At 73.1% G+C, this 57220-nt stretch carries 48 protein-coding genes and 1 pseudogene (1 of these 49 running past the window's edge); 26 read left to right on the forward strand and 23 right to left on the reverse strand.

Annotated elements, in window-relative coordinates; translation table 11 throughout:
* The coding region (locus tag ACFV4P_RS18165; protein ID WP_380472214.1) for a hypothetical protein at positions 1 to 1158 on the forward strand (1158 nt) is incomplete at its 5' end.
* Between the two features lie 15 nt (positions 1159 to 1173).
* Here ACFV4P_RS18165 and ACFV4P_RS18170 read toward each other — a convergent pair.
* From ACFV4P_RS18170 to ACFV4P_RS18180, 3 genes are all read right to left on the reverse strand, one after another.
* Positions 1174 to 1788: a TetR/AcrR family transcriptional regulator gene (locus ACFV4P_RS18170; RefSeq protein WP_380472216.1), complete on the reverse strand. Its 615-nt coding sequence runs from the start codon at positions 1786 to 1788 to the stop codon at positions 1174 to 1176.
* 70 nt (positions 1789 to 1858) lie between these two features.
* Positions 1859 to 2068: a hypothetical protein gene (locus ACFV4P_RS18175; protein ID WP_380472218.1), complete on the reverse strand. Its 210-nt coding sequence runs from the start codon at positions 2066 to 2068 to the stop codon at positions 1859 to 1861.
* 68 nt (positions 2069 to 2136) lie between these two features.
* Complete coding sequence (locus tag ACFV4P_RS18180) at positions 2137 to 3042, reverse strand: spherulation-specific family 4 protein (protein WP_380472220.1); 906 nt, start codon at positions 3040 to 3042, stop codon at positions 2137 to 2139.
* 243 nt (positions 3043 to 3285) lie between these two features.
* On the opposite strand from ACFV4P_RS18180, the gene ACFV4P_RS18185 reads away from it, so the two are divergent.
* Positions 3286 to 6495 carry an SdrD B-like domain-containing protein gene (locus ACFV4P_RS18185; protein ID WP_380472222.1) on the forward strand — a complete coding sequence of 1070 codons (3210 nt, stop codon included), beginning with the start codon at positions 3286 to 3288 and terminating at the stop codon, positions 6493 to 6495.
* A gap of 77 nt (positions 6496 to 6572) precedes the next feature.
* Here the strand turns inward: ACFV4P_RS18185 and ACFV4P_RS18190 are convergent, their stop codons facing one another.
* The 3 genes from ACFV4P_RS18190 to ACFV4P_RS18200 are packed head-to-tail and all read right to left on the reverse strand — an operon-like array spanning position 6573 to position 10108.
* Entirely contained in the window at positions 6573 to 7616 is a 1044-nt protein-coding gene (locus ACFV4P_RS18190; RefSeq protein ID WP_073813483.1) for an agmatine/peptidylarginine deiminase, read from the reverse strand.
* 31 nt (positions 7617 to 7647) lie between these two features.
* The gene (locus ACFV4P_RS18195; RefSeq protein ID WP_380472224.1) at positions 7648 to 9369 is read right to left on the reverse strand and encodes an urease subunit alpha; all 1722 of its coding nucleotides are present in this window, start codon (positions 9367 to 9369) and stop codon (positions 7648 to 7650) included.
* A 28-nt stretch (positions 9370 to 9397) separates the two neighbouring features.
* A complete protein-coding gene (locus ACFV4P_RS18200; RefSeq protein WP_380472226.1) occupies positions 9398 to 10108 on the reverse strand; it encodes an urease subunit gamma in 711 nt (236 codons plus the stop codon).
* A gap of 282 nt (positions 10109 to 10390) precedes the next feature.
* Here ACFV4P_RS18200 and ACFV4P_RS18205 point away from each other — a divergent pair, with 282 nt between their 5' ends.
* From ACFV4P_RS18205 to ACFV4P_RS18215, 3 genes are all read left to right on the forward strand, one after another.
* Positions 10391 to 10921 (forward strand): RICIN domain-containing protein, encoded by a 531-nt coding sequence (locus ACFV4P_RS18205; protein ID WP_380472228.1) that lies wholly within the window; start codon positions 10391 to 10393, stop codon positions 10919 to 10921.
* A 421-nt stretch (positions 10922 to 11342) separates the two neighbouring features.
* On the forward strand, positions 11343 to 11744 hold the full coding sequence (locus ACFV4P_RS18210) for an ATP-binding protein (RefSeq protein ID WP_241844488.1): 402 nt from the start codon (positions 11343 to 11345) through the stop codon (positions 11742 to 11744).
* Between the two features lie 249 nt (positions 11745 to 11993).
* Positions 11994 to 14186 carry a SpoIIE family protein phosphatase gene (locus ACFV4P_RS18215; protein WP_380472230.1) on the forward strand — a complete coding sequence of 731 codons (2193 nt, stop codon included), beginning with the start codon at positions 11994 to 11996 and terminating at the stop codon, positions 14184 to 14186.
* 33 nt (positions 14187 to 14219) lie between these two features.
* Here the strand turns inward: ACFV4P_RS18215 and ACFV4P_RS18220 are convergent, their stop codons facing one another.
* From ACFV4P_RS18220 to ACFV4P_RS18240, 5 genes are all read right to left on the reverse strand, one after another.
* A complete protein-coding gene (locus tag ACFV4P_RS18220; protein ID WP_380472232.1) occupies positions 14220 to 15230 on the reverse strand; it encodes a DUF2637 domain-containing protein in 1011 nt (336 codons plus the stop codon).
* A gap of 135 nt (positions 15231 to 15365) precedes the next feature.
* Positions 15366 to 16172: an iron-sulfur protein gene (locus tag ACFV4P_RS18225; protein ID WP_380472234.1), complete on the reverse strand. Its 807-nt coding sequence runs from the start codon at positions 16170 to 16172 to the stop codon at positions 15366 to 15368.
* Positions 16173 to 16267: 95 nt separating this feature from the next.
* The gene (locus ACFV4P_RS18230; protein ID WP_380472236.1) at positions 16268 to 17047 is read right to left on the reverse strand and encodes a hypothetical protein; all 780 of its coding nucleotides are present in this window, start codon (positions 17045 to 17047) and stop codon (positions 16268 to 16270) included.
* Positions 17048 to 17242: 195 nt separating this feature from the next.
* On the reverse strand, positions 17243 to 18070 hold the full coding sequence (locus ACFV4P_RS18235; protein WP_073813467.1) for a hypothetical protein: 828 nt from the start codon (positions 18068 to 18070) through the stop codon (positions 17243 to 17245).
* A gap of 138 nt (positions 18071 to 18208) precedes the next feature.
* Positions 18209 to 18799 (reverse strand): NTP transferase domain-containing protein, encoded by a 591-nt coding sequence (locus ACFV4P_RS18240; RefSeq protein ID WP_380472238.1) that lies wholly within the window; start codon positions 18797 to 18799, stop codon positions 18209 to 18211.
* Between the two features lie 164 nt (positions 18800 to 18963).
* On the opposite strand from ACFV4P_RS18240, the gene ACFV4P_RS18245 reads away from it, so the two are divergent.
* Positions 18964 to 19728: an HNH endonuclease family protein gene (locus ACFV4P_RS18245; RefSeq protein WP_380472240.1), complete on the forward strand. Its 765-nt coding sequence runs from the start codon at positions 18964 to 18966 to the stop codon at positions 19726 to 19728.
* Between the two features lie 97 nt (positions 19729 to 19825).
* Here ACFV4P_RS18245 and ACFV4P_RS18250 read toward each other — a convergent pair whose 3' ends face one another.
* Both ACFV4P_RS18250 and ACFV4P_RS18255 read right to left on the reverse strand, forming a co-directional pair.
* Positions 19826 to 22225, reverse strand: coding sequence for an ArnT family glycosyltransferase (locus ACFV4P_RS18250; RefSeq protein WP_380472242.1), 2400 nt, complete (start codon positions 22223 to 22225; stop codon positions 19826 to 19828).
* Between the two features lie 103 nt (positions 22226 to 22328).
* Positions 22329 to 23462, reverse strand: coding sequence for an alpha/beta hydrolase (locus ACFV4P_RS18255; protein ID WP_380472244.1), 1134 nt, complete (start codon positions 23460 to 23462; stop codon positions 22329 to 22331).
* A gap of 130 nt (positions 23463 to 23592) precedes the next feature.
* Between ACFV4P_RS18255 and ACFV4P_RS18260 the strand changes: the two genes are divergently transcribed.
* Complete coding sequence (locus ACFV4P_RS18260; protein ID WP_380472246.1) at positions 23593 to 25443, forward strand: HEAT repeat domain-containing protein; 1851 nt, start codon at positions 23593 to 23595, stop codon at positions 25441 to 25443.
* Complete coding sequence (locus ACFV4P_RS18265) at positions 25440 to 27209, forward strand: hypothetical protein (protein WP_380472248.1); 1770 nt, start codon at positions 25440 to 25442, stop codon at positions 27207 to 27209. The genes ACFV4P_RS18260 and ACFV4P_RS18265 overlap by 4 nt, the downstream gene beginning before the upstream one ends.
* Before the next feature lie 79 nt (positions 27210 to 27288).
* On the opposite strand, the gene ACFV4P_RS18270 is transcribed toward ACFV4P_RS18265, so the two are convergent.
* Positions 27289 to 29595, reverse strand: coding sequence for a glycosyl hydrolase family 18 protein (locus ACFV4P_RS18270; RefSeq protein ID WP_380472250.1), 2307 nt, complete (start codon positions 29593 to 29595; stop codon positions 27289 to 27291).
* 312 nt (positions 29596 to 29907) lie between these two features.
* Here ACFV4P_RS18270 and ACFV4P_RS18275 point away from each other — a divergent pair, with 312 nt between their 5' ends.
* The 3 genes from ACFV4P_RS18275 (at position 29908) to ACFV4P_RS18285 (ending at position 35573) form a co-directional block, all read left to right on the forward strand.
* Complete coding sequence (locus ACFV4P_RS18275; protein WP_380472252.1) at positions 29908 to 30999, forward strand: HoxN/HupN/NixA family nickel/cobalt transporter; 1092 nt, start codon at positions 29908 to 29910, stop codon at positions 30997 to 30999.
* Positions 31000 to 31342: 343 nt separating this feature from the next.
* Positions 31343 to 33787 (forward strand): endonuclease/exonuclease/phosphatase family protein, encoded by a 2445-nt coding sequence (locus ACFV4P_RS18280; RefSeq protein WP_380472254.1) that lies wholly within the window; start codon positions 31343 to 31345, stop codon positions 33785 to 33787.
* Between the two features lie 127 nt (positions 33788 to 33914).
* A complete protein-coding gene (locus ACFV4P_RS18285) occupies positions 33915 to 35573 on the forward strand; it encodes an FAD-binding dehydrogenase (RefSeq protein ID WP_380472256.1) in 1659 nt (552 codons plus the stop codon).
* A gap of 39 nt (positions 35574 to 35612) precedes the next feature.
* On the opposite strand, the gene ACFV4P_RS18290 is transcribed toward ACFV4P_RS18285, so the two are convergent.
* Complete coding sequence (locus ACFV4P_RS18290; RefSeq protein WP_380472258.1) at positions 35613 to 36113, reverse strand: DinB family protein; 501 nt, start codon at positions 36111 to 36113, stop codon at positions 35613 to 35615.
* 54 nt (positions 36114 to 36167) lie between these two features.
* The gene (locus ACFV4P_RS18295) at positions 36168 to 36926 is read right to left on the reverse strand and encodes a hypothetical protein (protein ID WP_380472260.1); all 759 of its coding nucleotides are present in this window, start codon (positions 36924 to 36926) and stop codon (positions 36168 to 36170) included.
* Positions 36927 to 37111: 185 nt separating this feature from the next.
* Here ACFV4P_RS18295 and ACFV4P_RS18300 point away from each other — a divergent pair, with 185 nt between their 5' ends.
* The 4 genes from ACFV4P_RS18300 to ACFV4P_RS18315 all read left to right on the forward strand — a co-directional run bounded on the left by ACFV4P_RS18300 (position 37112) and on the right by ACFV4P_RS18315 (position 40367).
* Positions 37112 to 37402, forward strand: a complete 291-nt coding sequence (locus ACFV4P_RS18300; RefSeq protein ID WP_380472262.1) for a (2Fe-2S) ferredoxin domain-containing protein — start codon at positions 37112 to 37114, stop codon at positions 37400 to 37402.
* Positions 37399 to 38178 (forward strand): aminotransferase class IV, encoded by a 780-nt coding sequence (locus tag ACFV4P_RS18305; protein ID WP_380472264.1) that lies wholly within the window; start codon positions 37399 to 37401, stop codon positions 38176 to 38178. The genes ACFV4P_RS18300 and ACFV4P_RS18305 overlap by 4 nt, the downstream gene beginning before the upstream one ends.
* Positions 38179 to 38343: 165 nt before the next feature.
* Complete coding sequence (locus tag ACFV4P_RS18310; RefSeq protein ID WP_380472266.1) at positions 38344 to 39966, forward strand: purple acid phosphatase family protein; 1623 nt, start codon at positions 38344 to 38346, stop codon at positions 39964 to 39966.
* A 68-nt stretch (positions 39967 to 40034) separates the two neighbouring features.
* Positions 40035 to 40367 (forward strand): YnfA family protein, encoded by a 333-nt coding sequence (locus ACFV4P_RS18315; RefSeq protein WP_073813418.1) that lies wholly within the window; start codon positions 40035 to 40037, stop codon positions 40365 to 40367.
* A gap of 7 nt (positions 40368 to 40374) precedes the next feature.
* Here ACFV4P_RS18315 and ACFV4P_RS18320 read toward each other — a convergent pair whose 3' ends face one another.
* Together ACFV4P_RS18320 and ACFV4P_RS18325 are read right to left on the reverse strand one after the other, a co-directional pair.
* Entirely contained in the window at positions 40375 to 40848 is a 474-nt protein-coding gene (locus ACFV4P_RS18320) for a hypothetical protein (protein ID WP_380472268.1), read from the reverse strand.
* Between the two features lie 251 nt (positions 40849 to 41099).
* A complete protein-coding gene (locus ACFV4P_RS18325; protein ID WP_380472270.1) occupies positions 41100 to 43385 on the reverse strand; it encodes a hypothetical protein in 2286 nt (761 codons plus the stop codon).
* A gap of 437 nt (positions 43386 to 43822) precedes the next feature.
* Between ACFV4P_RS18325 and ACFV4P_RS18330 the strand changes: the two genes are divergently transcribed.
* Complete coding sequence (locus ACFV4P_RS18330) at positions 43823 to 44266, forward strand: chaplin (RefSeq protein WP_380472272.1); 444 nt, start codon at positions 43823 to 43825, stop codon at positions 44264 to 44266.
* Positions 44267 to 44437: 171 nt separating this feature from the next.
* Here ACFV4P_RS18330 and ACFV4P_RS18335 read toward each other — a convergent pair whose 3' ends face one another.
* Together ACFV4P_RS18335 and ACFV4P_RS18340 are read right to left on the reverse strand one after the other, a co-directional pair.
* Positions 44438 to 44791 (reverse strand): hypothetical protein, encoded by a 354-nt coding sequence (locus ACFV4P_RS18335; protein WP_380472274.1) that lies wholly within the window; start codon positions 44789 to 44791, stop codon positions 44438 to 44440.
* A 273-nt stretch (positions 44792 to 45064) separates the two neighbouring features.
* Positions 45065 to 46276, reverse strand: a complete 1212-nt coding sequence (locus ACFV4P_RS18340) for a pyridoxal phosphate-dependent aminotransferase (protein WP_380472276.1) — start codon at positions 46274 to 46276, stop codon at positions 45065 to 45067.
* Between the two features lie 99 nt (positions 46277 to 46375).
* Between ACFV4P_RS18340 and ACFV4P_RS18345 the strand changes: the two are divergent.
* The 9 genes and pseudogenes from ACFV4P_RS18345 to ACFV4P_RS18385 form a co-directional block, all read left to right on the forward strand.
* A pseudogene (locus tag ACFV4P_RS18345) lies at positions 46376 to 46735 on the forward strand (winged helix-turn-helix transcriptional regulator); the annotation flags it as partial.
* An 83-nt stretch (positions 46736 to 46818) separates the two neighbouring features.
* Complete coding sequence (locus ACFV4P_RS18350; RefSeq protein WP_380472278.1) at positions 46819 to 46998, forward strand: hypothetical protein; 180 nt, start codon at positions 46819 to 46821, stop codon at positions 46996 to 46998.
* Positions 46999 to 47035: 37 nt separating this feature from the next.
* Positions 47036 to 47506 carry a hypothetical protein gene (locus ACFV4P_RS18355; protein ID WP_380472279.1) on the forward strand — a complete coding sequence of 157 codons (471 nt, stop codon included), beginning with the start codon at positions 47036 to 47038 and terminating at the stop codon, positions 47504 to 47506.
* A 23-nt stretch (positions 47507 to 47529) separates the two neighbouring features.
* A complete protein-coding gene (locus tag ACFV4P_RS18360) occupies positions 47530 to 48042 on the forward strand; it encodes a hypothetical protein (protein ID WP_380472281.1) in 513 nt (170 codons plus the stop codon).
* A gap of 78 nt (positions 48043 to 48120) precedes the next feature.
* Positions 48121 to 48633 (forward strand): hypothetical protein, encoded by a 513-nt coding sequence (locus ACFV4P_RS18365; RefSeq protein ID WP_380472283.1) that lies wholly within the window; start codon positions 48121 to 48123, stop codon positions 48631 to 48633.
* Positions 48634 to 48752: 119 nt separating this feature from the next.
* The gene (locus ACFV4P_RS18370) at positions 48753 to 49811 is read left to right on the forward strand and encodes a Dyp-type peroxidase (protein WP_380472284.1); all 1059 of its coding nucleotides are present in this window, start codon (positions 48753 to 48755) and stop codon (positions 49809 to 49811) included.
* Complete coding sequence (locus ACFV4P_RS18375) at positions 49808 to 50608, forward strand: family 1 encapsulin nanocompartment shell protein (protein ID WP_073813391.1); 801 nt, start codon at positions 49808 to 49810, stop codon at positions 50606 to 50608. The genes ACFV4P_RS18370 and ACFV4P_RS18375 overlap by 4 nt, the downstream gene beginning before the upstream one ends.
* 152 nt (positions 50609 to 50760) lie before the next feature.
* The gene (locus ACFV4P_RS18380) at positions 50761 to 52005 is read left to right on the forward strand and encodes a cytochrome P450 (RefSeq protein WP_380472286.1); all 1245 of its coding nucleotides are present in this window, start codon (positions 50761 to 50763) and stop codon (positions 52003 to 52005) included.
* 55 nt (positions 52006 to 52060) lie between these two features.
* Positions 52061 to 52837, forward strand: coding sequence for an SGNH/GDSL hydrolase family protein (locus ACFV4P_RS18385; RefSeq protein ID WP_380472288.1), 777 nt, complete (start codon positions 52061 to 52063; stop codon positions 52835 to 52837).
* A gap of 4 nt (positions 52838 to 52841) precedes the next feature.
* On the opposite strand, the gene ACFV4P_RS18390 is transcribed toward ACFV4P_RS18385, so the two are convergent.
* A complete protein-coding gene (locus tag ACFV4P_RS18390; protein ID WP_073813389.1) occupies positions 52842 to 53225 on the reverse strand; it encodes a PPOX class F420-dependent oxidoreductase in 384 nt (127 codons plus the stop codon).
* A 35-nt stretch (positions 53226 to 53260) separates the two neighbouring features.
* Positions 53261 to 54634 carry a glycosyltransferase family 87 protein gene (locus ACFV4P_RS18395; protein WP_380472290.1) on the reverse strand — a complete coding sequence of 458 codons (1374 nt, stop codon included), beginning with the start codon at positions 54632 to 54634 and terminating at the stop codon, positions 53261 to 53263.
* A 172-nt stretch (positions 54635 to 54806) separates the two neighbouring features.
* On the opposite strand from ACFV4P_RS18395, the gene ACFV4P_RS18400 reads away from it, so the two are divergent.
* On the forward strand, positions 54807 to 57125 hold the full coding sequence (locus ACFV4P_RS18400; RefSeq protein WP_380472598.1) for a Tex family protein: 2319 nt from the start codon (positions 54807 to 54809) through the stop codon (positions 57123 to 57125).
* A 43-nt stretch (positions 57126 to 57168) separates the two neighbouring features.
* Here the strand turns inward: ACFV4P_RS18400 and ACFV4P_RS18405 are convergent, their stop codons facing one another.
* On the reverse strand, positions 57169 to 57220 hold the 3' portion of the coding sequence (locus ACFV4P_RS18405; RefSeq protein WP_073813387.1) for an NUDIX hydrolase. Its footprint extends 515 nt past the window's final position; only the last 52 of its 567 coding nucleotides appear in the window; its start codon lies off the right edge, out of view — the gene reads right to left on this strand; it ends in the stop codon at positions 57169 to 57171.

Consider the following 57220-nt stretch of genomic DNA (forward strand, 5'->3'; position numbering starts at 1 on the left):
GAGCCCGAACCTGAGCCCGAACCTGAGCCTGAGCCCGAGCCCGAACCTGAGCCCGAACCTGAGCCTGAGCCCGAGCCCGAACCTGAGCCCGAACCCGAGTCCGCGCAGCAGCCCGACGCCGCTCCCGCTCCCGAGCCGGCGGCAGAGACGTGGGAGCCGGAGCCCGTCGCGCCCGAGCCCGCCACCGCCGCCGAGCCCCGGGCCGCCGCCGCGCCCCCCTCGCAGCGCGGTGCGCCGTGGCGGGAGCCCGAGGTGCCGGCGGTGCCGCATGTCGGGGAGCGGCCGCCGACGTACGCCGCCGAGCCGACCGCGCTGCCGGTCACGGACCCGGCCGGGCTGGCCGCCGTGGTGCCGGACACGGCGATCGACGGCACCCAGTTCGCGGGGACGACGCTGCGGGCCGTGTCGATCCGCGGGGACTCCGCCCGCTACCGGGGCGAGCCGCGCCGCGACGCGCTGCTCACCGTCCGCTTCGGGGACGCCGAGGACGGGTTGGTGCTGACGGTGCTCGCGGGCCCGGCGCGTCAGGCCGACGCCGCGTGGGGTTCCGCGGCGGCGACGGACGCGGCCCGGCAGCTGGCCGCCGCGATCGGGCGCAGCCGCGCCGAACTCGCCGCCGACCTGCGGGCGGGGGCCCGCGACCGGCTGCGGTACGGCCTTCAGCGGATCGCCGTCCAGGCGGCGGCCCGGCTGCGCGGCGAGACCGCGGGCACGGAGGAGGAGATGCCGCCGCCGTCGGAGGACGCCGGGTCGCTGCACTGCCTGCTGATGTCGACGGACCCGGCGGCCACTCACCGGGCGGCGTTCGGCACCGGCCCGGGCGGCCTGTACCTGCTGCGCTCGGGCCACTGGATCGACGCGTACGCGGCCCGGCTGCTCCACCATCCGGACGGCCAGCCCCCGTTGCCCCCGGCGGCCCTCCCGGCACCGCGCCCGTTCCGGTTCCGCCTGGTCCCGGCCACCTCCGGCGACATCCTGCTGCTCTGCACCCCGGGCCTGGCCGCCCCGATCGCCGAGGAGCCGGCCGTCGCGCATTTCCTGTCCAGCCACTGGGCCCATCCGCACCCGCCGGGCACCGTCGACTTCCTCCGCCAGATCCAGGTCCGCGCCAAGGGCTACGCCGACGACCGCACCGCGGCGGCCGTCTGGACGGAGTAGCCGGCCGGTCCGCGCCTACGGCGCCGGCGGGACGCCGAACAGGGCGTGGGCGGCGGAGGCGGCCTGGGCGGTGGCGGCGGGCCGGGTGGTGGCCGGGAGTCCGATGGCGAGCGGGATCGCGAGGCCGTCGAGGAGCGCGCGCAGTTGGGCGGCGCGGGTGGCGGCGGGCGCGGTGGGGGCGAGCACGCCGGTGGTGACGCCCTCGGCGACGAGGGCGGTGAGGTCGTTCTGCCAGGGGGTCTCGATGTCGAGCTGGCCCTGGCGGAGGTCCGCGGTGCCGGGGGAGCGGCTCCAGACCTCGATCCACAGGATCCACCGGGGGTCGCCGGGGCCCTCGGGGAGGTAGAGGTCGATGTAGCGGGCGAGCCGTTCGAGGACCGGCAGGTCGTGGCGGGCGAGTTCGCGGGTGCGGCGTTCGCCGAGCTGGGCCTCGCTCCAGCGGAGGGTCTCCAGCAGGAGCTGGTCCTTGCTGCCGAAGTAGTAGAGCAGGTGGCCGGCGCTCATTCCGAGCTGCTGGCCGAGGCCGGCCATGGTGAGGCGGGCGAGGCCGTGTTCGGCGATGGCGGCGCGGGCGGCCGCGTACACCTCCTCCCGCGGGCGGGCCGGGCGGCGGGTGCGTGGCGGGGCCATCCGCTCTCCTCGTTGCTGGCTGTCCGGCGTCCAGTTTCCCGTACGGGGCGGGGCGGGGGTGCGGGCGGGGTCACCAGCCGCCGTGTTCGAGTCCTTCGGCGTGTTCCCGGCGGCCGTGGGCGAGGCCGGCCCGGTAGGCCTTGCGGAGGGCGGCGGCGGCCTGTTCGCGGTCGAGGCCGGGGGCGAGGCGCAGCAGCTCGTCGGTGAGCCGGTCGAGCGTGAGCGGCGGCGGGGACGGCGGCGGGGACGGCGGATTCGGCGGAGCCGGCGGAGGTGTCATGGCTCCATGACATCGCGTCGCGGTGGGGCCCGCCCCTTCGCAGGGGCGGGCCCGCAGGAGGGCCGGTGTCAGCCGAGGGTGGCGGCGTAGGAGGTCTGCGCGCTGAAGCCCCAGGCGGGAGTGGTGTCCCAGGGGTTGTCCTCGACGTCGTTGGTGGCGTACGCGTAGCCGGCGCCGCGGGTGAACGCGCTGCCGAGGGCGGTCTTCATGGCGGCCGCGTCGGGGGTGGCGTGGATCAGGTGCCAGTAGGAGGTGCCGTCGGGGTCGAAGCCCTCGCCGGGGTAGTAGCCGACGGTCAGGTTGAAGACGTTCCCGCCGAGATAGTGGTTGATGTAGTTGTCGTAGGTGCCTTCGAAGGTGACGAAGGTGTCGGCGGTGCGCTTGCCGGGCTCCAGGAAGCAGTCCTGGACGGCGGTGCCGGGGTTGTTCACCACGAGTTCCTGCGCGGCCGGGTCGATGGAGTGGACGATCGCCTGGACCTGCTGGCGCAGGTCGAGGTAGAAGTCGCGCTCGACGTTGTTGGCCCCGCAGTTGCGGCTGCTGGTGTCGAAGAAGATGCCGTCGACGTGCAGCTTGCCGTCCGGGGTGACCAGGTAGTTGCGGACGTCCTTGAGGATCTCGGCCTTGTCGCGGGTGGCCCACGCGGTGTGCACGTAGCCGATCACCTTGGTGTGCTCGCCGGTGGCGGTGGTGCGGGCGCGCAGCGCGTCGGCGCGGGCCTGCCAGGCGGGGCCGAACGGGGCGAGGCCGCTGTTCGGGTTGAGGATGACGATCGACGCCGCGGGCTGCGCGGCCTGGACGTCGAGCATCATCTGGTCGTCCGGGGCGACGTACGCCGGGACGCCGATCTCCAGGCCGCGGCTCTCGGCGGTGGTCGGGGTGGTGGTGGCGACGGCCTGCGGTGCGGCGGTGGCGCCGACGGCGAGCAGCGAGCCGAGGAGCAGGGCGGTGAGTCCGTTCGCGCGGATGCGCATGCGTGGTTCCCCCAATGCTGGGCGGGCGTCCCCCTGACGCCGCACGGGCATGCTAACCGCCGACGGGCGTCCGAAGGCCGAATATCGGAGATCGTCCGCAGGGGTGCACCGGCGACCGGACGAACGGTCGGTGACGGAGTGTCGGCCGAGCGGGCGGATCCGCTGCGCCGTTCGGGTGAAATAGTGTCATTTCGATTCGCGCCACCGCCGCTTGCCCCCATGCGGTCGGATGAACTGCTCGGCATGCGTACTCCCCTCCGTTCAGGACGGATCGCCTCCGTCCTGGCACTGCTGGCCGGCTCGTTGCTCGGCAGCGGCGCTCTCGCCCCACCGGCGCACGCCGCGATCTCGTTCACCAAGACCGTCGACAAGCCCACCGCAGCGCCGGGGGAGAACGTCACCTTCACCCTGCAGTTCACCTGCTCGGTCCAGGAGTGCGTCAACGGCAGGATCACCGACGCGCTGCCCCCGTCGCTGGAGTTCGTCGGCTGGTCGCCCGACCCCACCACGGTGGACGTGGCCAACTCGACGGTGCCCGCGCCCGGGACGACCGGCGGCGAGCTGGACATCCGGCTGCTCAACCTCAGCCCGGGCACCACGGCCGCCGTCACCGTCGTCGCGCGCTTCCCCAACTGGACGACGGCGGACGGCACTTCGGCGTCCAACACGGCGCAGCTGACGGTCGACGGGGAGGCCCCGCAGAGCGGCACCGCCGGGACCACCGCCCACGTCGAGCCGGTCTACCAGGTCACCAAGGGCGTGCAGACCTCCAGCGCGGACGGACGGACCGTCACCTACCAGTTCAGCGCCTGCTCGACGGCCGGCCCGAACGTCGACCTGGACGCCAGCCACCTGCTGGACACCCTGCCGCCCGGCGCGGTCGTCGACACCGCGCGCTCGCCCGGCTGGACCCAGGCGCCGCCCGGCCCGAACACCTGGCAGTACGACATCGGCGCCTTCCGGGCCACCAACGGCCAGGCCGGCTGCCGGATCCCGGGCGTGCTGGTGGTGAACTACCCGGACCCGACCTTCCCGTCCGGCACCACCTCCACCAACCACGTCGAACTGACGGGTGATCCGCTCGGCGCCGCGCCGGAGCAGAGCCTGTCCACGGCCGACGCCACCACCGGCGCCTTCCAGGAGCCCGCCACCGGCGTGCAGGTCACCGCGTCCAAGTCCTGGGGCGAGCACAGCGTCTCCGGCGACCTGAACAGCTTCAGCCTGTTCGCCACCAACTCCTCCGCGCCCGCCACCTCGCTCACCATGACCGACCCGGGCGCCGGCACCACCGACAGCCTCTACAACTGGCTGTTCCCGCAGACCGTCCAGCTCGACGCATGGAACCCGCCCGGCATCGAACTCACCTTCCAGTACCGGCTGAACGGCGACCCGACCTGGCTGACCTTCACCCCCGGCACCCCGTTCGACGGCTCCGGCAACCGCCGCATCACCCTCAAGGAGGGCGCCGGAGACCCGGCCAACGACGTGCTCGGCCTGCCCGCCGGGCGCTGGCTGGACGGACTGCGGCTGACCTGGAACGGCCCGCTGCCCACCGGCTGGTCCCCGGGCAGCGGCGTCCAGGTCGTCACCCAGGTCGTCACCCCCGGCCACGACGGCCGCCCCGCACCCGAGTTGCTCACCAACTGCGTCGACAACACCGCCACCGACGGCACCACCACCGCCGCGGCCACCGGCTGCGCCGAGTCCACCGTCTCCGCCGCCACCAACCTCGGCGCCGCCAAGACCACCGTCGCGGGCGCCGTCACCAACGCCGGCGGCCGCGCCACCTTCGAGGTGATCCCCTACAACCGCAGCGGACGCGCCCTGGACCGGCCGCTGGTGCTGTACGACGTGCTGCCCGCCGGCCTGGTCTACGTGGACGGCTCGCTGCGCACCAACTCCAGCTACCCGGACGCCAAGCTCCCCGAATCCGTGCAGGTCATGCCCGGTGCGGACGGCACCCAGATCATCAAGATGACCTGGCCGGCCGGCGCGCCCGACATGACGTACCTGAACGACCCGCTGGCCTACCGGGTGCAGTTCGACGTCCAGGTCGCCGACAGCGTCCGGGCCGGCACCCTCACCAACCAGGTGTTCGTCACCGCAGACCAGCCGACCGTGCCCGTCACCTGCTACTACAACGGCACCAGCCAGGGCGTCCCCGACGACCTCGACCTGAACGGCAACGGCGACCGCACCGAGACGATGTGCCACGCCACCTCGGACGTCGAGGTGCAGGTGCCGGCCGTGCTGCGCTCCTACAAGGAGGTGAAGGGCGACCTGGACGCCGGCTACGGGCCGATGGGCGCCGCGACCCCCGGCGGCGGGGCGTCCTACCGGATGACCGTCCGCAACGACTCGCCGGACCCGGTCACCGAGTTCCTCGCCTACGACAAGCTGCCGACCCCCGGCGACGGCTACGTGCTGACGCCCTCGGCGGCGCGCGGCAGCGCCTGGGCGCCGTCGCTGAGCAGCCCGATCACCAGCTCCGACCCGACCGTGACGGTCGAGTACACCACCGACAAGCACCCGTGCGTGCCCGCGGTGCTGCCGCCCGCCTCCGACCCCGGCTGCAACCCGAACGCGGTGTGGACGTCCGCCTTCCCCGGGCCGGGCGTCGCCACCTGGTTCCGCATCGAACGCCCCGGCACCCTCGCCCCCGACGAGTCCTTCACGCTGGAGTGGCCGATGGTGGTGCCGTTCGACGCGCCGGACTCGGCGTACGCCTGGAACTCCTTCGCCTACACCGCCACCGACGCGACCGGCCGGCAGCTGTTGCCCGCCGAACCCGCCAAGGTCGGCGTGGCCGTCGAGCGGACCGCCGCGTCCGACAACGCGCTCGGCGACTTCGTCTGGGACGACCTCAACCACGACGGCATCCAGCAGCCCGGCGAACCCGGCGTCCAGGGCGTGCACGTGGCCCTGCTGGACGGCGACGGCCGGCCCGTGCGCGACCTGAACGGCAACCCGGTCACCGCGATCACCGACGCGAACGGCCACTACCTGTTCGACCACCTGCCCGACGGCACCTACCAGGTCCGCTTCGACCTCACCACGATCCCCAAGGACGCCAAGGTCACCGTCCGGCACGCGGGCGCCGACCCGGCGCTCGACTCCGACGCCGACCCCGCCACCGGCCTCACCCAGACCGTCACCCTGACGGGCGGTCAGCGCGACCTCGACCTGGACATGGGCCTGATCCTCCCCACCACCAGCCCCTCCCCCTCCCCGTCCCCGTCGCCCTCGACCTCGGCCTCGCCGTCGGAGGGCCCGGAGCCCTCGGCGTCGCCGTCCGCCGGCGAGAGCGGCGAGGTGTCGGGCGAGGGCGGGCGCCTGCCGCACACCGGCACCGACCTGCCCGGCGTCCTGCTCGCCGCGATCGCCGGCACGCTCACCGTCGGCGGCACGGTCCTCTGCGCGGTGACGTACCGCCGCCCCCGGCGCCGCCACTGACCGACCACCGCTGAACGCCGAACGGCCGTGGGCCGGACCCTCCTCGGAGGATCCGGCCCACGGCCGTTGCGTGCGGGTCAGGCCTTCGGCTGCTGCTGGGTGATGCAGTGGATGCCGCCGCCGTTGGCGAAGATCTCGCGGGCGTCGACCAGTTCGACGGTGCGGCCCGGGTAGGCCTTCTCCAGGATGGCCTTGGCCTGCTGGTCGCGCGGGTCGTCGAAGGCGCACAGGACGACGGCGCCGTTGGCGACGTAGTGGTTGATGTAGGAGTAGTCGACGGGCTCGCCGTCCTCGTCGAACAGGACGGTGGGGGCCGGGAGTTCGATGACCTCCAGGGTGCGGCCGCGGGCGTCGGTGGCGGCGCGGAGGATGTCGGCGAGCTCCTGGCAGACCGCGTGGTCGGGGTGCGCCGGGTCGGGCTGGGAGTGGATGACGACGGTGCCGGGGCGGACGAAGGCGGCGACGATGTCGATGTGCCCGCGGGTGCCGAACTCGTCGTAGTCGCGGGTCAGTCCGCGCGGCAGCCAGATCGCCTTGGTGGTGCCGAGGTGCGCGTGCAGCTCGGCCTCGACCTGCTCGCGGGTCCAGTCGGCGTTGCGGCCCTCGCCGAGCTGCACGGTGTCGGTGACCAGGACGGTGCCCTCGCCGTCGACGTGGATGCCGCCGCCCTCGTTGATCAGGCGGGAGGCGAAGCGCCGCACGCCGGCCAGCTCGGTGACGTGCTCGGCGATGTGCCGGTCGTTGTCCCAGCGGGCCCAGGACTGGGCGCCCCAGCCGTTGAACACCCAGTCGGCGGCGGCCAGTTCGCCCTTGTCGTCGATCAGGAAGGACGGGCCGATGTCGCGCATCCAGGCGTCGTCCAGCGGCCGTTCGACGATCTCCACCTCGGGGGAGAGGTAGGGGCGGGCGGCGTCGGTCTCGCCGGTGTTGACCACCAGGGTGACCGGCTCGTGGCGGACGATCGTGTTGGCGACCTCGGCCCAGGCGCGGCGGGCCGCGTCCAGCTGCTCGGCGCCGTCGAAGGTCGGGTTGGCGGTCGGGAACGCCATCCAGGTGCGCTCGTGCGGGTGCCATTCGGCGGGCATCCGGAAGCCGAGCGAGGCGGGAGTGGGGGAGGTCATGGGCTGCAAGTCCTAAGCGGGTGAGGGGAGTTCACAGGAAGTACAGGCGGCTGAGGGAGACCGAGTCGGCAGGTGCGGAGCGCAGCGGCTCGCCGTCCAGCGAGACCAGGCCGGTCGCCGAGACGTCGACCTGGCCGATCCGGCCGTTGCGCAGCATCGAGCGCGGGCCGATGCCGCGGGTGCCGCGCACGCCCACGCGCCGCCTGCGGGTGGGTAGTTGGTCGCCCGCGACGTCCAAGTAGGAGCCGTCGGCGGCTGCTTGGGCGACGAACGCCACCGAGATGTCCGCGGCGGTCGCGCCGTGCGCGCCGAACTGCGGCCCCAGCACCAGGGGTTCGCACCGGTCGGTGGAGGCGTTCGGGTCGCCGACCACGCCGTACGCGGGGAAGCCGGCCTTCAGCACCAGCTGCGGCTTGGCGCCGAAGTGGTCGGGCCGCCAGAGCACGATGTCGGCCAGCTTGTCGACCTCGATCGAGCCGACCTCGTGCGAAAGCCCGTGCGCGATGGCCGGGTTGACGGTCAGCTTGGCGATGTAGCGGAGCACCCGCTCGTTGTCGTCGCCGCCCTCGGCGGTGCCGTACGAGCCGGTGCCGTCCAGCGGGCCGAGTTCGGCCTTCATCTTGCCGGCCATCGCGAAGGTGCGGCGCACGGTCTCGCCGGCCCGGCCCATGCCCTGGGCGTCGGAGGAGGTGATGCCGATGACCCCGAGGTCGTGCAGCACGTCCTCGGCGCCCATCGTGCCGGCCCGGATCCGGTCGCGGGCCATCGCCGCGTCGCCCGGCAGGTCGGGCTTGAGGTCGTGCGCGGAGACGATCATGTCGTAGTGCTCGCCCAGCGCGTCGCGGCCGAACGGCAGGGTCGGGTTGGTGGAGGAGCCGATCACGTTCGGCACGCCGGCCATCTTCAGCACGTTCGGCACGTGGCCGCCGCCGCAGCCCTCGATGTGGAAGGCGTGGATGGTGCGGCCCTCCAGCACCGCGAGGGTGTCCTCGACCGACAGGCACTCGTTCAACCCGTCGGTGTGCAGGGCGACCTGGACGTCGTACTCCTCGGCGACCCGCAGCGCGGTGTCCAGCGCCCGGGTGTGCGCGCCCATGTCCTCGTGCACCTTGAAGCCGGACGCGCCGCCCTCGGCCAGCGCCTCGATCAGCGGCGCCGGGTCGGAGGACGAACCGCGGCCCAGGAAGCCGATGTTGACCGGCCAGGCGTCGAAGGCGTTGAACGCGTGCCGCAGCGCCCACGGCGAGTTGACGCCGACGCCCCAGACCGGGCCGAACTCCTGCCCGATGATCGTCGTCACGCCGGAGGCGAGGGACGCCTCCATGATGCGCGGCGACAGCAGGTGGACGTGGGTGTCGATGGCGCCCGCGGTGGCGATCAGGCCCTCGCCGGAGACGATCGTGGTGCCGGTGCCGACCACCACCTCGACGCCGTCCAGGGTGTCCGGGTTGCCGGCCCGGCCGATCGCCGAAATACGGCCCGCCCGGATGCCGATCGAGGTCTTCCGGATGCCCTGCACCGCGTCGATCACCAGCACGTTGGAGATCACCACGTCGCAGGTGTCGCGGACCGCGGCCGGCTTCAGGTGCAGCCCGTCGCGGGCGGTCTTGCCGAACCCGGCGAGGAACTCGTCTCCCGGGGCCTGCGAGTCCGACTCGACCCGGACGATCAGCCCCGAGTCGCCGAGCCGGACCCGGTCGCCGGCCCGCGGGCCGTGCACCGAGATGTAGTCGTGCGGGGTGATGGAACTCATGCCTGGTCCTTCCTGGTGCGGGTGGCGGTCACTGCTCGGGCTGCGCGTCGTCGAACTCGGTCAGGTAGCCCGTGGCCCGGGCCTTCGCCAGCGCCGCGTCCTTCGCGCCCGGCGCGTCCAGCGGACCGTCCACCAGGCCGGCGAAACCGATCGCGACCCGCTGACCGCCGATCGGCACCAGGCCGACCTCGACGGTGGCGCCCGGGTCGAAGCGCACCGAGGAGCCGGCCGGCACCGCCAGGTGCATCCCGTACGCGGCCGAGCGGTCGAAGGCCAGGCGCGGGTTCGACTCGAAGAAGTGGAAGTGCGAGGTCACCGAGATCGGCACCGAGGCTGTGTTGTGCACCGGCAGCAGCAGCGCCTCCTCCACCGGGTCGTAGCCCGCGCCGGAGCCCGGCAGCGCCGCGCCCGGGGCGCCCTCGCCCAGCGAACCCGCGCCGCGGAACGGGTCGTTGACCACGGCGAGCCGCGTCCCGTCCTCGAACACCGCCTCCACCTGGACCACCGTCACCACGTCCGGCACGCCCGGCAGCACGTCGTCGGCGCTCAGCACGGTACGGCCGGCCTCGATCGCCTCGGCCAGTCGGCGGCCGTCGCGGGCCGCCTCGCAGACGGTGTCGGCGATCAGCGCCGTCGCCTCCGGCACGTTCAGTCGCACGCCGCGCGCCCGTCGGGCGCGGGCCAACTCGGCCGCGGTGAAGATCAGCAGCCGGTCCCGTTCGGTGGGAGTCAGTCGCACGGTGCCTCGCTCGTCGAGGGTGGACGGGGTGGTCGATGGAGAGTTTAGAACGACGTTCAAACACGTGGGCCCCATTGAACCCGCGGCTGCCCGACATGTCCAGCCTCCGACCCCGGGCCCGGGACGCCCCGCAGGCGCACGGGGGAGGCGTGCGGGAGCTGAGGGGATCGTGCGTGGAAATGGCATGCAAGGGGTGGATGTGGTGATCGGACCGTGCGAGGATCACGCCGGGGACGAGCTGACTCACCGTCAACGACCGCACGCACCCTCTGGGGGATCCACATGCGTCTTCGCACCGCCGCCCGCTCGCTGGCCGTCCTGGCCGGCGTCACCACTCTCGCGCTGGGCACCGTCGCCCCGGCCTCCGCGGCCCAGCCGACCAGCCTCGGCACCTACGTCCGGTTCATCAACAAGAACAGCGGCAAGTGCCTGGAGATCGCCGACTGGCGCAAGGACAACGGCGCGCCCGCCCGCCAGTGGGACTGCACCGGCGGCGCCAACCAGCTGTGGGAAGAGATCGGCGACGTCGGCGACCACGGCATCCGCTACTACCGCAACGTCAACAGCCAGCAGTGCCTGGAGATCGGCGGCCTCAACGCCTCCAACGGCGCCACCGCCAACCAGTGGCCCTGCAACTGGGGCGGCAACCAGATCTGGCTCGACCGCACCAACAAGCTCCAGGCCGACGCCGCGTACTGGCCGGCCGCGGTCGGCAAGTGCCTGGAGATCGCCGACTGGCGCACCGACAACGGCGCGCCCGCCCGGCTGTGGGACTGCACCAACGGCGCCAACCAGGGCTGGCAGATCGTCTGACACCGCGCAGCCGGGGCCGCGGCGAAAGCTTTCGCCGGGGCCCCGGTCGGGGCGGGCGCGCCCCGGCTCGTCCGTGTGCCCGCGCACGCCCTTGCGCACCGTTCACCACGGGCGTAGGGCCGGATCGCTGTTGCAAACGCCGCCGAGTGGGCATGAGGATGACCAGAAGTGGCCGCCGGACCGGTGGGGGACCGGAGCGGCCGTCCGGTGACGAGGGCGGGGGCTTACAAGGTTGATGGACGGTCAGGCAAGGTTCCCGCGGCAGCGCTCGGCCTCGCGCCGGGAGCAGCTCGACCAGCAGGGGACCGCACACATTCAGTCACAGGCGAAGCCGCAGGGCCCGGCACCCGCGCAGGCGCAGTCGAAGCCACCGGGGCCCGCGCAGCCACAGCCGCAGTCGCAGTCGCAAGGCGCGGCGCCGGTGCAGCAGCCCGAGTGCGCCCTGCACCGGCGGGTGCACGCCTCCCTGGAGGCCGCCGACCTGCCCGCCGTCGGAGCCGTCCGACGCCGGCTGCGGGCCGCGCTCGACCACTGGGGTGTGCCGGAACTCGCCGACACCGCCGAGCTGCTCACCTCCGAACTGGTCACCAACGCGCTCGTGCACACCGGCAAGGGCGCCGAGTTCGACGCCCAGCTCACCGCCGAACAGCGCCTGCGGGTCGAGGTCCACGACCGCACCAGCCGACTGCCCGGCCGCCGCCACCCCGACGAGGACGCCACCTCCGGGCGCGGACTGCTGCTGGTGGAGGCCCTCGCCGACGACTGGGGAGTGCAGCTGCGCGGCGACGGAAAAGTCACCTGGTTCGAGCTGTCCGCGCTCTGAGCCGACCGCCCCCACAACCGGGGGCGCGAATTCCGGACCGCCACCCGTCGGGGCCGTCCGGGTGAGGACTCGCGGCGGGATCGTGTGCGATCAGTACCGTCCGGGTCACCGCCATTGCCGCTTTGCCGAACATACGACAGGCTAGTGAGAATGTGTGCCAGTAGGCACGCACAACCATCGCGGTCCGGCCGGCCCAGCAGGGGACACGGGAATCCAGCGGCCGCCAGGCAAGGCACCGGCAGGAGAAGCATGGCCACCGAGCCCGAGGCGCCTGGGCCCGCCCGCCGCACCCCGCCCGCCCAGGCCACCCAGGCCACCCGGAACAGCACCCCCGCGAAGCCGCTGCGCACCGCAGCCGGCCGCGTCGTGCCGTCCACCGCCCGCGGTCTGCCCACCCGCACGGGGGATTCCACCCCCGAGTGGCTCGAACCGGCGATGGCCGCCAACGGCATCGGCTCCTTCGACTGGGACATCCGCCGCGACTCCCTGGTCGGCGACCGGCGGGCCTGCGCCATCCTCGGCCTGGCCGGACAGCCCTTCGACCGCACCTCCGGCGCGTTCCTCGCGCTGCTGCACCCCGAGGACGCGCCCGTCGTGCGCCGCCGCGTCGAACGCGCCGTCGCCGAGCTCGGCCAGTGCGGCGCCTACTACCGCACCGTCTTCCCCGACGGCGAACTGCACGCCGTGCGCTTCCGCGGCCGGGTCCTCGCCGACGCTTTCGGCCGCCCCTCCCGGATGGTCGGCTTCGTCTGGGACGCCACCGTCGAACTCCACAAACGGGAGCGCGCCGACGAACTCGCCGTGCTGCGCGAGGAACGCTCCCGGTTCATCAAGGAAGCCGCCCGCGCGCTCTCCGAAGCCGTCACCGTCCGCGACGTCGCCCGGGTCTTCACCGAACTCCCGCTGCCCGGCCTCGGCCCCGACGGGCTCGCCCTCGCCTCGCTCGAAGGCGGCCGGATCGCCCTGCTCGGCTCCAGCGGCTACCGCGCCGCGCTCAGCGACCGGTTCGACCGGATTCCGCTCTCGCCCAGCCACCCCGCCGCCGAAGCGGTCCGGCAGCGCGCCCCGATCTTCGTCTCCAGCCGCGAGGAGTACCGCGAGCGCTACCCCGAGGCCTGGGACTGGGCCGAGAACAGCGGCCGCTCCTCCTGGGCGTTCCTCCCGCTCGTCGCCAGCGGCCGGCCCACCGGCGTCTGCGTGGTCTCCTTCGACGACGACCGCGAACTCGACGCCGACGAACGCACCCTGCTCTCCACCCTCGGCGGACTCGTCGCCCAGTCCCTGGCCCGGGCCCGCCTGCACGACGCCGAGCACGAACTCGCCGCCGGCCTGCAACGCGTCATGCTCCCCCGCACCGTCCCCGCCGTCCCCGGCGTCACCACCGCCGTCCGCTACCTCGCGGCCGGCTCCGGCCTGCAGATCGGCGGCGACTGGTACGACGTCGTCCCGCTGCCCGGCGGACACGTCGGCCTGGTCATCGGCGACGTCCAGGGTCACGACGTGCACGCCGCCGGCATCATGGGCCAGCTCCGCATCGCGCTGCGCGCCTACGCGGCGGAGGGGCACCCGCCGGCCGCCGTGATGGCCCGGGCGTCGCGCTTCCTCGCGGACCTCGACACCGACCACTTCGCGACCTGCACCTACGCGGAGGTCAACGTCGACTACGGCGTGGTCTACGCGGTGCGGGCCGGGCACCTGGACCCGGTGGTCCGGCGTGCCGACGGCACCGCGCATCCCGTTCCGGTGGCGGGCGGGCTGCCGCTCGGCGTCGCGCCCGACGAGGAGTACCGGGTGACGCGGTTCAGCCTGGACCCAGGGGAGACCGTGCTGCTCTTCACCGACGGCCTGGTCGAGGCGCGGGACATGGACCTCGACACCGGGGTCGGACGGCTCTGCGAGACCGTGTCCGAACCGCTGGCCGCCGTCTCGGAGTCTCCGCGGGAGCCGCTGGAGGACCTCGCGGACCGGATCGCCTCGCAGGCGGCGGACACGAGCGAACGCGAGGACGACATCGCGCTGCTGCTGCTGCGCTGGGACGGGCCCGCGGGCGGGCGGGCGGCCCAACAGCTGCGGCGCCGGATCGGGCAGGCCGACCTGGCCCGGATCTCGGAACTCCGCGCCGAACTCCGGGACGCGCTGCGGCGCTGGGGTGTGCCCGAACTCATCGACACCGCCGAGCTGTTGTCGTCGGAGCTCGTCACCAACGCGATTCGGCACACCGACCGGGACGCGATGTTCACGGCGCGGCTCTACCAGGAGAGCGGGCGGGCGCGGCTGCGCGTCGAGGTCGAGGACGAGTCCGACCTCTGGCCCACCCGCCGCACGCCCGGCGAACAGGCGTCCTCCGGGCGCGGGTTGATGCTCGTCGAGGCGCTCGCGGACGCGTGGGGGGTGGAGCCCCGGGGGTCGGGGAAGCGGATGTGGTTCGAAGTGAACAGTTGAGCGGTCGGGGAGCCCCTGACGGGGCTCTCGCCGTTACCCGTACTGCTGTTCCAGGTCCTTGAGTTTCTGTTCCAGGGAGTCGAGTCGCGGGAGGGCCGTGGCGGGGTCCTCCGGGGCGAGTTCGATGCTGCGCTGGGCGGGGGTGGCGGGGAGGCCGGCAGGGGCTATGGCGGGCTCCGTCGGGTTCGAGTTGGCGGGGGCGGGGGCGGGGGCGGGTTCGAGTTGGCGGGTGGTGTGACGGGTGCGCCAGCCGTGGCCGGGCTGGCGGCCGATGGCGCGGATCTCGGCGCGTTCGCGGCGGGAGGCCATCCTGCGGCGTTCCCGGTTCTCCGCCGCGGTGCGCTTGTCGTCGCGGACCTCCTCGACGGCCTCGTCGAGGGTGCGGACGCCTTCGAGGAGCATCAGCGACCACGCGGCGTAGGTCTCGCGGGGGGCGCGCAGCCAGCGGACCACCCGGATCTGCGGCAGGGGCCGTGGGACGAGTCCCTGTTCGCGGAGGGCGGCGACCCGGGTCTGCTTGAGGGCGCGGTCGAAGAGGACCGCGGCCGAGAGCGACATGCCGGCGAAGAACTGGGGCGCGCCGTCGTGGCCGAAGCCGCGGGGGGCGTGCACCCAGTTGAACCAGGCGGAGGCCGCGGCGAACAGCCAGACCAGCAGGCGGGAGCCGAGTGCGGCGTCGCCGTGGCTGGCCTCGCGGACGGCGAGGACGGAGCAGAACATCGCGGCTCCGTCCAGGCCGAACGGGACGAGGTACTCCCAGCCGCCGGAGAGGCCGAGGTTCTGGATGCCGAAGCCCACCAGCCCGTGGAAGGAGAGCGCGGCGGCGACCGCGGCGCAGCAGAACAACAGAAGGTAGGAAGCGCCGCCGTAGAGGGATTCGGTGCGGCGGCGGCGTTCCTCGGCGCGTTCCCAGGAGGAGTCCGAACCGCCGGTTTTGGTGGCTGCGGCCGAGCGGCTGCGGGCGAAGGCCAGCAGGGCGACGGCGACCACCAGGGCGGCCGCGCCGGCGACGACCCAGCCCAGCGGTATGTCCGACAGTCTCATGACCTGATCCAGCCTCGCTTTCCGCGTCTTGATGGGGGGACCATCATGGCGGAGAAATGCGGGAAAACATGACCGGATCGCGCGCAATACATTATTTGGGGGGAATTCCGGAATTAGATCAACGGATTGTCAGATCTATTTGCTGCGAGGGCAGCTGAAGCAGGGTTCGGCCGGTCGGACCGTGTAGAACAGGCAGCAGCTGACCCTGGTCCTGGTGCGGTGGCCGCCCTCCCGGCGGAAGCCCGGGGTGCCCACGAACGGCGCGGACGAGGCGTCGCCCGGCAGCAGGGCGGTCAGCTCGGCGACTGCCCGGGGCTCCTCGTCGAGCAGGGTGGAGAGGTACCAGAGGCCGTCGACCACGTCGTCGGTGACGAGCGCCCAGAGGGTGCGCGGGCCGCGTCGCACGCGGGGGCGGAAAGCGTCGAGCACCGGCGCGAGATGATCGGCGAGCGCGGTGCGCAGGGCGGCGTCGAGCGCCGGGCGGTCCGGGACGACCAGGGCGTCCGGGCGGCCGGCGGCCGGGTCGTCCGGGAGGCAGCGGAAGGCGGTCGGGCGGGCGGTCAGTTCGCCGGTGGCACGGTTGATCGAGATCCGGTCGACCGGGAGGGCCGGGACGCGGCGCTCCAGGAACCACGGCAGGGTGAAGGCGAGGGCGACCGGCCAGGCGTAGCGGTGCAGGCTGAAACCGGCGGTGACGTCCGGGCGGCTGGGGGCGCCGTACAGCTCCAGGCCGAGGCGTTCGTCGAAGGCGATGGTGGCGTCGAGGGCGGCCGGCTCGGTGGCGAGGGCCGCCGCGAGGGTCCAGCCGGGGTCGGTGCGGGGGGCGGCGGGGTGGATCCGGAGATCCCCGAAGACCTCGGTCAGGCGTCGCCAACTTGCGTGACAGGGAAGGGAGTCGGTGGGGCTCGGCGGGGGGAACTGCTCGACCTGGTGCGCGGTCACGCGGGCTCCCTGGGTGGTACCCCGGGGGCGGGGCCCGGGTGTGGCACGGTGAACCTGTCCGGGTCACTGCTCAACCCGGACAGGTAAGGCTCACCTTAGCTGATGCCGTGCCGAGGGTCGTGCACGGTGCCGCCGTCCGGTGCCGCCGACTGCGCCGGGAGCCGGGCCAGCCGCCGCGCCAGCCACACCGGGACCCCGCCGAGCGCCTGCACCAACCGTGACGCCTCGGCGCGCAGCCGCACCGCCTCGCCCGGCTCCGACACCTCCGCCAGGGAGGCCAGCGCCGGCGCCACCCCCACCGTGTAGCCGAGCTGCTCGCGCAGCCTCAGCGCCGCCCCGAAACCCTCCCGGGCCCGCTCCTGGTCGCCCGCCGCCAGCGCCAACCCCGCCAGGTGGCACCAGGTCGAGGAGCGCAACAGGTCGTCGCCGCGCTCCCGGGCCCCCTCGTGCGCCCTGGCGTACGCGCTCTGCGCCGCCGCCAGGTCGTGCAGCAGGTTCTCCGCGACCAGCCCCCGGCGGAAGTCCAGCAACGGCCGGCCCGGCGCCTTCGGCGGCAGCAGCGCCGAGGTGCGGCCCAGTGCGGCCTGTGCCTCGTCCAACCGGTCCCGGCGGCTCAGCACGCTGGCCACGTACGCCAGGTAGCCGCGGGCGCAGGAGGCGGCGGCGCGGTGCTCGCTGCCGGCGACCGAAGCCTCCGCCTGGCGCAGGGCGTCCTCCGCGCGCTCCCAGTGGTCCGCGGTGAACAGGCACTGCTCGATCAGCAGTTCGGCCCGTTGCAGCGCCGCCGTCGGATCCCGGCCGGCCTGCGGGCGGAGCAGGTCCGCAGCCTCCTGCCAGCAGCCCCGCGACCGAAGCCGCCAGACGACGTCCGCCATGCCCCCCGGGGCAGTCCCGTGCACCGACAACGCCACCTCCTTGTGCGCGCCATGCAGTGACCGGCGGACCCTCCCCAACCCCCAAGGGCCCGCGTCGTGGCGGCAATTCAACACGCGCCGGAGCTTGTGCACCAGATCACGAGCGCGAGGAGATCCGGAATGCATGCTTCCGGGTGACGTGGGAGTGACGGCGCGTCAGGACGTCCAGCCGGTCTCCATCAGTGCCTCGGCGGCGCCGTTCGAGGGCTGCGGGATGCCCGCCGCGTCCAACGTGAACAGCGCGACCAGCAGTTGTTCACCGCGCACCGTGGCCTGCCGGGAGTAGCCGGACACGGTGAACATCGCCGCCGCGACCTGCTCGCCGTGCAGCGTCTCCAACCACAGGCACTCCACCGCCTTGACGTCCGCCGGCTCCGACCAGGTGTCCACCCGGGCCACCATCCGGCCGCCCAGCAGGGTGGTCGAGTCGCGCTCCTGGCCGGACGTCAGCTCCAGGTCCTCGAAGCCCAGCCACTGCAAGTAGCGGGCCGCCGTCAGCACCGCGTCCTGTGGGGTGCGCACCGGCCGCGGACGGAACGGCGGACGCAGCGCCCGGGCCGGACCCGGGCCCGCGGCCGGCTCCGGCGGGGCGAGCGGCGGCACCGCCGTGGTGTACGGGCGCGCCGCCTCCGCCGGACGGGTCGTCCGCGGGCCCGCGCTCTGCAGCTTCGGCGCCCGGTCCACCGGCATCCGCACCGTCGCCCCGCAGTCGCAGGTGAACTCCGGCTGCGGCCACTGGTCGTTGCGTCCGCAGTGCGGGCAGCGCATGCTCACCCAGGAGTCCTCCCAGGAGCGGAACCGCACCTGCACCGGCACCCCGCCGCGCAGCAGTGGCACCCGCAGCTGCGCGCCGCACGGGCAGGGCAGGCTCGGTGGCTCGTAACGGTGCTCACGACGGCAGGCCGGGCAGCGCAGTTCGCTGGCCCCCGACGGCGACCCCGGGGAGAACCGGGCCGGGTCTGCGGCGTCCTCGGGCAGCGGCATGGGCGGTCACCGTCCGTTTCGGTCGGGCTGGCAACGATCCCGTCCATCCTCGCGGATCCGGCCCCGGGCCGGTGCGGAATGAGGTAATCCTCCAGTGCAGTTGAGGCGGGGAAAAGGTGCGGGAAACCTGACGGCCAGTCAGTGAATGTCCCAGCGGGCCAGGTCCGCCGGGGTGTCCAGGTCGTCGGGGACGGCCACGCCGGTGCAGTCCACCGGCGTCACCGGACGGTTGGCCAGCAGGACGCGCGCGCCCGCGTCGCCGGTGGAGGTGGCCAGCAGCTCGGGGAAGTGCGCAGCGCCGATCAGCACCGGATGCGCCCGGCGGCCGGCATAGGCGCACGCCGCGAGATCCGTGCGCCCGGCGTGCACGGCCAGCAGTCGGCGCACCGCCTCCGCCGTGACGCCCGGGGTGTCCACCAGCAGCACCAGCACGGCGCTCGCGCCCTCGGGCAGGGCGGCCAGGCCCGTCCGCAGCGAGGAGGACAACCCCGTACGCCAGTCCGGGTTGTCGACCAGCACGCAGTCGCCGGTGTCGACGCGCTCCCGGACCTCCTCCGCCGCCGCTCCCAGGACCGCCACCGTTCCGTCACAGCCGCCGTCCCGGGCCGCCGCCAGCGCGTGTTCCAGCAGCGGACGGCCCCGGTACGGCAGCAGCGCCTTCGGCCGTCCGCCCAGCCGGGACCCGCCGCCCGCCGCCAACACCAGGGCCGGCACCAGCAGTTCGCTCATGCGGCCAGTCTGCCCGGTGGGGCGGGCGCGCGGGTGGTTCGTACCGGTCGTGGTTTTGCCCGGATTGTGAGGTGTGTCATGCTGCGGCGTGGCCGCCTTGACCGGGGTTTGACCGGCTGGTCTTCTGGTGGGCCGTCAGAGTCGCCCACCCACAGAGGAATACCGTGCGATCCCGCCGTACCGCCATAGTCGCCACCCTGCTGCTCGGATCGCTCGCACTCGCCGGGTGCACCGCCGACACAGGGAAGAAGCCGTCGAGCGGCAGCAGCTCCAAGTCCCAGCCCCAGACGGCCGCCAAGGGCACCAGCCCGCTGGAGAACCCGGACGGCACCAAGCCCGGCCTGGCGCCCGTCAGCAGCGAGGCGGACCGCAAGGCCGGACGGGACCTGATCGCCAAGGTGAAGACCGCCGACGCCGGCCCGAAGACCGGCTACGACCGCGACCAGTTCGGCCCGGCCTGGACGGACAACGTGGACGGCGTCCCGATGGGCCACAACAGCTGCAGCACCCGCGACGACATGCTGGCCCGGGACGGGCAGAAGCTGGAGCACAAGGACGGCTCGCAGTGCGTCGTCACCGGCATGACGATCTGGGACCCGTACACCGGCAAGACCGTGGACTGGAGCAAGCAGCAGGCGTCGAAGATACAGATCGACCACGTGATGCCGCTGTCCTACGACTGGCAGCAGGGCGCCTCCCAGTGGGAGAAGGGCAAGCGCGTGCAGATCGCCAACGACCCGCTGAACCTGATCCCGGCGGACGGCTCGCAGAACGCCTCCAAGGGCGACTCCGGCCCCGCCAGTTGGCTGCCCGCCAACACCGAGGTGCACTGCTCGTACGCGATCCGCTGGGCGCAGGTCTCGCTGAAGTACCAGCTGCCGGTGACGCCCGCGGACAAGAAGACCATGCTGTCGCTGTGCGGCGGCTGATCACCGCTGCGTCGATCGTTGCGCCCACTGGATGACCTGAGGCCGTTCGGAGCCCCCTGGGGGAAGGGGAGCCGAACGGCCTCGGGCGTTGTGGGGGTCAGCCGGTGGTGGTCTTGGGTGCGGCTGTCAGGTCGTACAGGGTGGTGCTGCCGACCGTCTTCGCGGTGTAGGTGGACTCCACCCAGGAGGCGATCTCCGAGGAGTAGGTGGAGCCGCCCATGCTGCGGCCGCCCATGCCGCCGCCGCCGATGAACCAGTGCACCTTGCCCTCGGCGACCAGCTGCTTGAAGCCGTCGAGGGAGAGCGAGGGGTCGCTGCCGTTGAAGCCGCCGAGCGCCATCACCGGTTCGCCGCCGGCCAGTTGGTAGCTCGCCTGGTTCTGCGAGCCGACCGCGGCGGCGACCCAGGTGTACTTGTCGGCGTCCTGCTTCAGCAGGTCCGCGACCTCGGAGGAGACCTTCGCGCCCTCCAGCAGGCCGCCCATGCCGCCGCCGAAGGCGCCGCCCATGCCGCCGCGGCCGGTGCGGCCGTCCTCGCCGGTGGCGGCGCCGGTGCCGGGAAGGCCGGTGCCGCCGCCCGGGAAGCCGTTGCCGGGGAAGGTGCCGTTCTGGCCGCCGGGGACACCGCCGCCCGGGAAGCCGTTGCCGGTGCCGCCGTTCTGGCCGCCGCCCGGGAAAGCGGGGGCGTTGCCGTTCCCGCCCTGGCCACCCTGGCCGCCCGGGAAGCCCGGGAACGTGCCGCGCATCGTGCCGCCGCGACCGCCGCCGGGGCCGAAGCCGCCGCCCTTGACGGCCGGCCCGGCGGTGACGATGGAGCCGCTGTGGCCGGTGGAGACGGTGTCGAGGGCGTACGCGGTCGGCCCGGCCAGGCCCGCCGCCAGCGCGGTGAGGCCGGCCACGGTGGCGATCCGGCCGCCGGTGGGTCCGGTGAGCCGTCCCGCGGCGAGCAGGGCGACGGCGGCGAGCAGCCCGCCGACCAGCACGGCCCAGCGCAGCCACGGCACGAACTCGGCGCTGCGGCCCAGCAGTTGGTACGCCCACCAGGAGGTGACGGCGATCGTGACGGCGAGCACCGCCGCGTACGGCAGCCGGTGGCGGACCCGCCACAGGCCGTCCACGCCCATGCCGACCAGGGCGGCGACCGCCGGGACGAGGGCCACCGTGTAGTACTGGTGGAAGATGCCGGACATGAAGCTGAAGGTCAGCGCGGTGCACACCAGCCAGCCGCCCCAGACCAGGAACGCGATCCGGGCCGAGTCGGTGCGGGCGTAGCGGCGGGTCGCCCACAGGCCGAACACCATGAGGATCAGCGCGGCGGGCATCAGCCAGGCGATCTGGCCGCCGATGTCGCCGTCGAACAGCCGGGTCGGGCCGGTGGAGCCCCACATGCCGCCGCCACCGCCGCCGCCCATCCGGTTTCCGCCGCCGCCGACGCTGCCGGTCTCGTTGCCGGTGATCCGGCCGAAGCCGTTGTAGCCGAAGGTGAGGGAGAGGAAGGAGTTGTCCTGCGAGCCGCCGATGTACGGGCGGGCGGAGGCCGGCATCAGCTCGACGATCGCCACCCACCAGCCGCCGGCGACCACCATCGCCAGGGCGCCGTACAGCAGTTGCAGCCAGCGGCGGCCCCAGCCGGTGGGCGCGGCGAACAGGTACACCAGGGCGAACGCGGGCAGCACCAGGAACGCCTGCAGGGTCTTGGTGAGGAACGCCAGTCCGAACATCACGCCCACGAACATCAGCCAGCGGGTGGACGCCGTCTCGGTGGCCCGGACGGTGCCGTACGCGGCCAGTGTCAGCAGCAGCACCAGCAGCGCGTCCGGGTTGTTGAAGCGGAACATCAGCGCCGCGACCGGGGTCAGCGCCAGCGCCGCGCCCGCGACCAGGCCGCCGAGCGCGGAGAACCGGCGTCGCACCGTGGCGTACACGGCGGCGACCGTGCCGACGCCCATCAGCACCTGCGGGGCCAGCACGCTGAACGAGCTCAGTCCGAAGACGCGGGCGGAGAGCGCCATCGGCCACAGCGACAGCGGCGGCTTGTCGACGGTGATGAAGTTCGCCGCGTCCGAGGACCCGAAGAACATCGCCTTCCAGCTGACGCTGCCGGCCTGCACGGCCGCCGTGTAGAAGGCGTTGGCCCAGCCGGAGGCGGTCAGGTTCCAGAAGTACAGGACGGCGGTGGCCAGCAGCAGCCCCAGGAACGCCGGCCGTACCCACCGCGGGTCGTCCTCGCGCCCGCGCCAGGCCCGTCCGGGCAGGGTGCGCAGTCGGGCGGCCCAGGTCGCCGGGCCCTTGGGGCCGACGGGCGGCAGCGCGACGGACGGGAACAGCGTCTCAGCGGGCCGCTCGCGCCCGGCGTCGGCGGGCGGCGTGGCCGGCCAGACGGTCGGGCCGGACGCGGCGGCGTCGGCGGCGGCATCGGCCGGGACCGCCGGCGGCGGGTGGTTCGCGGCGTCGGGCCACGGCTCGCTGGTCGGAGGAACGGAACTGGGCGTGGTCATGGGGGACACGCTGGGTGGCGAGCCTGAGAACTCGATGAGACCCGACTATGAGGGCGCTGTGTTCTCCGCGGCCGCCCATTCCGGACGGATGGCCGACAGGTGGTCAGCTGGCGGGCACCGGCTGCGGCTGGGGGAGTCGGCCGCCGAGCCAGGTGAGGGCCGGGGGGATCTCGCGGGTCCAGGTGTGGAAGTTGTGGCCGCCGGTGTCGAGGGTGATGGTGGACACCTGGGTCGGGGCCTTGAACGCGCCGATCATCTGCTGCGTCGCCGGGTAGTTCTCCTCGTTGCGGCTGGTGGCCAGCAGCAGTGAGACCGGCGGCGCGGGCTTGTTCTGGAGCCGCCACAGCAGGTCGTTGTCCTGCTTGACGTCGGCGCTGCCGCCGAACAGGTCGCCGGTGGTCGGGTCGTTGTGGACCTCGTAGTAGCCGGACAGGGCGATCGCCGCACGGTACGAGTCGGGCTTGCGCACCGCGAACTTGACGGCGCAGTAGCCGCCGGTGGAGTCGCCGATCACCGCCCGCGCCTCGGGCCGGTCGTCGATCCGGTAGGCGGTGGACATCGCCTTCGGCAGGTCCTCGGTGAAGAAGGTCTCCGCCTGCGGGCCGTTCGGGACGTCCATGCACTCGGTGTCGCGGTTGGCGACCAGGGTGGGCCGCATCATCACCAGCACCGTCGGCGGCATCTCCTTGGCCTCGATCGCCTTCAGCGTCGACGCCGGGTACTGGAGCAGCGAGATCAGCTTCTCCGGCGTGCCCGGGTAACCGGACAGCGCGAGCAGCATCGGGAACTTGGTGCCCGCGTAGGCCGGCTGGAAGTACTGCGGCGGCAGGTACACGTACGCGGGGGTGCCGGTCAGGCCGGAGTGCTCGCCGTGGATCTCGACCTTCTGGATCATGCCGGAACGGTCCTGCGCGGAACCCTGCGAGGAGTACATCTTCTGCTCGCCGGTCACCGAGATCGCCTTGCCGCCCGGCTGGTGGTCCACCACGGTGCCCGGCCGGCCGTCCAGGCCGAGCAGGTCGCTCCACGTCGAGTAGAAGCCGAAGTACGAGTTCGCGACCAGGCCCATCGCGGCCAGCACCGCGATCTGCGTCCCGAAGAACGCCCCCAACCGCCCCAGCCAGGCCCGCCAGCTCCGCCCACCCAGCCGGGGCCACAGCCACAGGGTGGCCGCGAAGGCGGCGACGGCCAGCAGGCTGGCGATGATCTGGATCGGGACTCCGGTCAGGCTCGGCACCCGATGATCGTAAGGTACGGATTCATCATCCTCACAGCCGCCTCCCAGCGGCCTCCCGGGTTTGCCAAGCCCCGCCCAAGGGCATGCCAATTCCCTTGCCTTGTCGGAGCTCCCGGCTACCCTCCGGCCCGTGAGAACACCTGAGGACCTGCACCTGGTCGACTGGGCATCCCTGGGCCACGGCGCGGACGTCGCCGATCTGATCCGCGCGCTGTACGACGAGGACGCGGCGGTGGTAGGCAAGGCACTGGGCGAGCTGTTCCACCGTCTCCTGCACCAGGGATCGGTGTACCCGGCGAGCGTGATGGCAGTGCCGTACCTGGCGCACGCCGCCCTGCACGCCGTTCACCACCGCCGCACCATGCTGGCGTTCCTGGCCAACGCCGGGCGCGACGACTACGGGCAGTTCTTCGAGGACGAGGTGATGGAGGGCATTCGGGTCGCCGACGAGCTGCCCGGCCTGCTGCACCTTGTACGGGACGAGGACCCCGAGGTGCGCCGGGAGACCGTGCGAGTGGCGCGCTGGGCGGCCGGGGACAGTCTGCCGCCCGCCCTGGACGCGCTGGCCGCCTGCCATCGCGACGACCCGTCGGACCGGGTGCGGGCCGAGGCGCTGGAGGTGCTCAGCCGCCTCGCTCCCCGCCGGGACGAGCGGCTTCGCGCCGCACTCGCCGACCGCGCGCCCGCCGTCCGGGCCACCGCTGCGCTCGGCCTGATGGAGAGCGCCGGCGCCCCTTGGCCGGCCGAGCTGCTGGCCGTGCTGTCGGCGGACGGCGGGGACCCCGACTTCGCCATGTCGGCCCACGAGTTCTTCCACGGCGTCGGCAGCACCGAGGAACGGGTGGCGTCGCTGCTGCGGGAGCAGGACGCCGAGACCGTCCGGGCGGTGGCCGCCGCCTGGATCGCGGCCGGTGACCACGAGGGGCGCGGCAGCCGCCGGGCCGTGGAGCTGGTCATGGGGTGGCGCGGGTGGGAGGTCGAGGCCGTCACGCTGCTCACAGCCGCCGTGCCGCAGCAGCGAGACCCGTACGTCCTCCAGCAGGTGATCAACTCCATCGAGCGCTGGGCCGGGTACCACGCCGATCCCGACGCGGTGGCGGAGGCCGTGCTGCCGCACGTCACCCACCCCGACAGCTGGGTGGCCACGAGCGCACAGCTGGTACTGGGACGGGTCGGCGACTCGCGGCTGCTCACCGCCGTCGCCGAACCCGCCGGCGACGCGCTGGCCGCGTTGGCCGCCCGCACCGACGACCCCGCGATCCACCGCCGGGCCCTGCGCCCCCAGCCGTGCAGACACGGCCGGCACCTGCACAGCAGGGCAGCGGAGGTGATCGAGTCGCTCACGCCGGAGGCCGCCGCCGGGCTGCTGCCGGAACTGACTGCCCTGCTGCGCGAATCCCCGAGTCCGGACCTGGCCCGCGCGATCGGCGGGACCGGCCTCGCCCGCCCCGAACTGACCGACCTGCTGGTCGAGTTGACGAGCTCCGCCGACCAGGCCCTGGCGTCCGCCGCCGCCGTTGCCGCCGCCCGGCTCGGCGCCGACCCCGCACCCGCGCTGCGCCTGCTCGCCGAGCGGCTGGAACACGACGGCGGCTCCCTGTCGGAGGCGGCCCTGCTCGGACCGCTCGGGGCACCACTGGCCCCCTCGGTGGAGCGCCACCTGACCGACGGCAGCCCGGAGCGGCGCGGCCGCGCGGCCACGACGCTGTGGCAGATCACCGGCGACCCGGCCGGAGTCGTGACGACGCTCACCGCCCTCGTCCGGGACGGCCGAACAGACCCGTCCGTGCTGAAGACCCTGCGACAGACCGGCGCGCCGCTCCCGCCGGATGTCCGGGCGAAGGTCGCCGAGTGGGCGGGCGCGGAACGCCGGGTGCTGAACGCGCACAGCTGGATCGGACATCCGGACACCGCACTCCGCGAGGAGGCCCGGCTACTGCTCGCCGGGCAGGGCCGACACGGTAAGGTCCGGCGGTCGTGAGGACACCTGCGGACCTGCACCTGGTCGACTGGCCGTTGCTGGAGCATCCGTACGGGGACGTCACCGACGTCTCGGACGTGATCCGGGAGTTGTACGACGAGGACGCGGCGGTGGTCGGGGAGGCGCTGGAGGAACTGTTCTGCCAGGTGCTGGGTCGGCGGCTGCTGTATCCGGTGAGCGTCGCCGCCGTTCCGTACCTGGCTCACGCGAGCGTGCACGCCACCCACCGGCGCGACGAGATGCTGAGGTTCCTGGCGAGCACGGCCGACCGGGCGGAGGCGGGAGCGGTCCGGGTCGGCGCCGAACTGCCCGGCCTGCTGCACCTGTTGCGGGACGAGGAGCCCGAGGTGCGCCGCCGGGCGGTGCAGGTGGCGCGGTGGGCGAGCGGGGACGCGCTGCCGCCCGCGCGGGAAGCGCTCGCGGCGTGCCACCGGGACGACCCGTCCGCCCGGGTGCGGGCCGCGGCGTTGACGGCGCTGAGCCTTCTCGACGCCGACCCGGGCGGACGGTTGCGGGCGGCGCTGGACGACCTTGAGCCGGCCGTCCGGGCCACCGCCGCACTCGGCCTGCTGGCGAACGCGGAACTCCCGTACCCGGCACGGCTGGTGCACGTCCTGGCCACGGACGGTACGGACCCCGCCTTCGCCTGCGGCAGCGTCAGGGAAAGGGTGTGGGACGTACTGGGCCGGGACGCCGGGGCCACCCGGACGGTCGCGGCGGCCTGGATCGCGGCTCGCGACCGCGACGGGCACGGCTCGTGGCTGGCCGCGCGACTGGCCCGCACCTGGCGGGACCGGGAGGCGGAGGCCGTCGCCCTGTTGGTCGCCGCACTGCCGCACCAGGGCGAGCGGTCCGGGCAGTTGTACGTGCTGGAGGCGCTGGCCCGGTGGGTCGCGGACTGCCCCGACCCCGCCCCGGTCGGCGCGGCGGTGCTGCCGTTCGTCGCCGACCCCGAGCTGCAGGTCTCCCGGGCGGCCCAACTCGCGCTCGGCCGGGCCGGCGAGCGCCGGTTGCTCGCCGCCGCTCCCGCGCCCCATCCGGGCGCGCTCGACGCGCTGGCCGCCCGCACCGCCGACCTCGACCTGCGGCGCCGGGCACTGACGCCGCGCCGATGCGCCGGCTGCGGTGGGGTGCACGTCGAAGCGGCCCGGGTGCTTGACGCACTCACCCCGCAGGACGCGGCGCCGCTGTTGCCCGAGCTGCTCGCACTGCTGCGGGCCCGGCCGGACGAGAAGGTGGCGCGGATGCTCGGCGGTACAGGGCTCGAAGACCAGGAACTGATCGGCGTGCTGGGCGAGTTGGCGACCGGGAACGACCGGGATGTCGCGCCCGCCGCAGCCGTTGCCGCCGCCCGGCTCGGAGCGGATCCGGGGCCCGCGCTGCGGCTGCTCGCCGACCGCCTCGCCGGCGACGGCTGGTGCCTGGCGGATGCGGCCCTGCTCGGCCCGGTCGGGCTGCCGCTGGTGCCGCTGGTGGAGGGCCGGCTCACGGACGCGTACGAGTGGCACCGGGCGCACGCCGCGGAGGCGCTGTGGCGGATCACCGGCGACACCGGGCGAACCGTTCCCGTGCTGGCCGAGCTGCTCGTTGCGATGCCGGTCGGCGCGTTCGCGCTGGCGACGCTGCGGCGGATCGGCGAGCCGTTGCCGCCCGGGGCGCGGGAGGTGGTGGCGCAGTGGGCGGCCTCGGAACGCCGGGTCCTGTGCGACGAGTCCGACGGCCGACTGCGGGAGGGCGCCCGGCTGTTGCTCGCTCAGCGAGGCTGAGCAGGGCTGAGCATGGCGACGGCCCGCCGCACCCATGGGGAAGATGCGGCGAGCCGTCAGTACACTATGTGACAGGCGGTCAACCGAGGCTGTTGTAGATGGTGTTGAGCAGGGTGCTGTTGTTGTCGTCGTTCTCCAGGGCGAAGGCGAACATGCCGCCGAGGCCCTTGGACTTGGCGTAGGCCGCGCGGGCCTGGATGGCCTTGGGGTCGTCGCCGGTCCAGAAGTTGGTGCCGTCGTAGACCCAGGTGGACTCGGTGATCGGGTCCCAGTGGGTGTTCTGGGCGGTCAGCGTGAGTTCGCGCCAGCTGGCGAGGCCGGCTTCCTGGCTGCCGGGCTTGGCGGGGGTGGCGCCGGTGGCCTTCTGGTAGAGGCCGTAGTTGCTGCCGGCGGTCACGCCCGTCCAGCCGCGGAAGTAGAACGGGATGCCGAGGATGATCTTGTTGGCGGGGAAGCCGCCGGTGATGCCGTACTCGGGGAGGCCGGTGGTGTAGGCCGCGAGCGTGGTGTCCACGTTGTACTTGGCGGTGCCGGGGGTGATCGGCGTGGTGGGGTCGGCGGGGCTGTCGTGCAGCGGGTCCTGGAGGTTGGTCGGGCCGGTGGCGTCCCAGGAGCCGTGCATGTCGTAGGTCATGACGTCGGCGTAGTCCAGGTACGCGCCGATCTTGTCGGTCTCGACGTACTGGATCTTGTCCTGGCCGGACGGCAGGGCCGCGGTGAGCAGGAACTTCTTGCCGACGCCGGCGCCGTACGCGTCGAGCTGGCTGCGGAACTCGGCGAGCAGCGCGGTGAAGTTCTGCTTGTCGGCCGCGGAGTAGTGGTTGCCGGTGTGGCCGCCGGCCGAGCCCGGGTACTCCCAGTCGATGTCGATGCCGTCGAAGATGCCCGCGGCGCTGGCCGCGCCGCCGGAGGCATCACCGGCGACACCGGTCGGCAGGTTGCCCTTGAGGAACATGTCGATGCAGGAGGAGACCAGCTTCTTGCGCGAGGCGTCGGTGGCCGCCGCGTCGGAGAAGTACTTGGAGTAGGTCCAGCCGCCGAGCGACAGGGTGACCCGCAGGTTGGGGTTCTTCGCCTTGAGCTGGCGCAGCTGGTTGAAGTTGCCCTTCAGCGGCTGCTGCCAGTCGTCGGAGGTGCCGTCGACGGAGATGGCGCCGCTGTAGTCCATCTGGTAGTCGGCGTAGGCGTCGGCCGCGCCGTCGCCCGCGTTCGGGTTGTCCTCGTGGCTGGCGTCGGAGGCCTTGACGGCCTCGAAGCAGTTGAGGTTGGTCGGGTGGATGTTCTCGAACGCGTAGGAGATGACGTCGAGCTTGCCGGCCGCGCCGGAGGTGTCGACGTTCTTCGGGTAGTAGGCGGCGTCGTACACCGACCACTGGTCGAAGTAGGCGGACTTGTACGGCTTGGCGGTGGCGGGCGCGGCGGTGGTGGAGACGGTCACCGCGTTCGACTGCTGGGAGGCGTGGCCGGCCTTGTCGTACGCCTGGACGGTGAAGGTGTACGAGGTGTTCGGCAGCAGCGAGGAGATCGCGACGGAGGTGCCCATCGAGGTGCCGACCAGCTGGCCCTTCGACCAGACCTTGTAGCCGACGTAGTTGTCGGTGGAGTCGGTCGAGGCGTTCCACTTCAGCACCACGGCGTTGGAGGTGGCCTTGCCGACCGCCACCCCGCCCGGGACGGTGATCTTGCCGTCGCCGGTGGGGCCGTTGCCGCTGCCGGAGCTGGAGCTCGGGGACGGCGAGGGCGAGGAGGAGGTGGAGGTGGACGGGCTGGGGGAGGTGCTCTGCGAGGGGCTGGCCGAGGTGGAGCTGCTCGCGGAGGTGGACGGACTCGGGGAGCCGCCGTTGTCGGGCCCGGTCAGGCTGAGGTCGTCGGCCTGGTAGGCGCCGGCCCCGTACCAGCCGTGGGTGAAGACCGTCACCGAGGTGGTGCTCGCACCGGTGGTGAAGGTGGTGCTCAACTGGGTCCAGTTGGACGCGCCGGGGGTCCAGGTGGAGGCGTTGACGCCGGTTCCGGTGGCGCCCAGGTAGACGTAGTTGCCCTTGAGCCAGCCCGCCAGGGTGTACTTGGTGTTCGGCTGGACGGTGACGGTCTGCTGGCACTGGCCGGTGTCGCCGGCGGTCGCGTTGCCGTTCAGTGCGTAAGTGCCGCCGTGCGCACCGGTGTTGACGACCGAGCCGCTGGTGCAGGTCCAGCCGCTGAGCGAGCCGGTCTCGAAGTCGCCGTTGGCGAGCAGGTTGACGGTGGCCGCCGAGGCGCTGCCGAGCGAGAGCGCGAGTGCGGTGGAGCCGACGGTCATGGCGGCGGCCACCACGAGGGCGCCGGCGCGGCGCCGGGAGGGGGCCCGGCGCGTGGTCGACCCGAGGGCGGGCGTGGCCCGTTCAAGCATGGAGGAACCTCCGGAGTAGTGGGGTTGTCCGGTAGGTGCGGCGGCCCGGCGGGCCCAGGTGGGAGCCTGTGCGCTTGGGGTGAGCGCGTCACCTAGATTGGACTGGACCAATCGCCCGGGTCAAGGATTTCGGCCCACGAACCGTCAGGAAGCTTTCCGATCAGTCGGATTGGAAGGCGTCGCGGAGGCCGGTCGGGGGCGGCGGCGGTCGCGACGGCGTGCGCCCCTGGCTCTCAGTTGCATATGACTTGCAATTGCGGGCGGATCGACGGAAGGATGATGCGGCTCACCACCCTCCCGGAAGGACATCCCATGCCAGCCCCCAGCCGTCTGCGCGACCGGCTCACCCGCGAGGAGTGGATCCGGCTGGCCGGAATGGCCGCGTTCGTCCTCGCCCTGCACGTGGTCGGGTGGTTCACGCTGCTGGCGGTGATCGCCCCGAAGCACTACGACGTCGGCGGCCAGGTGTTCGGCGCCGGCATGGGTCTGACGGCGTACACCCTCGGCATGCGGCACGCCTTCGACGCCGACCACATCGCCGCCATCGACAACACCACCCGCAAGCTGATGGGCCAGGGCAAGCGCCCGCTGTCGGTGGGCTTCTGGTTCTCGCTCGGGCACTCCTCGATCGTCTTCGGCCTGTGTGCGCTGCTGGCGTTCGGCATCCGCTCGCTGGCCGGGCAGGTGGAGTCCGACGGGTCGACGCTGCACCAGGCGACCGGCCTGATCGGCGTCACCGTCTCCGGCACCTTCCTGGTGCTGATCGGCCTGATCAACCTGGGCGCGTTCAACGGCATCCTGAAGGTGTTCCGGCGGATGCGGCAGGGCGACTTCGACGAGGCCGAGCTGGAGCGCCAGCTCGACAAGCGGGGCTTCCTGAACCGGATCCTCGGCCGCGTCACCCGGGCCGTCACCAAGCCGTGGCACATGTACCCGGTGGGCCTGCTGTTCGGCCTCGGCTTCGACACCGCCACCGAGGTCTCGCTGCTGGTGCTGGCCGGCGGCGCGGCCGCGTTCTCGCTGCCCTGGTACGCGCTGCTGGTGCTGCCGATCCTGTTCGCGGCGGGCATGAGCCTGCTGGACACCATCGACGGCTCGTTCATGAACTTCGCCTACGAGTGGGCGTTCTCCAAGCCGGTCCGCAAGATCTACTACAACCTGACCGTCACCGGCCTGTCGGTGCTGGTGGCGCTGGTGATCGGCGTGATCGAGCTGGTCGGCCTGCTGGCCGAGAAGCTGGACATCACCAGCGGCCCGATCGGCTGGATCGGCTCGCTCGACCTCAACCTGGTCGGCTACGTGATCGTCGGCCTGTTCGTGGTCACCTGGGCCGCCGCGATGGCGTTCTGGAAGTTCGGCAAGGTCGAACAGAAGTGGTCGGCGGGGCTGCGCGAGCAGTCCTGACCGCGAGGCGGGCCTGCGCGAGCAGTCCCGACCCGCGAGGCGTCGCAGCGCGGAAAGGGGCACCCGGTGGGTGCCCCTTTTGGCATGTCCAGGGATGGAAGATCCGGAATTCGGGGGAGGAACGTTCCGGCCAGGTGGCGAGAAGTTCACGCCCGGGACCTTGTCGGGTCAACTTCTACGCGCGTATCTTTCTGATCCGGATCCACCTGATCAGCCATCAAGGACCCGCCCGGCAGACCGGACCGGCCCTGGCGGTCAGCCTTCTGACGAACCCTCGATGCCACCCGGCGCCCCCACTGACGGCGACCGGGCCATGGTCCTGCCCCGAAGGAGCCCCGCAACGGTGCCCAGCCCCACCCCCGCCCGCCGCTCCCGCCGCACCCTGCTGCGCGTCACCGCGCCGGCCGCGGTCGCCGCGTCCCTGGTCCTCGTCCCGCTGCCGGGCGCGTTCGCCGCGCCGTCCACCGGAGCGGTGATCGCCGAGGTGTACGGCGGCGGCGGCAACTCCGGCGCGACGCTGAAGAACGACTTCATTGAGCTCGGCAACCCGACCGGCGCCGCCTTCGGCCTGTCCGGCTTCAGCGTGCAGTACCTGCCCGGCAGCCCCGGCGCCACCACCCAGTGGGGCGTCACCCCGCTGAACGGCTCCGTCCCGGCCGGCGGCCGCTACCTGATCGCCGAGGCGCCCGGCGCCGGCGGCACCGCGGACCTCCCGGCGGCCGACGCCAGCGGCAGCCTGGCGCTGTCCGCCACCTCCGGCACCGTCGCGCTGGTCAACGGCACCGCCCCGCTGACCTGCAAGACCGCCGCCGACTGCGCCGCCGACCCGCGGATCGTCGACCTGGTCGGCTTCGGCACCGCCGTGGTCCGCGAGGGCAGCGGCCCGGCCGCGGGCGCGTCCAACTCCGCCTCGGTCGCACGCGGTTCCTCGCTCGCCGACACCGACGACAACGCCAAGGACTTCACCGCGGGCGACCCGACCCCGGTCAACTCCAAGGGCGCGGGCACCGGCGGCGGCACCCCCGGCGGCGGCGACGGCGGCACCACCCCGCCCGTCCCCGGCGACGTGCGCATCCACGACATCCAGGGCACCACCCGGATATCGCCGCTGAACACCAAGACCGTCACCAACGTGCCCGGCATCGTCACCGGCGTGCGCGGCTACGGCACCAAGGGCTTCTGGATCCAGGACCCCACCCCGGACGACAACCCGGCCACCAGCGAGGCCGTGTTCGTCTACACCGGCTCCGCCAACCCGACCGTCAAGGTCGGCGACTCGGTGCTGGTCACCGCCAAGGTGAGCGAGTACTACCCGAACAGCTCCGGCGGCTCGCAGTCCGTCACCGAGCTGACCGGCCCGAAGGTCACCGTGCTGTCCTCCGACAACGCCGTGCCCGCCCCCGTGGTGCTGGACGCCGCCAAGATCCCCGCCGGGTACGCCCCGGACGCCGCCGGCGGCTCGATCGACAACCTGCCGCTGGACCCGTCCACGTACGCCCTCGACCTGTACGAGTCGCTGGAGGGCATGAACGTCGAGGTCCGCGACGTGCCGGTGGTGCAGGCCACCGACAAGTACAACGAGTTGTGGGTGGACGCCAGTTCGGCCGACCGGCGGACCAACCGCGGCGGCGTGGTCTACCTCGGCTACGACAAGCCGAACAACGGCCGGATCATGATCCAGTCGCTGCCGCCGCTGACCGAGCACCCGTTCCCGGTCGCCAACGTCGGCGACCGGCTGACCGGCTCCACCGCCGGCCCGCTCGACTACAACCAGTTCGGCGGCTACACCATCGCCGCGAACACCGTCGGCACCGTCCAGGACAACGGCCTGAAGCGCGAGGTCGCCGACCGGGCGCTGCCCAGCGAACTCTCCATCGCCACCTACAACGTGGAGAACCTCGCCCCCGGCGACGCCGACGCCAAGTACACCGAGCTCGCCCAGGCCGTCGTCACCAACCTGCGCTCGCCCGACATCGTCACCCTGGAGGAGATCCAGGACAACAGCGGCGCCGTCGACGACGGCACCGTGGACGCCTCGGTCACCGTGCAGAAGTTCATCGACGCGGTCAAGGCCGCCGGCGGCCCCGCCTACGACTGGCGCTCCGTCGACCCGGTGAACGACAAGGACGGCGGCCAGCCCGGCGGCAACATCCGCCAGGTCTTCCTGTTCAACCCCGACCGGGTGTCCTTCACCGACATCGCCGGCGGCGACTCCACCACCGCCGTCGACGTCACCGGCACCGGCAAGCGCACCTCGCTGACCGCCTCGCCCGGCCGCATCGACCCGAACAACGAGGCCTGGGCCAGCAGCCGCAAGCCGCTGGTCGGCCAGTTCAGCTTCCACAACAAGCCGGTCTTCGTGATCGCCAACCACTTCAACAGCAAGGGCGGCGACCAGGGCATCGACAGCCGCTTCCAGGCCCCGAACCGCAGCTCCGAGGTGCAGCGGCAGAAGCAGGCCGAGGTCGAGCGCGCCTTCGTCGCCAAGCTGGAGGCCGCCGACCCGGACGCCCGGATCGTCTCGCTCGGCGACTTCAACGACTACCAGTTCTCGCCCGCGATGAAGACCCTCACCAAGGGCGGCGTGCTCCGCGACCTGGTGAACGACCTGCCCGCGAGCGAGCGCTACTCGTACGTCTACCAGGGCAACTCGCAGGTGCTCGACCACATCCTGGTCAGCCCCGCGTTCAAGCAGCAGCACGTCCGCTACGACGTGGTGCACATCAACAGCGAGTTCGCCGCGCAGGCCTCCGACCACGACCCGCAGGTGGTCCGCGTCAAGCCCTGACGGCCTCTCCCCGGCCCCCGTCCTGCCGCGTCCGCGGCGGGGCGGGGGCCTTTTGTTACCGGCGGGTTGACCGGGCGGCGGGGTCGGCCGCAGGATCGGGGATCACTGTCTTTGGGAAGGATCTCGGATGGCCCTCGACGCCGACGTCATCGTGATCGGAGCCGGACTGGCCGGCCTGGCCGCCACCGCCGAACTCGCCGACGCCGGACGGCGCGTCATCCTGCTCGACCAGGAACCCGCCGGCTCGCTCGGCGGCCAGGCGCACTGGTCGTTCGGCGGACTCTTCCTGGTCGACTCGCCCGAACAGCGCCGGATGCGGATCAAGGACTCCCGCGAACTCGCCTGGCAGGACTGGCTCGGCACCGCCGGGTTCGACCGCGACGAGGACGCCTGGGCGCGCCGCTGGGCCGAGGCGTACGTCGACTTCGCGGCCGGCGAGAAGCGGGCCTGGCTGCGCGCGATGGGCGTGCGGCTGTTCCCGGTGGTCGGCTGGGCCGAACGCGGCGGACTGCTGGCCAGCGGGCCCGGCAACTCCGTCCCGCGCTTCCACATCACCTGGGGCACCGGGCCCGGCCTGGTCGCACCGTTCGCCCGCCGGGTCCGCGACGCCGTGAAGGCCGGACGGGTCACCCTGCGCTTCCGACACCGCGTCACCGGCCTCGCCGCGAGCGGCGGTTCGCTCGACACCGTCACCGGCGAGATCCTCGCGCCGTCCGCCGTCCAGCGCGGCGAAGCCAGCTCCCGCGAGGTCGCCGGGCACTTCGAACTCCGCGCCCAGGCCGTGGTCGTCGCCTCCGGCGGCATCGGCGGCAACCACGACAAGGTCCGCGCCGCCTGGCCCGCCCGGCTCGGCACCCCGCCCGAGCGGATGCTCTCCGGCGTCCCCGCGCACGTCGACGGCCTGATGCTGGACGTCGCCTCCGCCGCCGGCGCCGGACTCGTCAACGGCGACCGGATGTGGCACTACACCGAGGGCATCGAGAACTGGAACCCGATCTGGGCGAAGCACGGCATCCGCATCCTGCCCGGCCCGTCCTCGCTCTGGCTCGACGCCACCGGCGCCCGGCTGCCCGTCCCGCTGTTCCCCGGCTTCGACACCCTCGGCACCCTCGACCACATCATGCGCACCGGGCACCAGCACACCTGGTTCGTGCTCACCCAGAAGATCATCGAGAAGGAGTTCGCGCTCTCCGGCTCCGAACAGAACCCCGACCTGACGGGGCGTTCGATCCGAGGCGTGCTCGGGCGGGCACTGCCCGGGGCGTCCGGGCCGGTCGAGGCGTTCAAGCAGCACGGCGCGGACTTCGTGATCGCCTCCACCGTGGAGGAACTCGTCCGCGGCATGAACGAACGACAGGGCGCCGCGCCCGCGATCGACGCCGACGCGCTGCGCCGCGAGATCGAGGCCCGGGACCGGGAGATCGCCAACCCGTTCGCCAAGGACCTCCAGATCACCGCGATCCACGGGGCCCGGCGCTACCTCGGCGACAAGCTGATCCGCACCGCCGCCCCGCACCGGCTGCTCGACCCGGCGGCCGGACCGCTGATCGCCGTCCGGCTGCACATCCTCACCCGCAAGTCGCTCGGCGGCCTGCACACCGACCTCGACTCCCGCGCGCTGCGGCCCGACGGCACGGTGCTGGACGGCCTCTACGCGGCCGGCGAGGCGGCCGGGTTCGGCGGCGGCGGCATCCACGGCTACCGCTCGCTGGAGGGCACCTTCCTGGGCGGGTGCCTCTTCACCGGGCGGACGGCGGGCCGGGCCGCGGCCGCCGCCACCGCCTGAGCCGCTTCCCGGCCGGACTCGGCTGCCGGCCGATCTCCGCTACCGGCCGGTCGCGCCGTCGATCTGCTCGCGCAGGATGTCGGCGTGACCGGCGTGCCGGGCGGTCTCGCTCGTCATGTGGGCCATCACCCAGCGCACCGACTTCGGCCCGTCGGGGACGGGCACGGCCACCGGGCGGGACAGGTCGGCGGACTCCCGGATCACCTTGTCGGCGGCGGCGATCGCCTCCCGGTAGGCGCCCAGCACCTGCTCGGCGGTGACGTCCGCCGGGACGGCCATGTCGAAGTCGACGTCCTGGTACGCCTCCTGGCCCGCCACGTGGTACCCGAACCAGTACCGCTCGGCCGCCGTCAGGTGCTGCACCAGGCCCAGCAGGTTGGTCCCCGTGCCGACCAGGACGCGGCGCAGCTCCTCCTCCGTCAGGCCCTCGGTCTTCTTCACCACGCACTCGCGCGCGAACGTCAGGAAGGCCAGGGCGGTGTCGAGTTCGCCGCTGTCGTCGTAGGGCACGGGGCGGCGCTGGGTCTCGGTCGAAGTCATCCCGCGAACCTATCCGCTGCCCCGCGTGCGGCGCACCGCGTTTTAGGGCAGGCCCTACGGCGCGGCGGACGGCCGGGGGTGGCCCGCCAGTTGGGCCAGCACGATCTTGGCCATGGTCTCGGCGCCGAGCGTGGAGTCCGGGTCGAGCGCCAGCGAACCGAGGATGCCGACCGCCGCGCGCAGGTCGCTGTGCTGGAGCAGCAGCGCCTTGTTGATCAGCAGCAGGCCCAGCGTCTCCGGATCCGGCCCGGCGGCCAGACCGCGTTCCACGGCCTCCGCCTGTTCGTCCGGGTCGGCCAGCAGCGGGGCCAACTCCTTCCAGGCCTGCGGGAGTTCGGGGTAGCGCTCGGCGATGCCCAGCAGCAGCCCGCGCTTCTGCGCCGGATCCTCCACCCACTCCAGCTGCACGAAGGCCCGGCTGAAGCCGTCGAACAGCTCGCCGCGAAGCTCGCGGCGCAGCAGGTCCAACGTCGTCTTGCAGGTGAAGAACCCGCGCGGCGCGAGCCGGTCGACCCCCGCGTACAACTCCTCGGCCCGCGCGGCGTCCCCCTGCAGCAGCACCGTGAACGCGGCGTCGTACGAGGGGTGCGGCCAGTTCGGCGCCAGGTCCTGCGCCTGCTCCAGCAGTGCCAGCGCCTCCTCGTACTCGCCCCGCTCCCCGGCCTCCCGCCCCCGCCGGTGCAGCTCCCGCGCCCGCTCCGGCACGTCCCCGCCGCCCGCCGGCTCCCAGCTCACCCGGCCGGTCACCCCGGCCAGATCCTCCTCGGTCAGCTCCCGCCCCATCGCGTCCCTGAACACAACCTGCCCGGCCACCGCTCACTCCCGCCCGTCACAGCACCTTTGCCGCGCGAGGCTACCGGCTCCTACGGCGGTCCGGCATCCGGGCCGGACGAGGGGGTGCCCGGGCACGTCAGAATGGGGGCGTGGACGAACGCGGGACGGCGATGGTGACGGTGTGTCGGGGGTGCTGCTGCGGGTCGGCGGCGAAGCATCCGGGGGTGGACCACGGGGAGCAGGTGGCGCGGTTGCGGGCGGCGGTGGGCGACGCCGGGCGGGTGCGGGTGTCGGAGTGCCTCGACGCGTGCGGTCACTCGAACGTGGTGGTGGTCAACCCGTCGCCGCGGGGCCGGGAGAACGGGGCGCGGCCGGTCTGGCTGGGGTGGGTGCTGGGCGAGGACATGGTGACGGAGATAGCGGAGTGGGTGCGGGCCGGTGGCCCGGGGGTGGCCGAGGCGCCGGCGACGCTGGAGTTGCAGGAGTTCGATCTGCGGAAGGGCGCGCGGTCGTGACGGAGTTGGACGGGCGGCCGGTGACGGCCGAGGAGTTGCAGGCGCTGGCGCTGACGAACTACGGGCACTTCACCACGATGCTGGTGGAGGACGGTCGGGTGCGCGGCCTGGGGCTGCACCTGGAGCGGCTGGAGCGGGACGGCGAGGCGGTGTTCGGGGTGCGGCCGGACCGGGAGCGGGTGCGGGAGCTGGCCCGGCGGCAGGCGCCGGCGCGCGGCGCGGCGGTGCTGCGGGTGACGCTGTTCGACCCGGCGATCGACCTGGGCGGCGTCGGCGGCACGGCGAGCCCGCGGGTGCTGGTGACGGCCCGTCCGGCGGGGAGCGGCGTGCCGGGGCCGCTGCGGGTGCGGACGGTGCGGTTCGAGCGCGAGGTGCCACAGGTGAAGAGCGTGGCGCTGTTCGGGGTGCTGCGGCAGCGGCGGCTGGCGCAGCGGGCCGGGTTCGACGACGCGCTGTTCGTGGACCGGGACGGCGGCCTGACCGAGGGCGCGACCTGGAACGTCGGGTTCCTGTGCGGCGGCGAGGCGGTGTGGCCGCGCGGCGGGTACCTGCCGGGCACGGCGATGGCGCTGCTGCGCGCGGCGGTCGGTGGCGTCGACCGGCGGATGGGCCCGGAACTGGACGGCGTGGACGCGGTGTTCGCGACCAACGCGACGACCGGCGTGCGGACGGTCGCGGCCGTGGACGGCCGGGAGTTCGACGTCCGGGCGGTCGAGGCGGCCGGGCTGGCGCGGCTGCGGGCGGCGTACCTGGAGGTGCCGGGCGACCCGCTGTGACCAGCGGCGACGGCCGACGGCACGTCATGATCGGGCCGTCGGCCGGTCCGCGTCGGCCTCTTTACCAACACATGGTCTGATCATGTGCTCGGCCAGACCGGCGCGATGACGCTCGTTCACCGAGCATCCGGGTGGCGGCCATCGGTCACTGACAGTCTCCCGCGCATGGATATCCCCAACATGGGCGTGCCCGCCCAGCTCGCTGCCCGGATGAACATGGCGGAGCAGCACGAGTACCTGCGCAGCAAGCTCTCCCGCCGGACCCTGCTGCGCTCCAGCGCGGTGACGGTCGGCGCGCTGGCCGTCGGCGGGGCGCTGGGCTCCGGCACGGCGTTCGCCGACCCGGCCGTGAAGCAGGGCAGCGCGGCGGACGCGGTGTCCGGTTCGCTGGTCTCCCCGGTCGGCCGCCACCTCCAGTTCGGCGCCGAGGCCGACACCCAGATGCGGGTGTCCTGGCAGGTGCCGGCGCCGGTGAAGAAGCCGTTCCTGCGCTTCGGCCGCCACCCGTGGGACCTCAGCCACAAGATCGAGGCCGAGGTCCGGGCGCTGCACACCCCCGCGCTGACCCCGACCGGCACCCCGGTCGACCAGTACTACCTGCACGTGGAGCTGAACCACCTGCAGCCCGGCACCACCTACTACTACGGCGTCGGCCACGACGGCTTCGACCCGGCCTCGCAGCAGGCGATCTCCACCCTGCAGACCTTCACCACCGCGCCGTCCCGCCACGGCCGGCGGGGCCGCGCGTTCGAGCCGTTCACCTTCACCGCCTTCGGCGACCAGGGCGTCTCCTCGCACGCGGCCGGCAACGACCACGTCATCCTGGCCCAGAAGCCGGTGTTCCACCTGCACGCCGGCGACATCTGCTACGCCGACCCGATGGGCCAGGGCCTGGACAGCGACAAGGTCGCGTTCAACGCGCTGACCTGGGACGCGTTCCTGGCGCAGACCGAGACGGTGGCGGCGAAGGTCCCGTGGATGGTCGCCTACGGCAACCACGACATGGAGGCCTGGTACTCGCACAACGGGTACGGCGGCGACGACGCCCGCTTCACCCTGCCGACCAACGGCCCGGACCCGCGCAAGGCGCCCGGCGTCTACTCCTTCACCTACGGCAACGTCGGCGTCATCTCGTTGGACGCCAACGACGTGTCCTACGAGATCCCCGCCAACCTGGGAATCACCGCGGGCCGTCAGACCCAGTGGCTGGAGCGCAAGCTGCGCGAGCTGCGCGCGGACGAGGCGATCGACTTCGTGGTCGTCTTCTTCCACCACTGCGCGTTCTCCACCACCCACCAGCACGCCTCCGACGGCGGCGTCCGCGACGCCTGGGTGCCGCTGTTCGAGAAGTACCGGGTGGACCTGGTCATCAACGGCCACAACCACGTGTACGAGCGCACCGACGCGATCCTCGGCAACAAGGTCAGCAAGGCCGTGCCGAGCGGCGCGAGCATCGACCCGACCAAGGACGGCGTGGTGTACGTGACCGCCGGTGCGGCCGGTCGCAGCCTCTACTCCTTCGACGCGCCCGACACCTACGAGGGCCACGAGAAGCACCAGGACGAGGTGGTCACCTACCACTTCGACAAGGGCAGCGTGAAGGTCGCGGAGACCGTGCACTGGTCGCGGGTCCGCTACACCGGCTACTCCTTCATCAAGGTGGACGTCACCCCGGCGCACCGCGGCGCGACCAGCACCATGAAGGTCACCGCGCTGGCCGAGGACGGCACGCAGATCGACCACTACTCGGTCACCCGCCGCGCGGGCCGCAGCGAGCACGGCCACTGACGCCCCCGTGCGACGCCCCCGGGCCCGGTGCTGTCGGGTCCGGGGGCGCCGCCGTCTAGGGTGGCTCGGTGAGTACCGCCCGTTCGATCGTTCTGTTCGTCGTTGCCGCACTGTTGGAGATCGGCGGCTGCTGGCTGGTCTGGCAGTCCGTCCGCGAGTCCCGGCCGTGGTGGCTGGCCGGCCTCGGCGTCCTCGCGCTCGGCCTGTACGGCTTCACCGCCGCCCTCCAGCCGGACGCGAACTTCGGCCGGGTGCTGGCCGCGTACGGCGGCGTCTTCGTGGCGGGCTCGCTGCTGTGGGGCGTCGTCGTGGACGGCTTCCGGCCCACCCGCTGGGACGTGCTGGGCGCGCTGATCTGCCTGGCCGGCGTCGGCGTGATCATGTACGGCCCGCGCCGCTGAGCGGGCCTCAGCCCGCGATCCACCGCCAGCCGTTCTTGTCCTCGCACCGGATGGTCCGCCCCGAGGCGTCGGTGCCCTCCACCCCGTGGTCCGAGGCCCGGCAGAACTGGCCCGCCTTGTAGCAGTTCCCCGCGTTCGACCGCGGGTGGCAGCCCGCCGTGTCCTGGGTGGGCTCCGTCGCGGGCTTGGCGGTGGTGGTCCGCGCCGTCGGCTGCGGGGCCTTGGTGGCGGGCGCCTCGGTGGTCGGCGCCGGGCTCGGCGTTTCGGCCGACGGCGAGGGCGACGGCGTCGGGCTCGGGGTCGGGGTCGGGCTCGGCGTGGGGGAGTCGCTGGGGGACGGCGCGCTGCTGCTGGAGACGGCAGCCGACGCGGAGGGCGCGACCGGCCCGGCGTCGGTGGGCTCGCAGGCGGTGGCGAACAGTGCGGCGGCCAGCAGCGCGCCGGCGGCAGAGGCCCGGCGCAGGCGGAGGGAGAGGGACAACACGGCTCATCTCGGAGGGGGTTGGCGGGACGGGACGCCATCCTTCCGAGTGTGCGCGAGTCGTGGAGTTCGAGTGATGGGTTCGTTATCGATCGGCAATCCGGTCGCGGCGCAGCAGCTTTGAGGGTGCTCCGCCGAAGTTCGGCGGTGCGGTCGCCGCACGGCACCGGCCCGCGCGGTGCGCGGGCCGGTGCCGTTCCAGGTGGGATGTCGCCTTGTCAGTTCATCGGCCGGGTCTCCTGGTTCGGGCCTCAGGGCCGGGCCGCGCGGCGCCTGCGGTTGGCGGCGAACAGCATCGGGCCGGCCGCGCCGAGCAGGACCGCACAGGCCGTGGCCACGAGTGTCAGGCTTCCGGTACCGGTCGCGGCCAGCTGACCGGTCGGCTCGTGGTGCGCCGGCGGGTGGGGCTGGTTGGTGGGGCGGGGTGCGGGAGCCGACTGCGACGGCGTGACCATGACCTGTGCCGCAGCGGGCGTCGAGGTGACGGTGGCGGATTCGGGTCCGGTGGCGGTGGCGACAGCCGTGTTGTCGATCTGGTCCAGGTCGAGGTCCTCCGCGGTGACGGTGTAGGTGGCAGTGCAGACGACGGTCGCACCGGGTGCCAGCGGGCCGGTCGGGCAGGAAACGCTGGGCGCGGTGCCCGTGCCGGTGAACTCGGTGTCGGCGACGGAGGGCGCGGTGAGCGTGACGTTGCCGGTGTTGGTGATCCGGAAGGTGTAGGTGACGGTCTCGCCGGCGGCGGTCACGGTGGTGGGGGACGCGCTCTTGGCGAGGGTGAGAGCCGGGGACCGGGTGAGGGTGACCGTCGCGGAGTCGGGGGACGAGGTGACGGGTGCGCCGGTGGGCGGTTGGCCGGTGGCGACAGCGGTGTTGGCGATGGTGCCGGCATCGATGTCGGCCTGGGTGACGGTGTAGGTGGCGGTGCAGGTCATCGACGCGCCCGGGTCCAGGGTGGTGGACGGGCAGGAGATCGCCGGGGGAGTTCCCGCCCCGGAGAACGAGGTGTCCGTGACCGTCACGTCGGTCAGGGTGACCGCGCCGGTGTTGGTGACCACGTAGGAGTAGTCGAGGCTCTGGCCGGGGGCGAGGGTGGTGGTCAGGGTGTTGCGCTGGTTGGTCCCGCCGCCGTTGTTGCCCCCGCTGCCGTTCCCAGTGCCCCCGCCGTTGTTGCCCCCACCATTGTTCCCGCCCCCGCCGTGGCCGCCGCCCCCGCCGCCGCTGACGGAGACGTTCTTCTCCAGGGTGAGCGATGCCTGAGGGACGGTCACGGTGGCCGTGGCCGGGGGTGAGGTGATGGGGGCGCCGGTGGGCGATTGGCCGGTGGCGACAGCGGTGTTGGTGATGGTGCCGGTGTCGACGTCGGCCTGGGTGACGGTGTAGGCGGCGGTGCAGGTCATCGAGGAGCCGGCGGCCAGGAAGGGCGACGGGCAGGAGATGACGGGCGGTGTGCCGGTTCCGGAGAACGAGGTGTCGGTGACGTCGATGTCCGCCAGTTCGACGTTGCCGGTGTTGGTGACGACGAAGGAGTATTCGATGATCTGGCCGGCCGCGAGCGTGGTCACCAGGGTGTTGCGCCGGCTGTTCCCGCCGCTGCTGCCGCCGCCGCTGCTGCCGCCGCCGCCGCTGTTGTCGGAGACCGCGATCTTGTCGAGGACCAGCCCGGGCTGGTCCTGCTCTCCGGTCACGGTCGAGGTGGAAGGGGGCGTCGTGACCGGCGCACCGGTGGGCGGTTGGCCGGTGGCGGTGGCGGTGTTGGTGATCGACCCGGCGTTCACGTCGGCCTCGGTGACGGTGTAGCTCCCGCTGCAGGTCATCGAAGCGCCCGGGGCGAGGGTGGTCGACGGGCAGCTGATCGACGGTGGTGTGCCCGTCCCGGAGAACGAGGTGTCCGTGACCGTCACGCCGGTCAGGGTGACGTTCCCGGTGTTGGTGACCAGGTAGCTGTAGTCGATGACCTCGCCGGCGGTCAGGAAGGTCACCAGGGTCGAGCGGCGGGATCCGTTGTTGCCCCCGCCGTTGTTCCCGCTGCCGCCCCCGCCGTTGTTGCCGCCCCCGCCGCCGCCACTGTCGCCTCCGCCTTCGAACGCGGACTTCTCCAGGGAGAGCGCGGCGCTCTGGAGGGCGACCAGGGTAGCGGTGGACTCGGGTGCGGTGACGGTGGAACCAGCGGGCGTCAGCCCGGTGGCCGAACCGACGCTGGTGACCCTGCCGGCATCGATGTCGGCCTGGGTGGTGGTGTACGGCCCGGTGCACGTCATCGACGCGCCGGGGGCGAGGTCGGTCGCCGGGCAGGCGATCACGGGCGGGGTGCCGGTGCCGCTGAACGCGGTGGTCCCGACCGAGACAGCGGTCAGTTCCTCGTCACCGGTGTTGGTGACGGCGAAGGAGAAGGTGGCGGTCTGGTCGGCCGCGCTGACCGTGGTGGGGGAGACCGATTGCGAGACCGACAGGGAGGGCGACTGCGCCGAGGCCCTTCCGGCGAGGGGGAAGCCGGTGACGGAGGCCGTCGCCACGGCTGCCGCGGTTGCCAGTGTCATCAGGGTCCGGTGGAGGATACGACCGGCCCTCGGCGTCCCCGGGGGCGGTACGGACTTCCGCGGATCACGCGATGGTCGTGCGGTGCGAACTCTCATGCAGGTACTCCCAATCGTCTTGAGCGCAGGGCGTCCGACCAACAGGGCGGCAGACGGGCTCGAACAAATGTGGCGGGCACCCTCGGTCGGACGGTGATCAGGACACGTGCGTGACGCCTGATCAGCCGCTGTGTTTCACCGCGTCGGCCCACGGCTCACGGCTCACGGCCCACGGCCGGTAGTGGCGGGGCGGGCTGTCCGGCGCGCCGGGGCGCCGACGCGCCCGCGGCTCGCTCCGATCAGTTGTGGTTCCTCCGTCGGTGACGGGAGGCACCTCTGAATGGGCGACGGTGCAGCCGCGTTTCACCATGTTGGGGAGGATGGTCGGATAGCTCTTCCGCATGACCAACACCAGGAAGTACCTCGCAGCTGCCGGCCTCGCTGCCGCGCTTGTCGTCCTCCCCGTGAGCTCCGCCACCGCCCATGGACACGGTTCCGGCCACGGCGCGTCCGCCCTCGCCTCGCCCGTGGGCACGCTGTGCATCAACTCGGGTGACGCGGTCGCCAATGGCGTTGCCGCAGGATCGCCGGGCGTGCTGTCCGGCAACCAGATCCAGATCCCCGTCAACATCCAGGCCAACGTCTGCGGCAACACCATCGACATCGTCGGCCTGCTCAACCCGGGCGGCGGTGGCGGCAACGGCGGGGGCGGGAACAACGGCGGCGGCAACAACGGCGGCGGCGGCAACAACGGCGGCGGCGGCAACAACGGCGGCGGCGGGAACAACGGCGGCGGCACCGGCAGCGGGAGCAACGGCGGCGGCAGCAGCGGCGGGAACAGCTAGCAATCCAGCTGCACTTCTTCGTTCCTACTGGTCAATGGTTCGGGAGCGGGGTGAGTGGTGTGGAGGCGGGCGGGGACGGTCCTGGCGGATCGTCCCCGCCGCCGGGTGACTGCGTCGCGTGCAGTGACAGCTGCGGCGGGCGGGCGGGTCGGGCGATGGACTGATCGGGCGTCAGTCGGTCCTCGTCCTGCACCGGGTGGACGTGCTCTTGCCCCCGGTCTTGCGGCAGGTCTGACTGGCCTTCGGCTCCGGCTGCGGGGTCGTGGCGGTCGGTGTCGGGCTCGGGGACGGTGCGGGGGAGTGGCTGGGGGATGCGCTGGGCGAGGTACTGGGGGACGCGCTGGGGGAGGCCGTCGGGGTCGGGCTGGGTGGCGGGGCGTACGGCACGTTGCCGCCGATGACGGCCGGCGGCGAGGTGGGCGCGGAGGGGGCGGGGGCGGTGGACCCGCAGGCGGTGGCGAGCAGGCCGCCGGCCAGCAGCATGCCGACGGCAGAGGCGTGGCGCAGGCGGAGGGGGAGGGACAACGCGGCTCATCTCGCTGGGCGTTCGGTGGGGCGGAACGTCATCTTCCCGAGTGTGTGCGAGCCGTGGAGTTCGCGGGACGGACCTGTTACTGATCGGCAACCGTTCACGGACATGCAGCCGGACGACAATTCCGGGCGGAAATCGGCAGATTGGTGTCGGGTTCGTCCGTCTTCGGGCAGAAGTGGTCGCGGCACCGCCCCGACCCGCCGCACCGGCCCGCCGGAGGACGCCGAGGTGGCGGAGGTCCGGCGGCGGACCGTGCGGCCCGGCCGCTACTGGCGGTAGGTGGCGAGGAAGCGGCCGATGCGGTTGATCGCCGTCTCCAGGTCGTCGGCGCGCGGCAGGGTGACGAAGCGGAAGTGGTCGGGGCGGGGCCAGTTGAAGCCGGTGCCCTGGACGATGTGGATCTTCTCGCGGAGCAGCAGGTCGAGGACGAAGCGCTCGTCGTCGACGATCCGGTGCACGGCGGGGTCGAGCTTGGCGAAGGCGTACAGCGCGCCGCGCGGCTTGACGCAGGAGACGCCGGGGATCTCGTTCAGGGCCCGCCAGGTGACGTCGCGCTGCTCGGTGAGCCGGCCGTTCGGCAGGACGAGGTCGTTGATGGACTGCCGGCCGCCGAGCGCGGCCTGGACGGCGTACTGGGCGGGCACGTTGGGGCACAGTCGCATGCCGGCCAGCATGGTGAGGCCTTCCAGGTAGTCCTTGGCGCGCTGCTTGGGGCCGGAGACCACCAGCCAGCCGCTGCGGAACCCGGCCACCCGGTACGACTTGGACAGGCCGTTGAAGGTGAGGGTGAGGACGTCGTCGGCGAGCGCGGCCAGGCAGTGGTGCCGGACGCCGTCGTAGAGGATCTTGTCGTAGATCTCGTCGGCGAGGACCAGCAGGTTGTGGCGTCGCGCCAGGTCGAGCAGGCCTTCGAGGAGTTCCTTCGGGTAGACCGCGCCGGTCGGGTTGTTCGGGTTGATCACCACGATCGCCTTGGTGCGGTCGGTGATCTTGGCGGCGATGTCGTCCAGGTCCGGGTACCAGTCGGACTCCTCGTCGCACAGGTAGTGCACCGCCTTGCCGCCCGCGAAGGTGACGACCGCCGTCCACAGCGGATAGTCCGGCATCGGGACGAGCACCTCGTCGCCGTTGTCGACCAGCGCCTGCACGCTCATCTGGATCAGCTCGGAGACGCCGTTGCCGAGGTAGACGTCGTCCACGCCGACGTTCGGGACGCCGCGCTGCTGGTAGTACTGCACCACGGCGCGGCGGGCCGGCAGGATGCCGCGGGAGTCGCTGTAGCCGTGCGCGTTGGTGAGGTTGCGGACGATGTCCTGGACGATCTCCTCGGGGGCCTCGAAGCCGAACGGCGCCGGGTTGCCGGTGTTCAGGCGCAGCACGCTGTGGCCGGCCTCTTCGAGGGCGTTGGCGGTGTCGACGACCGGGCCGCGGATCTCGTAGCACACGTCTTTCAGCTTGCTGGACTGGCGAAACTCCATCAGCGGCCTCCCGACCCGTCACCGAGCCCCTGCGGCCGGCTTGCTTCGTTCTACCAAGTGAGCACTTGGAAAGTCCAACCTATTGGCTATGCTGACGGCATGCCACGCCGAAGCTACGACCAGTACTGCGCCGTCGCCCGCGCCCTGGACGCGGTCGGGGAGCGCTGGAGCCTCCTGATCGTCCGTGAACTCCTCGGCGGTCCCCGCCGCTACACCGACCTGCACGCCGACCTGCCGGGCGTCTCCACGGACATCCTGGCCACCCGGCTCAAGCAACTGGAGGCCGAGGGCCTGGTCGAGCGCCGCCGCCTGGAGCGCCCCGCCAACGCCACCGTCTACCAACTCACCGACCGCGGCGCCGAGCTGCGCCCCGTCATCGAAGCGCTGGCCCACTGGGGCGGCCCCGAGCTCGGCGAACCGCGCCCCACCGACGCCGTCCGCGGGCACTGGTATGCCGTCAAGTGACGTGTACCGCAGCTGATTTGGGTACGCTGACATGGTCCGGGCACGACCGGTCGCCCGGTGACGAATGGGGGACCACCATGCCGCGCCTGATCGAACTCGCCGGCTCCGCCGCCCGCGCGGTCGCCCGGCCGTTCCGCCGCGGCGCGGCCCACGACCCCACCGAGGCCCACCGTGCCGAGGTCGCCCGAGAGGCCGCGGCGGCCCGCCACCACCGGGCCGCCAACCACAGCTGGACGGGCGGCGGAGGGGCCCAATAGCAGCTCTTTGTCGGGGAGTTGTGCTTGGCTGGCGGCCATGGACGACTCCTCGCGCATGTGGATCACCGCCGTACCGCCGTTCGGCCCGGACGAGGTCGGGGTGCTGCTCTCGGTGGACGCCGACTCCGCCGACCCCGGCGAACGGATCGCCTGCCGTCTGCTGGATCGCGGCCACGAGGGCGAGGAGGGCGTGTTCTACCTGCTGCCCTTCGACCTCGCCGCCCGCTGCACCCGGGCCGGCGACCGCCTGGTCGTCGAGCTGGTCGCGCCGCGAACCGGGATCGAGGAGGAACTCGCCGAAGCGGAGGAGCAGTTGGCCGACAGCGCGGGCGAGTGGGTGGCGCTGCTGCGCCGCGAGCTGGTCACCGACTTCGAACCCGCCGAGCAGGACGGCGAGAAGCAGGCCGTACTGTTGATCGACCACGGCGGGCCGGTGGCGTCGCTGGACGAGCTGTTCGGCCGGTTCGAGGCCGGGGAAGCCGGGATCGCGGTGATCAACGCCCAGTAACGGCAGGCGAGGTGGAGGGGCAGATGGAGGAGACCGACCGGGCGCGGGCGGTCGCCGGGTTGCGGGCGGCGACGGTCGGGGTGGGCATCGGGCTGGCCCTGGTCCTGCTGGTCTGGGGCGGCATGGCGCTGTTCGGCGACGGCGGGCTCCCGTCGGGGATCGCGGGCGTGGCCGTCATCCCGGCGGGCACTCCGATGAGCACGCTGTGGCAGCGCCGCCCGGTGAACCGGCGGCCCGCGCTGCTGGTCGCCGCGCTGCTGTTCCTGCTGGTCGCCGTGTTCACGGCCACCCTCGGCGACGGCCTCTCCGACGACCCGGAGGAGGAGGCGGGCATCGGCTGGCTGCTGCTCGGCTACTTCCCGGGCGCGTTGCTGTTCGGCGCGGCGTTCGGCGGGCTGGCCGGCCCGCCCGCCGACGAACCCGGCCGCAACTGGCTGCGGTTCACCGGCCGCGGCCGCCGCCTCCACCTCGCCGCGTACGGCGCCCTGGCCGCCCTGCTCGGGCTGAACGTCGCCGCGGCGGCCGTGGTCGGCTGACACCGCTGCGCGGCGACCAACAGGGTGGAGGGGAGGGCGGCGGGGGGATCGTGGCGGGCGTCCGATAGGTTCCGCGCCATGCGTGAGAGCGATCGTGCGGGCGCGGCGGCCGGTTTCCGGGCGGCGGCGTTCGGGCTGGCCGTCGGGCTGTGCATGTTCCTGGTGGGCTGCGGCGTCATGGCGCTGCGCGGCGAGGGCCGGCTGCCCTCCTCGGCGCTGATCGTCGCGGTCGTACCGGTCAGCGGCAGCCTGGGCCCGCTGTGGCGGCGGTGGCCGCAGAACCGGCGGCCCGCCCTGGTGGTCGCGATGCTGCTGTTCCTGCTGGTCGTCCTGCTGTCGGCCGGGATCGCCGAGGGCCTCGGCGCGGACCCGGAGCCCGAGGACGGCCTCGACTGGACGATGCTGGGCTACCTCCCGGGCGCGCTGCTGGCCGGCACGGTGTTCGGCGCGCTGGCCGGCGAGCCGGGCACCAGGACCAATGACAGCTGGCTGCGGTTCGCCGGTCGCGGCCGTCGTCTGCACCGCGCCGTGTACGGCGGTCTGGGGGCGCTGCTCGTGCTGACCGTCGCCGTGACGGTCCTGGTCGGCTGACCCGTCCCCGGCGGTGGGGGACACGCCCGATTGGGGCGCTATGGCGGGGTCTCTGATCTTTTGCCGGGTATGGTCGGCGGGCGTCCGAACGTCCCGGCAGCCCCCTGGGAGCCTTCTCCATGCCGCAGCCCCAACCGGTCCTCGCCAACCTGACCGGGGCCGCCGTGTTCCTGGTGCTCGCCGTCGAGGACGGCGGCGAACCGGCCGTCCGCGAGCTGCTGCCCGACCTCGGCGGGCTGACCCGCTCGATCGGCAGCCGCGCCCCGCACGACGGGCTCTCCCTGGTGGTCGGCATCGGCTCGGACGCCTGGGACCGCCTGTTCGCCGGCCCCCGCCCCGCCGGACTGCACCCCTTCCAGGAACTCGCCGGCCCCCGGCACCTCGCCCCCGCCACCCCCGGCGACCTGCTGCTGCACATCCGCGCCGAACGCATGGACCTGTGCTTCGAACTCGCCACCCGGATCACCAACCGGCTCGGCGGCGCGGTGAGCGTCCTCGACGAGACCCACGGCTTCCGCTACTTCGACTGCCGCGACCTGATCGGCTTCGTCGACGGCACCGAGAACCCGGTCGGCGCGGAGGCCGCCGAGGCCGTGCTGATCGGCGACGAGGACCCGGCGTTCGCCGGCGGCTCCTACGTCATCGTGCAGAAGTACCTGCACGACATGGACGGTTGGAACGCGCTCAGCACCGAACGGCAGGAACTGATCATCGGGCGCACCAAGCTCGACAACCTCGAACTCGACGACGCCGCCAAGCCCGCCGACTCGCACGTCGCCCTCAACACCGTCACCGGGCCGGACGGCGAGGGCCTCGACATCTGGCGGCTGAACATGCCGTTCGGGTCGTTCACCGAAGGCGGCGAGTGCGGCACCTACTTCATCGGCTACGCCCGCGACCCGTGGGTGACCGAGGAGATGCTCCGCAACATGTTCCTCGGCCGCGGCCCCGCCGCCCACGACCGGCTGCTGGACTTCTCCACCCCCGTCACCGGGACCCTCTTCCACGTCCCCGGCGCCGACTTCCTGGGCGACCCGCCGCCCGCGCCCGGCAGCGCCGCCGCCCGCGCGCAGGCCGAGCCGTCGTCGGCACCGCAGTCCCCGACTCCGTCCGCGAATCCGGCGGCCGGGGACGGCAGTCTCCGCATCGGCAGCCTGAAGAGGAGTACCGCACCGTGAACAACCTGCACCGCGAGCTGGCGCCCGTCTCCGCCGCCGCCTGGGCCGAAATCGAGGAAGAGGCCCGGCGGACCTTCACCCTGCACCTGGCCGGGCGCCGGGTGGTCGACCTGCTCGGCCCCGAGGGGCCGGAACTCGCCGCGATCGGCACCGGCCACCTCGCCGACATCGCCGCGCCCGCCGCCGGCGTCCGGGCCCGGGCCCGGGAGTGCCGGGCGCTGGTCGAACTGCGCGTCCCGTTCACCGTCACCCGGGCCGCCGTCGACGACGTCGAACGCGGCTCCAAGGACTCCGACTGGGACCCGGTCAAGGACGCCGCCCGCACCATCGCCCTCGCCGAGGACCGCGCCCTGTTCGACGGCTACTCCGCCGCCGGCATCACCGGCATCCGCGACGGCTCCAGCAACCACCCCGTCGAGCTGCCCGCCGACGTCCGCGAGTACCCCAACGCCGTCAGTCGCGCCCTCACCGCGCTGCGGCTGGCCGGCGTCGGCGGCCCGTACTCGCTGCTGCTCGGCGCCGACACCTACACCGCCGTCAACGAGACCTCCGACCACGGCTACCCCGTCCACAACCACCTCGCCCGCCTGCTCGACGGCGAGATCGTCTGGGCGCCCGCCGTCGAGGGCGCCATCCTGCTCTCGGCCCGCGGCGGCGACTTCGAGCTCCACCTCGGCGAGGACCTCTCGATCGGCTACCTCTCGCACGACGACGCCACCGTCCACCTCTACCTCCAGGAGTCGCTCACCTTCCAGCTCCACACCCCGGAAGCCTCGGTCTCCCTGACCTCCCACTGAGTGGGTCTCCTGTCACCAACTGTGGCTGATGGCACGGGAGTTGACGGACGCGGTGGCGGAAACAGGCCAAAGGTGCGGGGAGGCTTCCGGGGCCCGGGAGGGCAGGCCACCATGTGAGGCAGCCCGGACAGCCTTGGTGAGGGGAGCACACCGTGTCCGATTCTTCCGAGCCCGTATGCCCGTTCCTCGACCCCACCGCGGCGGCGATGCACGCGGAGGCGGCCGAGCTGCGGGCGCAGGGCCCGGCGGTGCTGGTGGAGCTGCCGGGGAGCATCAGGGCCTGGTCGGTGACCAGGCACAGCGTGATCCAGGCGCTCACCCTGGACCCGCGGGTGTCGCGGGACTTCCGGCGGCACTGGCCGGGCATCGGCGAGGTGCCGGACGGGTGGGTGCTGGGGTCGGTGGCGTTCCAGGACAGCCTGGTCAACCGGTACGGGGAGGAGCACCGGCAGGCCAGGGGCCGGATCGCCCCGACCTTCCTGCCGCGCCGGGTGAAGCTGATGCGCCCGCAGGTGCAGGCGACGGCCGACCGGCTGGTGGCGGCGCTCGGCGCGCTCGAACCCGGTGAGCAGGCGGACCTGCGCGGGGCGCTGGCCAGGCCGCTGACGATGACGGTGATCTGCGACCTGTTCGGCGTGCCCGAGGAGATGCGCGAGGCGCTCGGCGCGCTGATCGACCAGGTGCTGGACTCCTCGCTGGCCGAGGAGGACGCCTTCGCCGCGCAGACCGAACTCTACGTCCGCCTCGGCGAGTTGGCGGTGTACAAGCGGGCCAACCCGGCCGCCGACCTGACCAGCGACCTGCTGCTCTCCGACCGGCCGGGCGAACAGCCGCTGGCGGAGCACGAGTTGGTGGGCACCCTGTTCACGATGATCGCCGCGGGCTTCGAGACCGCCGTCAACCTGATCGCCAGCGCCGCGCTGGAAATGCTCACCCACCCCGAGCAGTTGGCCCGGCTGCGGGCCGGCGCGATCGACTGGACGGACGTGATCGAGGAGACGCTCCGGCTGGAGGGCCCCGTCATGTACGTCCCGCTGCGGTACGCGCTGGAGGACATCGACCTCGGCGAGGGCGTGCTGATCGCCAAGGGCGACCCGATCATGGTCGGGTTCGCCGCCGCCGGCCGCGACCCGCAGGAACACCCGGACCGCCCGGACGAGTTCGACCCGGCCCGCGCGGACAAGGGCCACCTGGCGTTCGGCCACGGCCCGCACTTCTGCGTCGGCGCGCCACTGGCCCGGCTGGAGGCGGAGATCGCGCTGAGCACCCTGTTCGAGCAGCTGCCCGAGCTGGCCCTCGCCGAACCCGGGCAGTGGCCCGCCCGCCTCCCGTCGCTGATCGTCAACGGCCCCGAGTCCGTCGACGTGGTGCCCCGGCCGCGCACCGGCACCGCCTGACCCGCCGGTTACGCCTGGGTAGGGTGGGTCCGCAGAAACGGACCCAGGAGGCGGTGTGCGGCAGTACCGGGCGATGGTGGCGGTGGGCGACTCGTTCACCGAGGGAATGTGCGACGACGTCCTGCCCGACGGGCAGTTCCGCGGCTGGGCGGACCGGGTCGCGGCAGCGCTCGCCGCCGAACAGGACGGCTTCCGGTACGCGAACCTCGCCGTGCGCGGCAAGCTGATCGGGCAGATCCGGGACGAGCAGGTGGGCCTCGCCGCCGCCATGGACGCCGACCTGGTGACGCTGGCCGGCGGGCTCAACGACGTGCTGCGGCCCGGCTGCGACGTGGCCGAGGTGGAGCGGCGGCTCGGCGAGTGCGCGGCCGAACTCGCCGCCGAGGGCCGCACCGTGGTGCTGTTCACCTCCACCGACCCGACCCGGCGGATGGCCGGCAGCACCCGGCTGCTGCCCGCGATCCTGCGGATGAAGGCCTACGTGGAGCGCACGGTGCGGGAGCACCCCGGCCGGATCGTGCTGGTCGACCTGTTCTCCGCGCCCGCGTTCGACGACCGCCGGATGTGGGCCGAGGACCGCCTGCACCTCTCCCCGGAGGGGCACCGGCGGGTCGCGCTGGCCGTCCTGGAAGCACTCGGCCGCCCCTCCGAGGAGGACTGGCGGGCGCCGCTCGCCGAACCTGACACCCGCACCCGCGGCCGGAAACTGCGCGAGGACGCCCGCTGGCTCGGCACCCACGTCGGCCCGTGGATCGGCCGCCGCCTGCGCGGCCGCTCCTCCGGCGACGGCCGCCCCGCCAAGCGCCCCGAACTGCTGCCCTACCGCGCCTGAGACCTCAGGCGAGGACGACGGTGAGACCGATCGTCCCGGCCGTTCCGCGGCGCAGCCGGCTGCCGAGCAGCAGGACCCGGCCGAGCAGCCCGTACTTGCGGGCCAGCAGCTTGCGGTAGCGCTCGGCGGTGGCGGCGTCGGCGACCGTCGCGGTGGCCGGCACCGCCTCGCCGGTCGGGTTGCCGCGCACGTCGCACGGCCCGACCAGGACGTCCGCGCGCCGCCGGATCCGCTTGACCTTCCACGAGTCGGCGGCGGTCCACACCCCGAGGGTGTCGCCGTCGCGGACCATCCAGACCGGCGTCGGCACGGCGCTGCCGTCCTTGCGGTAACTGGTGATCAGCAGGTAGCTGCCGGCGGCGAGCCGGTCCAGCGCGGTGTCGGCCATGGCCGCGAGTGTACGGCGTCAAGGCCGGACAGGCCTTAGGCGGAGCGCACCGGATCGGCGTCCGGCCGGGGCCCGGCGGGCTCCGACGCGGGCCGGCGGCCCCGGGCGGCGGACGGGACGGTCGCCCGCCACAGCCGGCCCGCCGACCACAGGCCCGCCGCCAGCAGCAGCCCGTTGCGGGCCACGATCACCACCGTCGGCCGCCAGCCGCCGACCATCGCCGCCTCGAAGAACAGCGGATAGTCGACGGTGGTCAGCCCCACCACCGGGATCAGCAGCAGCGCCACCGGCCGCTGGCAGGTGCCCCGCACCGACAGGCACACCGCGGCCAGCCCGATCAGCCAGATCAGGTACTGCGGCGAGATCACCCGGCTGGTCAGCGTGAACAGCAGCACCGCGGACAGCGCCGCGTCGTACGGGGTGGCGGCCGTCCAGCGGCGGGCCCGCAGCCGCCACAGCAGCAGCCAGCCGAACGCGGCGGCCGTCAACAGCAGCGACAGCTGGGACGCCGCCCGGACGTACGGGCCGATGAACTCCATCGAGCCGTAGTGGTGCTGGACCAGGCCCGGCCAGCCGAACAGCCGCGCCACCTGGAACGCCGTGCCGCCCAGCGACTCGATCTCCACCCCGCGGGCACGCTGCGCGTGCAGGAAGTCGAAGGCGTGGTCGAACAGCGCGGCCAGCACCAGCAGCAGGCCCAGCGCCGCCGCCGCCGTCGCCGTCCAGGCCTGCCGGGTGGTGCGGCCGCGCGGCGTGCCGAGCACCGTCAGCGCCGGCCACACCTTCACCATCGCGCCGATCCCCGCCAGCGCCCCCGCCAGCCGCGGCCGGGCCGGCAGCAGCAACAGCGACACCACCGCCAGCCCCGTCACCGCCACGTCGTAACGCCCGTACGGCAGTCCGAGCAGCAGCGGCAGCGTCAGCGCCCACAGCCAGGCCCCCGACGTCGAACGGCCCGGCCGGCCCAGCGAGACCCGCAGCAGCGCGCACTGCGCCACCGCGTCGGCCAGCAGCATCAGCAGCCAGAACGCCTGGAGGTACGTCAGGAACGGCAGCAGGCGCGGCGCGAGCATCCACAGCGCCGCGCCCGGCGGGTACTGCCAGGTGACGTCGTTCACCGGGAAGGTGCCGCTGCTCAGCACCTCGGACCAGCCGCGGTACAGCCGGTCCACCTCCTCCGTGGACTCGGTCTTGCCGGAGCGGACCAGAGCCACCATCAGCATCCGGCTGCCGAGCCAGTACGCGGCCAGCGCGACGACCTCGCGGGGCCAGGTCGCGGGGCGGGTCCAGCGGATCGGCCGGGCGGGGACCTGCGCCACCGTGTCCTCCAGGGCGGTCGTGGTGCGCTCGTGCTGCAGGGGTGGGCCGGGCTCCCGGACGTCGGCCGAGATCCGTGCGACCTCCCTCATATCAGACAAATCGGGTGCCGATTGACCGGCTCCGGCGCGTGTCCGCACACGTCCCCGGAACGCGCCACGCCCCCGCCCACCACCCGGCCCGCCCGATGAACGTCCGCCGGACCTGCCAGAATGCACGGGCGAGAAAGCGAAACCACCAGAAAGGGTGACCGGCATCGTGACCATGCCCGTCGAACGCAAGATCGCCGAGGAACTGGGCGTCCGCGAGAACCAGGTACAGGCCGCCGTCGGCCTGCTCGACGGCGGGGCGACCGTCCCCTTCATCGCCCGGTACCGCAAGGAAGCCACCGGCGCCCTCGACGACACCCAGCTGCGCACCCTGGAGGAGCGGCTGCGCTACCTGCGCGAACTCGAGGAGCGCCGCACCGCCGTCCTGGAGTCCATCGACTCCCAGGGCAAGCTCGACGACACGCTGCGCGCGCAGATCCTCGCCGCCGACTCCAAGGCCCGGCTGGAGGACATCTACCTCCCGTACAAGCCCAAGCGGCGCACCAAGGCGCAGATCGCCCGCGAGGCCGGCCTCGCACCGCTCGCCGACACGCTGCTCGCCGACCCGTCGCAGGACCCGGCCGCGCTCGCCGCCGGCTACGCGAACGAGCAGGTCGCCGACGCCGCCGCCGCGCTGGAGGGCGCCCGCGCCATCCTGGTCGAACGCTTCGGCGAGGACGCCGACCTGGTCGGCTCGCTGCGCGAACGCATGTGGACCCGCGGCCGGCTGGTCGCCAAGGTCCGCGACGGCAAGGAGCAGGACGGCGCCAAGTTCGCCGACTACTTCGACTTCGCCGAGCCCTACACCAAGCTGCCCTCGCACCGGATCCTGGCGATGCTGCGCGGCGAGAAGGAAGAGGCCCTCGACCTCGAACTCTCCCCGTTCGACGGCGCCGAGGAGGCCGACCTGCCCGGCGCGAGCGACTACGAGCAGCGGATCTCCGCCCGCTTCGGCATCGCCGACCGCGGCCGTCCCGCCGACAAGTGGCTCACCGACACCGTCCGCTGGGCCTGGCGCACCCGCGTCCTGGTCCGCCTCGGCATCGACCTGCGCAGCCGGCTGCGCGCCGAGGCCGAGGACGAGGCGGTGCGGGTCTTCGCCGCCAACCTCCGCGACCTGCTGCTCGCCGCCCCCGCCGGCACCCGCGCCACCATGGGCCTCGACCCGGGCTTCCGCACCGGCGTCAAGGTCGCCGTCGTCGACGCCACCGGCAAGGTCGTCGCGTACGAGACCATCTACCCGCACCAGCCGGCCAACAAGTGGGACGCGGCGCTGGCCGTGCTGGCCCGGCTCGCCGCCGAGCACCGGGTGGACCTGGTCGCGATCGGCAACGGCACCGCCTCCCGGGAGACCGACCGGCTCGCCGCCGACCTGATCACGCGTCACCCCGAGCTCGGGCTCACCAAGGTGATGGTCAGCGAGGCCGGCGCGTCCGTGTACTCCGCCTCCGCGTTCGCCGCCCAGGAACTGCCCGGCCTCGACGTCTCCATCCGCGGCGCGGTCTCCATCGCCCGCCGCCTCCAGGACCCGCTGGCCGAACTCGTCAAGATCGACCCCAAGTCGATCGGCGTCGGCCAGTACCAGCACGACCTGAGCGAGCTCAAGCTCTCCCGCTCGCTGGACGCCGTCGTCGAGGACTGCGTCAACGCGGTCGGCGTGGACGTCAACACCGCCTCCGCGCCGCTGCTCACCCGGGTCTCCGGCATCACCGGCACGCTCGCCGACAACATCGTCGCCCACCGCGACGCGAACGGGCCGTTCCGGACCAGGCGCGCGCTCAAGGACGTCTCCCGGCTCGGCCCCAAGGCGTTCGAACAGTGCGCGGGCTTCCTGCGGATCCCCGACGGCGACGACCCGCTGGACGCCTCCGCCGTGCACCCCGAGGCCTACCCCGTGGTCCGCCGCATCCTCGCCACCACCGGCGGCGACCTGCGCGCGCTGATCGGCAACGGCTCGGTGCTGCGCTCGCTGCGGCCCGGCGACTTCGCCGACGCCACCTTCGGCGTGCCGACCGTCACCGACATCCTCGGCGAACTCGACAAGCCCGGCCGCGACCCGCGGCCCGCCTTCCAGACCGCCACCTTCAAGGACGGCGTGGAGAAGATCTCCGACCTGGAGGTCGGCATGGTGCTGGAGGGCGTGGTCACCAACGTCGCCGCGTTCGGCGCGTTCGTCGACATCGGCGTCCACCAGGACGGCCTGGTGCACGTCTCCGCGCTGTCCAAGAACTTCGTCAAGGACCCGCGCGAGGTGGTGAAGCCCGGCGACATCGTCCGCGCCAAGGTCACCACCGTCGACGTCCAGCGCAAGCGGATCGGCCTCACTCTGCGCCTCGACGACGAGACCCGCCCCGCCGCCGGCCCCCGCGAGAGCGGAGCCCGCCGCGACTCCCGCCCCCCGCGCCAGGACCGCCGCCAGCCCGACCGCACCCCGGCCCCGCCCGCCAACTCCGCCATGGCCGACGCCCTCCGCCGCGCCGGCCTGGGCAAGTAGCGCGCCTCCGCACGTCGGCCGGTCCGGTGCGGATCGGCCGACGTCATCCGCCGGTGCGGGATTCCGTGGCGAGGGCGATGAGTTCGGGCCACCAG

This window comes from Kitasatospora sp. NPDC059795 (assembly GCF_042732175.1).
GTDB lineage: Bacteria > Actinomycetota > Actinomycetes > Streptomycetales > Streptomycetaceae > Kitasatospora.

What these genes read in the sequence shown, in the direction of transcription:
- ACFV4P_RS18340 (WP_380472276.1), bottom strand. Translation starts at nt 46,276, where the DNA reads ATGGAGTTTCGCCAGTCCAGCAAGCTGAAAGACGTGTGCTACGAGATC.
- ACFV4P_RS18290 (WP_380472258.1), bottom strand. Translation starts at nt 36,113, where the DNA reads ATGACTTCGACCGAGACCCAGCGCCGCCCCGTGCCCTACGACGACAGC.
- ACFV4P_RS18395 (WP_380472290.1), bottom strand. Translation starts at nt 54,634, where the DNA reads ATGAGGGAGGTCGCACGGATCTCGGCCGACGTCCGGGAGCCCGGCCCA.
- ACFV4P_RS18180 (WP_380472220.1), bottom strand. Translation starts at nt 3,042, where the DNA reads ATGCGCATCCGCGCGAACGGACTCACCGCCCTGCTCCTCGGCTCGCTG.
- ACFV4P_RS18195 (WP_380472224.1), bottom strand. Translation starts at nt 9,369, where the DNA reads ATGAGTTCCATCACCCCGCACGACTACATCTCGGTGCACGGCCCGCGG.
- ACFV4P_RS18175 (WP_380472218.1), bottom strand. Translation starts at nt 2,068, where the DNA reads ATGACACCTCCGCCGGCTCCGCCGAATCCGCCGTCCCCGCCGCCGTCC.
- ACFV4P_RS18355 (WP_380472279.1), top strand. Translation starts at nt 47,036, where the DNA reads ATGGACGACTCCTCGCGCATGTGGATCACCGCCGTACCGCCGTTCGGC.
- ACFV4P_RS18220 (WP_380472232.1), bottom strand. Translation starts at nt 15,230, where the DNA reads ATGAGACTGTCGGACATACCGCTGGGCTGGGTCGTCGCCGGCGCGGCC.
- ACFV4P_RS18250 (WP_380472242.1), bottom strand. Translation starts at nt 22,225, where the DNA reads ATGACCACGCCCAGTTCCGTTCCTCCGACCAGCGAGCCGTGGCCCGAC.
- ACFV4P_RS18235 (WP_073813467.1), bottom strand. Translation starts at nt 18,070, where the DNA reads ATGCCGCTGCCCGAGGACGCCGCAGACCCGGCCCGGTTCTCCCCGGGG.
- ACFV4P_RS18370 (WP_380472284.1), top strand. Translation starts at nt 48,753, where the DNA reads ATGCCGCAGCCCCAACCGGTCCTCGCCAACCTGACCGGGGCCGCCGTG.
- ACFV4P_RS18230 (WP_380472236.1), bottom strand. Translation starts at nt 17,047, where the DNA reads ATGGCGGACGTCGTCTGGCGGCTTCGGTCGCGGGGCTGCTGGCAGGAG.
- ACFV4P_RS18330 (WP_380472272.1), top strand. Translation starts at nt 43,823, where the DNA reads ATGACCAACACCAGGAAGTACCTCGCAGCTGCCGGCCTCGCTGCCGCG.
- ACFV4P_RS18185 (WP_380472222.1), top strand. Translation starts at nt 3,286, where the DNA reads ATGCGTACTCCCCTCCGTTCAGGACGGATCGCCTCCGTCCTGGCACTG.
- ACFV4P_RS18170 (WP_380472216.1), bottom strand. Translation starts at nt 1,788, where the DNA reads ATGGCCCCGCCACGCACCCGCCGCCCGGCCCGCCCGCGGGAGGAGGTG.
- ACFV4P_RS18215 (WP_380472230.1), top strand. Translation starts at nt 11,994, where the DNA reads ATGGCCACCGAGCCCGAGGCGCCTGGGCCCGCCCGCCGCACCCCGCCC.
- ACFV4P_RS18275 (WP_380472252.1), top strand. Translation starts at nt 29,908, where the DNA reads ATGCCAGCCCCCAGCCGTCTGCGCGACCGGCTCACCCGCGAGGAGTGG.
- ACFV4P_RS18350 (WP_380472278.1), top strand. Translation starts at nt 46,819, where the DNA reads ATGCCGCGCCTGATCGAACTCGCCGGCTCCGCCGCCCGCGCGGTCGCC.
- ACFV4P_RS18205 (WP_380472228.1), top strand. Translation starts at nt 10,391, where the DNA reads ATGCGTCTTCGCACCGCCGCCCGCTCGCTGGCCGTCCTGGCCGGCGTC.
- ACFV4P_RS18325 (WP_380472270.1), bottom strand. Translation starts at nt 43,385, where the DNA reads ATGACACTGGCAACCGCGGCAGCCGTGGCGACGGCCTCCGTCACCGGC.
- ACFV4P_RS18390 (WP_073813389.1), bottom strand. Translation starts at nt 53,225, where the DNA reads ATGGCCGACACCGCGCTGGACCGGCTCGCCGCCGGCAGCTACCTGCTG.
- ACFV4P_RS18270 (WP_380472250.1), bottom strand. Translation starts at nt 29,595, where the DNA reads ATGCTTGAACGGGCCACGCCCGCCCTCGGGTCGACCACGCGCCGGGCC.
- ACFV4P_RS18360 (WP_380472281.1), top strand. Translation starts at nt 47,530, where the DNA reads ATGGAGGAGACCGACCGGGCGCGGGCGGTCGCCGGGTTGCGGGCGGCG.
- ACFV4P_RS18285 (WP_380472256.1), top strand. Translation starts at nt 33,915, where the DNA reads ATGGCCCTCGACGCCGACGTCATCGTGATCGGAGCCGGACTGGCCGGC.
- ACFV4P_RS18190 (WP_073813483.1), bottom strand. Translation starts at nt 7,616, where the DNA reads ATGACCTCCCCCACTCCCGCCTCGCTCGGCTTCCGGATGCCCGCCGAA.
- ACFV4P_RS18310 (WP_380472266.1), top strand. Translation starts at nt 38,344, where the DNA reads ATGGATATCCCCAACATGGGCGTGCCCGCCCAGCTCGCTGCCCGGATG.
- ACFV4P_RS18365 (WP_380472283.1), top strand. Translation starts at nt 48,121, where the DNA reads ATGCGTGAGAGCGATCGTGCGGGCGCGGCGGCCGGTTTCCGGGCGGCG.
- ACFV4P_RS18240 (WP_380472238.1), bottom strand. Translation starts at nt 18,799, where the DNA reads ATGAGCGAACTGCTGGTGCCGGCCCTGGTGTTGGCGGCGGGCGGCGGG.
- ACFV4P_RS18400 (WP_380472598.1), top strand. Translation starts at nt 54,807, where the DNA reads ATGCCCGTCGAACGCAAGATCGCCGAGGAACTGGGCGTCCGCGAGAAC.